Source organism: Ralstonia soli (assembly GCF_023955655.1).
Classification (GTDB): Bacteria; Pseudomonadota; Gammaproteobacteria; order Burkholderiales; family Burkholderiaceae; genus Ralstonia; species Ralstonia soli.
Genome location: NZ_JAMXHT010000005.1, coordinates 298,476 through 354,788 on the forward strand (window position 1 = coordinate 298,476; position 56,313 = coordinate 354,788).

Consider the following 56,313-nt stretch of genomic DNA (forward strand, 5'->3'; position numbering starts at 1 on the left):
ATGGGCCTACGTGGCCGCGCAGTTCACGCCGCTGGGCATGGTGCTGGGCGGGCTGATGGTGATGCTCCTGATTGCGGCGCTGTCGCCGCTGGCGCTCACGCGCGGGGCGATTTCCTTCAAGCCGCTGACGCCCGACATCTCGCGCCTGTTCAAGCTGCAGGGCCTGACGCGCATGTTTTCGGTGGAAGGGCTGCTGGAGCTGCCGCGCCTGTTGATCAAGCTGTTGCTGATTGCCGGCGTGGGCTGGATGCTGATCCGGTACTACCGTGGCGACCTGATCGAACTGCCCCAGCGGGACCTGGGCGTTGGCATGCGCGACACGCTGCACGTGGCCGGTGTGGCCTTCCTGTGCATGGCCGCCGTGATGATGCTGGTGGCTGCGGTGGATGTGCCGCTGTCATTGTGGCAATACGCACGCAAGCACCGCATGACCAAGGAAGAGGTGCGCAAGGAGCATCGCGAGTCCGAGGGCGATCCGCACGTCAAGGGCCGCATCCGCGCCATGCAGCGCCAGGTGGCCCAGCGCCGCATGATGGCCGACGTGCCCAAGGCCGATGTGATCGTTACCAACCCGACGCACTACGCCGTGGCGCTGCGCTATTCCGAGAAGGAGGGCGGCGCGCCGCGCGTGGTTGCCAAGGGGGCCGACATGGTGGCTGCCAAGATCCGCGAGCTGGGTGCCGAGCACAAGATTCCCATTCTGGAGGCGCCACCGCTGGCGCGTGCGCTGTACCGGCATACCGAGATCGGGCACCAGATTCCGGAGGCGCTGTACGCGGCGGTGGCCGAGGTGCTGGCGTATGTGTATCAACTTCGCCGCATGCACCAGGTGGGCGGGCGGGCGCCGGTGCGGCCGACCGACTTGCCGGTGCCGGCGGATATGGACCCAGGGCCTTCCGTCGAACCGGAAGACGCATGAAGCGTCGCCCCCGCGTCTCCAAGACCCGAAGGTGGCGCTAAAAGCGCCGGTGCTGGCTCCCAGAGTGCCGTCGCTGATGCTGAGGAGACCCGGTGGCGGCTCAAAAAGACGCGGTAGCGGGTCGCAAAGACCCAGTGCTGGCTCTTGAAGAGCCAGTGGCGCATCGCCAAGACGCAACCGCTGGTTCTAAAAGAGCCGGCGCAGGCTCTTCGAGCCTCGAAGCTGGCTCTGATGACACCCGACGCTGGCTCTAAAAGCTTCGACGCCGGTTCTCAAAGCCCCGATGCTGGCGCTCAAGGTGCCGGCGCCATGCTGTTATTGCTTGCCGCCGTTTCCGTAGGTCTGGAACACGCTCAGGTCCGGGTACATGGCGCGGATCTTCGTCCATTCCGCTGCGTCGTAGAACTCGCATTGGCCACGCGTGAAGCGCTTGGCCACTTCAATCGAGAAGCGCACGGACTCGGCCAGGTCGATCTCGTGGCTGGCGCTCGAATCGCTGCCGCCCACGACCGACTGCGCGGTGATGGCCACGCCCACCACGGGCTTATCCGTGGCCGCGTGCGGCTGCATGATGCTGTTGAAGTGGTACAGGCCGTTGTGATACGGGGTGATGTCCTGGATGGAGATCGGGAACGTCACGGCCGGTTCACCCGTGGTCGATTCCATGATTGCCACCAGATCGGGCGCCATGCGCAGCACGTACCCTTGCATGGCCGTGGGCGACAGCGCGAACCCGCGATGCTTGACGATGCGGTTGCCCTTGGAGGCGTCGATCGAGAGGATGGCGTCCATGTCCGCCGACACTTCGTACCGGTTCATGGTGTCGGACGACACCGGCATGCCCATGAACGGAATGCCGCCGTTGTCGGTCATCGACACGTCGGTCGAGATGTGCGTGGTGACGATGACGTCGCCGGTCAGCTTGTCGCCCTTGGCGTGCATTTGCGCCAGCTTGAGCGCCACGGCAATCGAGGCGATCGGGCCGTCCGCGTCCGACACCATGCCGATGCGTGCCGGATGCGCGCCCACCGCGCCGTTGCGGCCGATCACGCCCAGCGTGCGGGCCTTGCCGCCGGCGGTCTTGCCCTCAGTGCCCGGGATGGTGATCTTGATGAAATCGGTGGTCTTGCGCGTGTCTTCGGGCTTCTCGTTGTAGACGGTCGTGACTTCCACCGTGACGCCGGATTCGGCATACGGGGCAAACATCGATTCAATGGTCTTGCCGTTGGCCGAAGCGGTATCCAGCGCTTCATAGACCGCCAGCGTCTGCTGCAATGCCATGGGTGCTCCTGAGTAGGGTTGGCGACAAGCGCACGTCACCCGCGCCGTGCATCGTGGGGCGGGTGACGCGCGTCATGTCAGAAGAGATGGCGCAAGCCGACCAGCGCGGAAATCTGGTTGTTGCTGCCGTTGAGTGCCTGCCCCGATGCGGCGGCCGCGTTTGTCGTGGTGTTGCCGAACAGGCCCGACCATCCGCCGTGCGCGCGTTCATAAACGGCGGCCACGTACACATCGGTGCGCTTGCTGAAGCTGTAGTCGGCCACGCCATACAGCGTGCTGCGCGAGCCGCTGAAGTTGTCAGCGCGGGTGAAGTTCTGCATCAGCGCCGCGGTCAGCAGCCAGGCGGGCGTGACACGGTAGTTCGCGCCCACCGTGTAGAAATCATCGCGCCGCTGCGAGGCGAACACCGAGTTGATGCCAACCGCCGCCGTCGGCGAGCCCGAGGCCATGCTGGTGATCGATGCCGTATCGGTGCCGCCGTTGGACGAATCGAAGCCGGCGTCGCGGCTGCTGTGCACGTAGTTGGCAAACAGGTTGGCGTTGCCCACGGCCAGTTTGGCGCCACCCATGTAGATGCGTGCGTGGCGGCTCTGGGTGTCGTTGGTCTGCTGCGCATCGCCGATCACCGTGAGCGGGCCTTGCGCATATTTCACGCCGAGCGACATCGACGAACGTGCGCTGCCATGGCCGGCCTGCTCGCCGAGTGCCGCTTCGGCAATCACTTGCCACGGGCCGTAGGTGCCGGTGTAGCTGATGGCGTTGTCATAACGCTGGCCGACCAGGTAGACCTGCCACGAGTTGGACGGCGCCGCGCCCACACCGAGCGGATCGACGTAGTACATCATCGTGTTGCCGGTGGTGTACTGGCGGCCGAGTGCGATCTCGCCATAGCGGTCGTGGCCGATCTTCACGAAGGCCTGGCGGCCGAACAGCTGGCCTTGCTGGTCGAGCTTGCCGGTGTCGGCCAGGAAGCCGTTCTCCAGCGTGAAGCCAGCCTTCCAGCCGCCACCCAGGTCTTCATTGCCCTTGAAGCCGAAGCGGCTGCCCGAGAGGAAGCCCTCACCGCCCTGCTGCAACCCGTAGATCGAATCGCGGCCCGGGTTGGCGTGCGTCTGGAAACTCAGTGCCGCGTCGATGACGCCATACAGCGTCAAACCGGACGATTGGGCCTGTGCGGTGCCTGCCGTAGCCATGAGCACTGCGATTGCTGCGCTGACCTTCTTCATGAACAGATGTCTCCTGCGTCGCGTGGCGACGATGTTGTTGTCGTGGGGTTAGATGCGGAATTCGGGCCAGGACGCCATGTCGGCCGGGCCTTGAATGCGGGTGAGCGGGAACGATGCGTTTTCTGCCAGGCGCTCGATCTGGTCTTTGGCCGGGAAGATCAGTGCGCCGCGCTCGCCGAGCACGGTGCCCGTGGTGCCGTCTGCATACAGCGCCGAGCCTTCGGGCAGGGCAAACACCTGTTCCGGCGCGTTGATGTCGAGGAACTCGGCCAGGCGCTCTTCGCGGCTTTCACCGTTGTGGCCGGCGGGTTTGCCGCTGATGAAGTGCGGGTTGATCTGGAACGGCACCAGCCCCAGCGCACGCAGCGTCGGCGGCTGCACGATGGGCATGTCGTTGGTGGTGCGGATGGTCGGGCAGGCGACGTTGCTGCCGGCGCTCCAGCCGACGTACGGCGTGCCGGCGCGCACCTTGGCGCGGATGGTGTCGACGATGTTGGCGTCATACATGCGCTTGAGCAGCGCGAAGGTGTTGCCGCCGCCCACGGCAATGGCATCGGCGTTCTCGATCGTGCGGCGCGGGTCGCTGCTGTGGTGCAAGGCTTCGAGCTCGTAACCGAGCTGTTCGAACACGGGTTTGACGATGCCTTCGTACGTGTCGAAGCTGAACGTCACGCCCGCGAAGGGCACGAACACCACCTTGCGCTTCTCGTGCTTGAGCAGCGTGTGAATCTGGTCGGTGGCGTGTTCGAGGTAGCCGAGCGCGTCCTTGCGGGAGCTGCTCATCAGCAGAATGCGTTGGGTCATGATCCATCCAATCCGTTTGATGACAATTGCGGTTCAGTGCGCGATCGCGCTGGTGATGAGCGCGGCCACGCGGTCGATTTCTTCGTGCGTGTTGAAGTAGTGCAGCGAGACGCGCGCCATCGTGCTCACGCCATAGCGCGCGAGGATGGCGTCGGCCATGAAGTTGCCCGATTCGATGATGCAGTTCTGCTGCTCCAGCGCCGCAACGATGGTGGCCGGGTCCACGCCGCGCACGTTGAAGGGCACGATGCCGATGCGTTGCGCAGCGTTTTTCGGGCCGTAGATTTCGATGCCCGGAATGTTCGAGAACACGCGCACGGCATAGGCCGTCAGCTCGCGCAAGCGGGCTTCGATGGCATCGACGCCGACTTGGCTTGCGTAGTCGAGCGCAGCGCCCAGCCCGAGGATGGCCGGCACGATCGGGCAGCCCGCTTCAAAGCGCCGTGCGCCTGCGACAAAGCCGATGTTGCCGGTCGCGCGGTCGTAGGCGCCGTTCCACCAGCCGGTGAGCGCGGGCTCTAGCGACTCGATCAGCGATGCCTTGACGTACAGGAAGCCTGAGCCCTCGGTAGCGCGCAGCGCCTTGCGCCCGCAGCCCGCGAGGAAGTCGCAGCCGAGCGCGGCCACGTCGGTCTTCACCATGCCGGCGCTCTGCGATGCGTTGACGAGTGAGAGGGCACCGTGTTCGCGTGCTACCGCGCAGATGGCGGCCGCATCCTGCAGCGCGCCGGTCGAGTTGGGCAGATGCGAGAACGTCACCAGCCGCGTGCGCGGCGTCATGGCGGCGGCAAACGCTGTGGGGGAGAGCACGCCTTCGGCATCGGCGGCCACCATCTTCACCACCACGCCGCGCGTGGCTTCCAGCCGCTTCCACGGCAGCAGGTTGCTGAGCATCTCGGTGTCGGCCACGAGAATCTCGTCGCCGGCTCGCCAGTCGATGCCTTGCGCCACCAGCGAGATGGCCTCGGACGCATTCTTGGTGAAGGCGATCTCGCTTGCCTGCGCGTTCAGGAACGCGGCCAGTTGCGTGCGCACGGCATCGACGCGGGCGTAGGTTTCCTTGCGGAACGCCGGCAGGTAGATGCCGATGTGCCCCGTGTCGAGCACGTAGCGGCGCACGGTGTCGAGCACGCTGTCGGGCGGCAGCGACGCGGCGGCCGTATCGAGGTAGATCGTCGACAGCGTGAGTGGCGTGTCCTGACGAATGGCTTGGATATCCATGAGTCTTTCCTGATGCATAAAACAATTACTTGAGCTTGAGCACCGAGCGCGTGAAGCTGAACAGCGCATCCCCGGCGATGACGCCGCCTGCAAAGGCGCTCATCTCGGCGATGTCCTTGTCGCCGCGCAGGCGCAGCAGCGCGAACCGGATCGCCAGGCCGATCAGCACGGCAAAGCCGGCCAGCGGCGACGACAGCAACATGCCGGTCGACAGCAGAATGCCGAGCTGGCGCTTGGCGCCGCCGATCCATTGCAGGATCGCGCCCGGGATGGCCCACAGGATCAGCGCGCGCGCCACTTCCATCGACGTGCCGGCCTTGATGGAGGCGGCATAGACGCGGTCCACCGGCGGCAGCAGGCCGCGCTCGAAGAACCCCTTGTGGAACAGGATGACGACGATGCCCGCCACCACAAAACCCGTCATGGCGGAAATCAGCTGCTGGCGGCGCCCGGCCAGTTCCAGCGCCGGGTCCTTGCCCGAGCCACGCAGCAGGTAGCCCGTCTTCAGGTCGTAGCCCATGTCGGCAAAGGCCGGGCCGGTGGAAGCCGAGAAGCCCGCGAGCACGGCCAGCGCCGGAGCAGGGAAGCCGATCAGGATGCCGATCGTGAGCGTGATGAGCGCCACCGCAAACGCGGGAAACCAGCCCGAGTGCATGGCGGCAATCCCGACGATGAGCTCGTGCACGTAGGCGGCAAACGCGGCAAACAGCACGAACGCGACCACCATGCCGGGGGACATGCCGTCAAAGCCGGTGACGGCGGTGATGCCCAGTGCGATGAGGGTGTAGATCACGAAGCCGCCGCCGAGAATCCGGCCGGTGCGCGCAGGCGATACGTCATCCGAACCGGGGCCGCTGTTGGCTGCGGCGCGCGCACGGCGGATTTCGCCCGCTACCTGGAACAGGGCGACCGTGCCTGCGCCGATCATCAGGCCATGCGGAATGTAGGCCTTGGCAATGTCGATGCCGACCAGCGCTTCGGAATAACCGCGCACCAGCAGGCCGATGCCGAACATCGTGAGCGCTGCGAGGTTGCCGAGGAACGCGGCACCAAACGCCGACATCGGCACGCCAAGCCACGCGCCGGCCACGCCCACCACCACGCCAAGGCCCAGGAACGCTGCCTTGCGCCCGCCGCGGTCGCCCGCCCAGATGGCTTCGGCCGTGGCCACGCCCGAGGGCCAGCTGCCCGACGCCGGAAACACCTTGCTGCCGAACAGAAAGTACAGCATCGCGCCGTCCACCAGCATGGCCGCCAGCGCGCCCATCAGCATGGGCGTGGCGAGCTCGGGCATGCCCATCGCATACGGCACGCCGATGGGGATCATCAGCGAGTTGGCCGCGCCAAACGTGGCCGACGAAATGGCCGTCTGCACGAGGTTCTGCCGCTCCAGCGAGCGAAAGCGCCGTGCGACTTCAATGGGGATGCGCGAGAAGACGATCGCGATCAGCGCGCCGATGATCGACGTGTTGGCCGAGATGCCGAGGGAGACGATCAGCTGCATGCCGATCATGGCGCCAAACACCGACAGCACGATCGAGACGATCAGCAGCAGGGGTTCGAGAAAGCGTGGTGCAGAGGCCGCGCCCTGGCTGCCACTGTCGGGCGCCTCGGTGGTGGTTGGGGTCGGGTACATGTGTCTCACTCAGGTGTCTTGATGGAGGGGGCGCGTGCTTCAGGCGCGCTTGATCAGCCCGATCGCGCGTTCGACCGTCTGGCGGGCTTCGTGCAGCGCGTCGAGAAATTTGGGTACCGCCTGTTCGTCCAGGCGCTGCACTGGCCCGGCGATGGCGAGGGAGCCAACGACGGTGCGCTTGTCTTTCGACCACAGCGGAATCGCCAGGCCCGAGACGCCGGGTACCGCTTCTTCGCTCGTGTAGGCCCAGCCGGCTTCGCGGATGCGCGCGAGGTGTGCATCGAGCGCGGCGCGGTCGACCACGTGGCCACGCGCCTTGCGGCATACCTCATCGCACAGGGCCGGGCTCTGGAACGCCAGCATCGCCTTGCCGTGCGAGCCGGTATCAAGCGCAAAGCGCTGACCTTCTTCGATCGAGAAACGCAGCGGCTGGCCGCTGTGGGCCATGTCCAGGCACAGGCCTTCATGGCCGTCGAGCAGCGACAGGAAGACGGTTTCGCCGGTTTGCTGCGCGAGGCGGCTCAGCGCCGGTTTGACGACGTCCGTGGGCGAGAGCGTGTGGCGGACGATTTCGCCCAGCTCGAACCAGCGCAGGCCCAGCGCGTAGCGGCCGAGTTCGTCCTGCACAAGAAAGCCTTCTTCCGCGAAGGTCGCCAGCACGCGCTGCACGACCGCGCGGTGCACGCCGCTGGCAGCGGCCAAATCCCGCACGCCCCAGACCGATTGCTCGGCGGTGAAGTAGCGCATCAGTTGCAGCGCACCGCTCAGCGATTTCAGCATGGTGTCTCTCCTATAGAGACAGTGTCTCTGTAAATGTTCGCGCAGTTTGCAAATGGACAAGCCGAAACGCTATTCGGGTAAACGCTGTTCTTTTATTTATGTCTGGTTTTGCGCACTTCTCGTGCGCCCCTGTCGGCGGGCGAATGCAGAACCGCACCCCTCGGTGGTGGGGTATTCCAAAGAAAAGCCGCCTTTTGGGCGGCTTTCTCGGTTCTTCGGTTTGGCGGCGTGGGCAGCAAGATGGCATTCATCGAAAAGCCCCCGCTGCAAGCCCCCCTACTGATGAACGCCGCACTGCTCCGAGTCCAAAGCTTCCTGCGCCAGGGCGACTACCGCTCGGCCGCCGGCCCGGTGCTGATCATCCTGATCCTGGCGATGATGGTGCTGCCGCTGCCGCCGTTCATCCTGGACTTGCTGTTCACGTTCAACATCGCGCTGTCGATCATCGTGCTGCTGATCAGCATGCACACGCTCAAGCCGCTGGATTTCTCGTCGTTTCCGAGCATCCTGCTGATCACCACGCTGATGCGGCTGTCGCTGAACGTGGCGTCCACCCGCGTGGTGCTGATGGACGGCCACACCGGCCCGGACGCGGCCGGCAAGGTGATCGAAGCCTTCGGCCACTTCCTGGTGGGTGGCAACTACACCGTCGGCATCGTGCTGTTCGTCATCCTGGTGATCATCAACTTCATGGTGATCAGCAAGGGCGCGGGCCGGATTGCCGAGGTCAGCGCGCGCTTCACCCTCGATGCCATGCCCGGCAAGCAGATGGCCATCGACGCCGACCTGAACGCCGGCCTGATCCGCGAAGACGAAGCCCGCAAGCGCCGCACGGCCATCGCGCAGGAAGCCGAGTTCTTCGGCTCCATGGACGGTGCCAGCAAGTTCGTGCGCGGCGACTCGGTGGCGGGCATCGCCATTCTGCTCATCAATATCGTCGGCGGCCTGGCCGTGGGCGTGCTCCAGCACGGCATGGACATCGGCCACGCTGTCACCAACTACACGCTGCTGACCATCGGCGACGGCCTGGTCGCGCAGATTCCGGCGCTGGTCATCTCCACCGCGGCGGGCATCATGGTCAGCCGCGTGTCGACCGACAAGGACGTCGGCCAGCAACTGTCGAGCGAGCTGTTTGCCATGCCGATGGTGCTGATGACCACCGCCGGCGTGCTGGGCCTGCTGGGCATGGTGCCGGGCATGCCGCACATCCCGTTCATCCTGTTTGGCGGCGGCCTGGGCTATCTGGGCTGGTACCTCAAGAAGAAGCGCGAGACGCCCGAAGTCGAGCCCGTGCTGCAGGCGATTGCCCCGGTCGATACGCCGGAAGCCAGTTGGGACGACGTGTCATGGGTCGACGTGCTGGGCCTGGAGATCGGCTACCGCCTGATCCCGCTGGTCGATAAGAGCCAGGACGGCGAGCTGCTACGGCGGATCAAGGGCATCCGCAAGAAGTTCACGCAGGACATGGGTTTCCTGGCGCCGGTGGTGCACATCCGCGACAACCTGGAGCTGGGTCCATCGTCGTACCGCATCACGCTCAAGGGCGTGGAAATCGGGCAGGGCGAGGTGCAGCAGGGCAAGTTCCTGGCCATCAACCCGGGTGGCCAGGATGGTCGCCTGGGCACACAACTGCCCGGCACGCCCACCGTGGACCCGACCTTTGGCCTGCCGGCCATGTGGATCACCGCCGATGTGCGCGACCGCGCGCAGGCCGAGGGCTACACCGTGGTCGATTGCAGCACGGTCATCGCCACCCACGTCAATCAGTTGATTTACACCCATAGCACCGAGCTTCTCGGCCGTTTGGAAGTGCAGCAGTTGCTCGATCATTTGGCCAAGGAAGCACCGAAGCTGGTCGAAGACGTCGTGCCCAAGCTGTTGCCCGTCGCGACCGTGCAGAAGGTGCTGCAGAACCTGCTGGACGAAGGCCTGCACATCCGCGACATCCGCACCATCGTCGAGACGCTGGCGGAGCACGGAGGCAGGACGCAAGACCCCGCCGAACTCACCGCCGCCGTGCGGATCGCGCTGGGCCGGGCGATTGCCCAGCAGCTGTTCCCGAACAAGACCGAAATGCAGGTCGTCACGCTTGACCCGAATCTGGAGAACATCTTGCTGCAAAGCGTCGTTGGCTCGAATGCCGGCCCGATCGAACCGCAACTGGCGGACTCGCTCATGCAAGCCGCCGCCGATTCGTCGCGCCAGCACGAGCAGATGGGCCAGACGGGCGTCCTGCTCGTGCCGCCCGCACTGCGCCCGATGCTTGCACGCCTGTTCAAGCGTGCTGCACCGAGCCTGCGCGTGCTCTCGCACGCAGAAATTCCAGATCACCGAACGATTAAGGTTGTCGCCATGCTTGGAGGCCGCGCATGAAGATGCATCGATTCACCGGACTGACGTCGCGCGACGTGTTGCGCAAGGTCCGCGACCAGTTGGGCGATGGCGCGCTGATCCTCTCGAACCGCGCCGTGCCGGGCGGTATTGAAATCATCGCCGCGTGCGATTCGCACCTCGATGCGCTGATCGACAACCCGATGCCGCAAGCCGCCGAGCGCCGTCCGGCCTCGCCCGCGCCGGTTCCGGAACCGGCGCCTGCCGCGCCTGTGGTGGCCACGGTTGCTGCTGCGGCTGCGGCTGCGCCTGCCGCCGAGGCTCAGGCGGAATCGGCGGCGCCGGGCGCACTGGCCCGCCTGCGCAACCGCTTCATCGCGTCGCGCCGCGCGGCTGCGCAGGAAGCAGTCACGCCGGTACCGGCTGCAGTGGCTCAGACCAAGCCGGCCGGCCGCACGCTGCAAACGCGCGTGGATGACGATGTAGTACTGGGTGCCTCGGCAGAGGCGCCGGCTGACGATGCGCTGGTGGTTTCGCCCCGCATGCTGGCTGTGCTCGACCGCGCAAACGAGGAAGCCGCGCAGGCGCTGGCCAGCACGGCGCAGTTCATCGCCCGCCGCACCGTGGTGGAAGACGAAGAGCAGGCGCCCGCTGAATCGACCGCCCGCGTTGCCGCCCGCCGCGAACACGCGCGCGAGAGCGACCAACCGGCCTCGCTGCGCAGCTTTGCCGAGCGCGTGGAAGCCCAGGCGCGCAGCCTGCGCGCCGAACAGCAGAAGGCCGAGACGCTCAAGGCAGAGGCTGAAGCCCGCAAGCCATCCGACATCTTTGTCCGCATGGAAGACACGATGGACATGCCCGACGCCCCGCGCGAAGACATGAGCCTGCAGCGTTCGGCCATCAAGGCGGACCTGACGGAGAGCATCCGTGCCGAAAACGACGTGATGACCCGCCGCATGGTCGGCGAGATCGAAACGCTCAAGAGCACGCTGACCGACGCCATGTCGAGCCTCGCCTCGCTGGGTGTGAAGCTGGGCGACCCGGTGCGTACGCGCCTGTTCCAGACCATGCTCAATGCGGGGTTCTCGGCGCAGCTCACGCGCTACGTGCTCGAGAACATGCCGCAGCACGACACGTTTGATGGCGCACTGGACTTCGTGCAGCGCGCCATCGAGAAGAACCTGACCACCGTGTCGGATGAAAACAGCCTGCTCGACCAGGGCGGCGTGTTTGCCCTGATGGGCCCGACCGGCGTGGGCAAGACCACCACCACCGCCAAGCTGGCCGCGCGCTTTGTGCTGCGCCATGGTGCATCGCGCGTGGCACTGCTCTCGACCGACAGCTACCGGATCGGCGGCCACGAACAGCTGCGCATCTACGGCAAGATCCTGGGCGTTACGGTGCATGCCGTCAAAGACGCGCAAGACCTGAGCCTGGCGCTGGCCGACCTGCGCGAGAAGCACGTGGTGCTGATCGACACCATCGGCATGAGCCAGCGTGACCGCGCCGTGTCTGAACAGATCGCGATGCTGCATGCAGTTGGCCCGTCCATCAAACGCCTGCTGCTGCTGAACGCCACGAGCAACGGCAAGACGCTCGACGAAGTGGTGGGTGCCTACCGTGATGCCAACCTGGCCGGCTGCATCCTCACCAAGATCGACGAGGCCGCTTCCGTGGGCCACGCAATGGACGTGATGATCCGCCGCCGCCTGCCGCTGCACTACGTGTCGTACGGCCAGCGCGTGCCGGAAGACATTGCCGTGCCGAACAAGAAGCTGCTGATTCACCGCTCGTTCCGCGCGGGTGCCGAGCAGTCGTCGTTCACGCTGGACTCGGATGAATCGCTGCTGGTGGCACAAGGCTCCGCCGTCCGTGGCCAGCTCGACCGCGAACCCGGCCTGGCCGCTTTCGATTTCGCCTGAGTCAGAAAAAGAAGAGGCGACCATGACGACTCCATTCGCCAAGGATCAAGCCGCAGGGCTGCGCCGCATGCTCGGCCATGCCGCTGCCCGACGCGTGCTGGTAATCGGGGCGCAAGAGCAGGTCGATGACTTTGTCGACAACCTGCGCATTGCGCTGGCTGCCATGGGACGCGACGCCGCCGTGGTGAGCGCGCAGACCATGCTGGCCGTGACCGGCATGCTGGAGCAGTACGACGAAACAGCCGACGTGACGCTGGTCGCCGCACATTTCGGCACCCGGGCACTCGCCACCGTGGCCGAGGCCTGCGACGACGTGCTGCTGACGTTCGCGGATGGCCCCGAAGGCCTCAAGAGCGCGTACACGCTGCTCAAGAAAACCGCTGTGCTGCAAGGCACGAATCGGCAAGGGCGTGGCATCCGCACCGTGGTATGCGGCGCGCACTCGGTCGATTCCGCCGTGCGCGTGTTCGGCAACCTGGCCAACACCGTGGGCCAGTACCTGAACACACGCATCGATTTTGCCGGCTACCTCCCCGAGGATCGGCACACCGAACTTGCGCTCTCGCTCGGCAAGCCCGTGGCGAGCGCGTTTCCCGCATCGCCTTCGGCCGTGGCCTTCCGCCAACTGGCCGAAGAAATGTTGAGCTGGGCCAGCAGTGTGGGCGCCCAGGCCCAAGCCGGTGACGGCGGCACGCCGTCGCGGGTGGTCATGTCGGCGCGTGCACCGGCACAGCCGGCAGACGGATCGGCGCAGGCAGCGCCGGCCCTGACGCCTCGCGCCACCGCGCGCGCGGCCGAATTGGTTTATTGAGGCGCAGCATGAACGAAGCGCCAAAGGCAGGCATGGATATGTACACCGCAACGGGTCGCAAGACCAAGTCCGACGAGATGGCCACGTACGCACCGCTGGTACGTCGCATTGCCAACCAGATGATGGTCAAGCTGCCGGCCAGCGTCGAACTGGACGACCTCATCCAGGCCGGCATGATGGGTTTGCTCGACGCGCTGTCGCGCTACGAGGAAACGCAGGGTGTGCAGTTCGAGTTCTACGCAGCGCAGCGTATTCGCGGTGCGATCCTGGATGAACTGCGCGGCTCCGACTGGCTGCCGCGCGGCCTGCGCCGCAACGCGCGCACGATCGAGCAGGCGATCCAGAAGCTGCAGCAGCAGAAGGGCCGCGCGCCCACCGAAACGGAAATTGCTGCGGCGCTGGGCATGTCGCTGGCCGATTACCAGAAGCAACTGGTCGACCTGCAAGGCAGCCAACTGCTGTACTACGAAGACTTCGACCGCGAAGACGCCGACGCCTTCATCGAAAACCGTGCCGCCGAGAACGACGCCACGCCGCTGGACCAACTGCTGGACCACGACCTGCGCGAATCGGTAGTCGCCGCCATCGAAGGCCTGCCCGAGCGCGAAAAGCTCATGATGAGCCTCTACTACGAGCAGGATTTGAACCTGCGCGAAATCGGCGCCGTGATGGGCGTGTCGGAATCGCGCGTGTGCCAGATCCACAGCCAGGCGATTGCCCGCATCCGCGCACGGCTGCGTGACCGTGCATGGCTGCCGACGCCGACCTGATGTCGGCTTAGCCTCGACCTGCTAGAACGCTACTGCGCGGCCAGCGAGTCATCTCGTGGCCGCGCTTTGTCTTTGGGAAGTTCGGTGACAAGGCGGGCGCTGGCGGCATCCCACACACGAGTCTCGCCATGGCGGAAGAGGAGGAAGCGCTCGGCCGGCACGTCAGCCGCCTTCAGTGCGTTGGCCAGGTCGGTGATGGGCTGGTCGAGCGGCTCATCCGTCAGCTCGAACGTGCCCCAATGGATGCCCACGGCCTGCCGCGCGCTGATGTCGTGCATCACCTGCACGGCCTCGGCTGGGTCGATGTGCTGCGCCTTCATGAACCAGCGCGGTTCATAGGCGCCCACGGCAATGGCTGCCACATCAAAGTGGCCGAAGCGCGCACCGATGTCGCGCGTGTCCTGCGAATATCCCAGATCGCCTGAAAACCAGAAGCGCAGCCGCGGATGCAGCAGCGCCCAGCTGCCCCACAGCGTCTGGTTGCGGTCGTACAGGCCGCGTGCGGACCAGTGCTGCACGGCGCAGAAGTGGGCGGTAAAAGGGCCGAATTCCGCTTCGTCATCCCAGTCGAACGCACGCACGTTGGCGTTGTTACCGGTGAGGCGCGCGCCGCGTACGTTGCGGGCAAACCAGCGGTCGATGCCTAGCGGCACGAAAAACATCGGTGCGCCGCCCGGCTGTCGCATCAGGGCGCGCACGCTGGCTTTGTCCAGATGGTCGTAGTGGTTGTGCGAAATCAGCACCAGGTCGATATGCGGCAACTGCTTGAGCGACAGGCCCGGCGGCTGGTGCCGCTGCGGCCCCGCAAACGGCAGCGGCGAGGCACGCTTGGAGAACACCGGATCGGTTAGCACGTTCAGCCCGTCGATTTGCAGCAGCAGCGTTTCGTGGCCGATCCAGGTCAACTGCGGCACATCGGGCGGCTGGTGTACGGCGGCCAGATTCGGCGCAACGCACGAGAGGTCTTGCGTGGGCGGTTTGGGCAGCTTCAGGCGCCGGCGCTCGCGCTGCCATTGCCAGAAGTCGCCGCCGGGGCGTGGGTGGGGATAGCGATTGCGGAAGCCATCCGGCGTGTGGTGGGGCTTGGACGGATCGTAGTGGGGATTTTTCATTTCACCATGGCGGTGGCATCCAGCGGAAAAAGGAGAGGCGCGGACGCTTCGGCTCGGTTGGGAAGCTGGCAGAGGGGCAGAATTCACCCAGATCAGGGCGGTGCGGCGGCTTCGCAAGGGTACTCCCCCGTGCCGGATTGCGCTTCATCACCCCATTGGCGGTCGACTTGTAGCACCATGCGGGTTGCCCATGCCTTTCGAACCTCGCTTTCCATGATGCGTATAGACAACCCCCAGCATGACCAGGAAGTCGGCGTGGCCGACGCCACCCAAGACACGACCCGTATCGATGACGTACGCATCGGCGCGGTGCGCCCGCTGATCTCTCCGGCGCTGCTGCTGGATGAACTCCCGGTGTCGCCCGAGGTGCAGGCCCATGTCGAGGCGAGCCGCATCGCCATCACAAACGTCCTGAACGGGCGTGACGACCGCCTGATCGCTGTGGTCGGACCGTGCTCGATCCATGACCACGATCAGGCGATGGAATACGCGCATCGGCTCAACGACGTCGCGCACCGGCTGCGCGATGACCTGCTGATCGTGATGCGCGTGTATTTCGAAAAGCCGCGCACGACGGTCGGCTGGAAGGGCTATATCAATGACCCGCGCCTCGATGGCAGCTTCCGCATCAACGAAGGGCTGCGCCGCGCCCGCGAGCTGCTGCTGGAGGTCAACGCGCTGGGGCTACCGGTCGCCACGGAGTTTCTCGATCTGCTCAGCCCGCAATACATTGCCGACCTGGTGGCCTGGGGCGCGATCGGCGCTCGCACGACCGAGAGCCAGAGCCATCGCCAGCTTGCCTCGGGCCTGAGCTGCCCGATCGGCTTCAAGAACGGCACCGATGGCGGCGTGCAGATTGCGGCCGACGCAATTCTGGCGGCGCGTTCGTCGCATTCGTTCATGGGCATGACGAAGATGGGGATGGCCGCCATCTTCGAGACGCGCGGCAACAGCGATGCGCACGTCATCCTGCGCGGCGGCAAGAAGGGGCCGAACTACGATGCGGCGGCCATTGAAGAGACCGGTGCGATCCTGCGCAAGGCCGGGCTGCGCGAGCAGGTGATGGTCGATTGCTCGCACGCGAACTCGGGTAAATCGCACCTGAAGCAGATCGATGTGGCCCAGGACGTGGCGCAGCAGCTGTCTGCCGGCGAGCGCCGCATCACCGGTGTCATGATCGAAAGCCACCTGGAAGAAGGGCGCCAGGATCTGAAGCCGGGCGTGCCTTTGCAGCGTGGGGTGTCGATTACCGACGCCTGTCTTGGCTGGGGCCAGACCGAGCCGGTGCTGGAGACGCTCGCTGCGGCGGTGCGAGCCCGGCGCGGCGGCTGAACCACCGCCTGCACCCGCCGGATCAAAAACCGGGGGAAGGGCATCGGGCAGCAGTGTAAACTGCTGCCTTTTTTTGGCACTCGAGCATGGCGCACGACCCGCCGCGCACGGCACTCAGCGGCCCTGTGCTGATCCGTTTACTTGCTCGCCTGGCGGACGTCGATGTGCGCGAATCGCGGCAATTGCTCTCAGACCGGCTGAGCCAATGGCTGAACTGGACTGACGCCATCACATTGTCGTCGGCACTGAGCACCCATCCGCCGGCCTTTGTTTCGAGCGGACGGCCCGTGGTGGCGGATGCAGAGGCCATGTGCGCTCGCCAGCGCACCGCGTTGACCAAGGCCATCGCCTCCACCTGCGCACCCGAGACACGACCGGGCGGAAAGGCGCGCCAGCCGATCCAGAGCGCGCCTGCGCCGCTGACGGTCGACTATGCGGACTACCGGCAGCGGTACGTGCTGATGCAGCAGACCATGGAACTGGAGATCGGCACATTGCGCGATCGCCTGCGGCGGCTGTTGGCGGCGGCAACGCCCGACTTGGCGCGGCTTGCAGTGCTGGATGCCAGCATGGAGCAGGCGCTGGCCCCACGCGAGCGTGCGCTGCTGAGCACGATTCCGGCATGGCTTGGCAAACACTTCGAACGGCTGCGCGCTACCGAACCGCCTGCCGAGAGCCTATCTCCGGCCAAGTCGCGTGCGTGGCTGGAGGCGTTCCGCAAAGACATGCAGAGCGTGCTGCTGGCGGAATTGGATGTGCGTTTTCAACCGGTCGACGGGTTGCTTGCAGCCCTTCGGCCCAGTTAAGCAGGACAGCGGGACATGATGTCCAGAAACCACCTGAATCTTTTCTTGTTTGCCGTTGGGCTGGCGGCCGTGGGCTGGATTGCCATCGGCTATCTCGTCGGCCTGAACCTGCTCGCGCTGGTCGTGACGATTGTCATTGGGGCGGTCTACCTGGCGGGCGCGCAGGAGTTGCGCCGCTATCAGCAGGCCACGGGCGCCTTTGCAAACGCGGTTGCCAGTCTGTCCGAGGCGCCAGCGTCGCTTGGTACATGGCTTGAACACCTGCCGCCGAGCCTGCGCAATGCCGTGCGCCTGCGTGTGGAAGGTGAGCGCACCGCATTGCCTGCGCCTGCGCTGACGCCGTATCTGGTGGGCCTGCTCGTCTTGCTCGGCATGCTGGGCACGCTGCTCGGGATGGTGGTCACGCTCAATGGCACCGGCGCCGCGCTGGAGAGCGCAACCGACTTGCAGGCCATTCGCGCCTCGCTCGCCGCGCCGATCAAGGGGCTCGGGTTTTCGTTCGGTACCTCGATTGCCGGTGTGGCGACCTCCGCCATGCTGGGGCTGCTCTCGGCACTGTGCCGGCGCGAGCGGCTGCAGGCGGTGCAGGCGCTCGACGCCAAGATCGCGACGACGCTGCGCGTTTTTTCGCACGCGCATCAACGTGAAGAGACCTTCAAGCTGCTGCAACGCCAGTCCGACACCATGCCGGCGCTGGTTGACCGGCTGCAGGCCATGATGGCTGCGCTGGAGCAACAGGGCACGGCCAGCCACGAACGGCAGCTCGCCAACCAGCAGGCGTTTCTCGACAAGGCGGAACTCGCCTACAGCCAGCTCGCGTCTTCGGTGGGGCAGTCCTTGAGGGAGAGCGCCGCCGAGAGCGCCCGCGCGGCCAGTGCGGCGCTGCAGCCCGTTGCCGAGTCGACCATGGCGGGGCTTGCACGCGAATCGGCTGCCTTGCACGAGGCCGTCACGCAGGCGGTGCAGCGTCAGCTCGATGGCATGTCGACGCGCTTTGAAGCCGCAACCGAAACCGTGGCCGGCCATTGGAACCATGCCCTGCAGGCGCAACAGCGCGCCAGCGAAACGTTGGTGGGCCACGTGGGTACTTCGCTGGAGCGTTTTGCCGCGACGTTCGAGCAACGCGCGGCCGGGTTGGTCGACAGCGTGTCCGCGCGGCTGGAGGCCACAGCCGGCGACCTGTCCGGCGCCTGGAGCGATGGGCTCGCACAGCAAGCACGTACCCATGCCGAACTGGCCAGCCAGAATCGACATGCACTGGAAGCGGCCACCGCCACGTTCGAGCAGCACGCCGCATCGCTGCTGCAATCGGTGGGGCAATCGCACACGGCCTTGCAGGCGGCACTGGAAGCGCGCGACCAGCAGCGCCTCGCAGCCTGGACGGATGCGCTCGGCGCCACCGCCGCTGCGCTGAGCCAGGCCTGGGAAGCGGCGGGCAACGACACCGCGCGTCGCCAGCAGGCCATTTGCGATGCGCTGGCGCAAACCGCGAACGATATCTCTGCGCAAACGCAGGCCCACGCCAATGGCACCATCGCGGAGATCTCGCGCCTGGTGCAGACGGCATCGGAAGCGCCCAAGGCCGCGGCTGAAGTGGTGGCCGAACTGCGCCAGAAGCTGTCCGATAGCATGGTGCGCGATACGGCCATGTTGGAAGAGCGCACGCGCCTGCTCGGCACGCTGGAGACGCTGCTCGACGCCGTGAACCATGCGTCCACCGAGCAACGCACAGCGGTGGATGCGCTGGTCGCGACATCGGCCGGTTTGCTCGAACGGGTCGGCACCCGGTTCACGGATCATGTTGAGGCCGAAACCGGCAAGCTCAGCACCGTGGCCGCACAAGTCACCGGCAGCGCCATCGAGGTGGCCAGCCTGGGCGAGGCGTTCGGGGCGGCCGTTCAGCTGTTCGGCGCATCGAACGACAAGCTGGTGGCACATCTGGAGCGCATTGAATCCGCGCTGGACAAATCCCTCACGCGCAGCGACGAGCAGCTTGCCTACTACGTGGCACAGGCACGCGAGGTGGTGGACCTGAGCATGCTGTCGCAGAAGCAGATTCTGGAAGATCTGCAACGCCTGGGCGGTCATCGGACCGTGACAGGAGTTGCCGCAGCATGAGCGGCATGGGCGACGAGTTCGACGGTGGCGTAGAGGCGAGCGCGCCCGTCTGGGCTGCGTTTGGCGATCTGATGTCGGTGCTGCTGGGCGCCTTCGTGCTGATTCTCGTGGGCGTGATCGGCGTGCAGCTGGAGCTGTCGTCCAAGCTGGCGAACGAGGTCAAGCAGCGCGAGGCCGAGGCGCAGCGCCGCAAGACGCTGGAGCAGGCGCTGGCCGGACCGCTGGCGGCGGGGCGCGTGACGCTCGTCAATGGGCGGATCGGCATCAATGGCAGCGTGCTGTTCGCGCTCAATTCCGACCAGTTGCAGCCCGGGGGGCGCACGCTGCTGAAGAGCCTGGCGGGGCCGCTGTCTGCCTATCTCAAGTCGCGCGACGAGATCCTGATGGTGAGCGGCTTTGCCGACGACCAGCAGGTGAGGGCGGGCAACCGCCAGTTTGCCGACAACTGGGAACTATCGGCCAAGCGCGCGCTGACGGTGACACGCGCGCTGATCGATGAAGGCATTCCCGCTGCAAGCGTGTTTGCGGCGGCGTTCGGGTCGGAGCAGCCCGTGAGCTCCAATGCCGACGACGAGGGCCGTGCCAAGAACCGGCGTGTGGAGATTGCACCCGTGCCGAGATCGGCGGCATCGAATGGCGGACGCGGTGAGCAGCACTGACCCGAGCATCGCGGCCCAGCTCGACCGCCTGCGTGAGCAAGGCGTGGAGCGGCGCGACCCTATTCGTTTCCACTTGATCGCGGCCCTGCATCGGCGCGCCGCCAGTCAGACCGGCGAGGCACGCCGTGTTGCGGACGAACGGCTGCGCGCATTGTTGGCGGCAGGCGCCGACAGTCTGGATCCGACAACTTCCACCGCCTCGTCCGAGGCGGAGCGTGGCGCACTGGCGGTGTTGCTTGCAGACATGGCCCGTCAACGCCGCGGCGTGGGCGGGGTGGGCGGCGTGTATCCGGATCTGGGCATCCTCGAAGACTTTCGCGAAACGTGGTCCAGGCTCAGCGCCGAGAAACAGGTACGGCAGTCGGTGGATCAGGTGCCGACCAACGCCGGCCCGTTGAATTCGCAAAGCCTGGTGCACCGGTCGCTCGCCTTGATGCGGCAGGTCTCGCCGGAATACCTGCGGCAGTTTCTGGGGTATGTCGACGCGCTGTCCTGGCTGGAGCAGATGGGCGGCGACAGCGCCATCACGCCCCAGGATGCGCCGCGCACCGGCGGCGGCAGGAAGAGCACGCGAAGCAAGTCACGCTGATGCGGCGATGGCCATCCCGAGCCTGCTGGAATATCAACTTGTGTTGGTTTCTGAACTTCGGACAGACCGCTGCCTAGGCTGAAACGGCCTCGCCGAGGCCTGCTGTACTGCGGCAGATCCACCTCCTCACATCGTCCTCATAGCGCCACCATGCATTCACACCATCCATTGGCCTGCCAAATCGATGTCACGGACGCCCGCGATGCGAAAAAAAAGGGGCCGGTAGCCATCGTCATTTAACCGGCCCGCAGGAATCGATGCCGCAAGACCAGACGGTCTTGCTGGCTGATGCCCGGATCGCGACATTTCCCCCACGCTCCACCTCCTCACCCTCCTCCATACGCCATCGCGCCTCGCCCCGCTTCCTGCTGGGGGAATCGGCGCGACAGATCAGCGGAAGCGCGGCCTGGCTCGCGCAACTGCCATCGGGCGCCGTTGTCGGTATCAACGACTACCGGCTTGCAGGCGATACCGCCGGGCTGGCTGACCTGCATCTGCAACGCGGTTACCTGCACGGACGCTGGACGCACGGGCAGGTACGCATCGGCGTGCGCCCGGCAGCCGTGGGCGGCCATGCCGGGGATTTCCACTACGCGGTAGTCGAGCATTGGAATGTGCCTGTGCACCAGCAGACGGTGCGCGGCAGCGAAGGGGTATTCACCACGCCGACCGTCATGGGCGGCGCCGGACTGTCGGCCACGGTGGTCGGCAAGCTCGACATGGTCTGGTGCAACGGCGTGCTTTGCATTGCGGGCAAGCTCGACCTCTGCGTGGGCGGGGCAGCGGCCAGTCTGCTGATTCGCCAGTGCCAGCCGACCCTTGGCGTGGCTTGCCAGGGCGGCAGCCTGTTTGGCGGCAGCACGTATCGGCTGATTCCGGCTGTTACCGAAAGCGGGATGTTGCGCTGCGTCATCCTGTACTGCGTGCGGTTCGATTCGGGCGCGCTTTATCAAGGAGTTGGGATGTTCGAAGCGCACACGCATTTCGGAACGCAAAATATGTACACAAAAAACGATTGAAATTGTTGACAGGAAAATGATGCGCCGCCAAGATTCCGGCAAATACGCGGCATCATGCCGCGCGAATGCCGGCAGACGGGATTCCATCCCTTTTTGCCCCAAGCACGCTCCCTGCACCGACACGGGAGCGGCCTCAGGAGACAGACAATGCGCCAATCCCCCGGCCAACCCTCGCCTGCTTTGTCGACAAACGTCGACGCCCCCGTAGATCCCGTCAACGAGTTCCTGCCGCTGCCGCGATTGTTCGCGCTCGGCCTGCAACACTTGCTGGTGATGTACGCCGGCGCGATCGCCGTGCCGCTGATTGTCGGCAATGCGCTCGGCCTGTCGAAGAGCGACCTCTCGTATCTGGTCAATTGCGACCTGTTTGCGGCCGGTATCGGCACGCTCATCCAGTCGCTTGGCTTCCTGATCTTCGGGATCCGGCTGCCGGTGATGATGGGCGTGACTTTCGCCGCCGTGGCGCCGATGATCGCCATCGGCGTCGAGCCCGGCATGGGCCTGCCCGGCATCTTCGGGGCGTCCATTGTGTCGGGTGTGTTCGGCATTGCCGTTGCGCCGCTGATGGGCCGGCTGCTCGGGCTGTTCCCGCGTGTGGTGACGGGCACGGTCATCATGCTGATCGGCTTTTCGCTGCTGAGCGTGGGCATCAATTGGGCCGCCGGCGGCCAGCAGATGATTCCGCAGGTGGTGGATGGCGTGACCCACATGGTGCCGAACCCGGCCTTCGGCGATCCGTTCGGCCTGGCCATCGCCGCGCTGGTGCTGGTAACCATTCTGCTGCTGACGAAGTTCGGCAATGCGCTGCTGTGCAATATCGCCGTGCTGCTGGGCATCGTGATCGGCACGCTGGTGGCGGCTGCCTTCGGCAAGGTGTCGTTGGCCGATGCGAGCGCCGCGCCGCTGATGACGCTGGTCACGCCGTTCCACTTCGGCATGCCCAGGTTTGAGCTGTCGGCCATCATTTCGATGTGCATCGTGATCGTGATCACGCTGGTGGAGTCGACCGGCATGTTCCTCGCGCTGTCGCACGTGGTGGGCAAGCCCATCTCGCGCAACGAGCTGACCAACGGCCTGCGCGCCGATGGTCTGGCGACGGTCGTGGCCGGTGTGTTCAACACGTTCCCGCATACGTCGTTCTCGCAGAACATCGGGCTGGTGTCGATCACGGGCGTGCGTTCGCGCTACGTGGCGGCGGCCGGCGGCCTGCTGCTGATCGTGCTGGGGCTGTTTCCGAAGCTGTCGTACGTGGTGGCCTCGGTGCCGCAGTACGTGCTGGGCGGCGCGGGCCTGGTGATGTTCGGCATGGTGGCCGCAGCCGGCATCCGTATGCTGGGCATGGTGGATTTCCAGCAGCAGCGCCACAACCTGCTGATCATTGCCGTGTCGGTGGGCTTTGGCATGGTGCCGACGCTGGCGCCGACCTTCTTCCATCACTTCCCGGACTGGATGCGCCCGATCACCCACAGCGGCATCGTGCTGGGCACGCTGGTGGCGGTGGTGCTCAATGCCTGGTTCAACGGCGTGCGCGGCTCGCACGAGGTGATGCACGGCGCCGCCGCGGCGCACTGAGTACCGCAAGCTGCAATCCCGCAACACCCCGCTTTCAGGCGGGGTGTTTTGCTTTGGCGACGCCCGGCTGAGCGCAAGCGTTTGCACTGCAATGGCTTTGCGAAAGACGCACAGCTTTCACGTTCCTGCAAATAAGCCGCCTTAGGTTGTGGCCGATCTTCGGGGGAGAGAGGAGGAGCCATGCAGGGGCTGGCAGGACGATTCGAGAAAACCGAGGCGGGGCGCCACGAAATCGCCACGCGCGGCGGCGCGCTGAACCGATCGAGCCGCGCACTGCTGATCATGGTGGACGGCCATGCCACCGGCGAGGACCTTGCCGCGCGTGCCGGCCAGATTGGCCTGGGGGCACAGGCCGTGCTCGACCTGGTGCAGGCGGGCTTCATCCGCAGCCGGGCGGATACCGACGATACGCCGGTGGCCGAACCCGAGGCGCCCAAGGCCGCTGTCCCCAACCGCAAGCGCTCGCTGGCCGCAGCGCGCATGTACCTGATGGATATTGCGGCACGGACATTCAGCTCGGCGGAACATCCGATCCGCGTGCGCCTTGTCGAGGCGACCGACCGCGCTGCGGTGGAGGGTGCCTTTGAAGCATTGATGACCGCGTTGCACGAGGTCACCTCCGCGTCGATGGTGGAACAGGTCAAGACGTCTTTTCGGGGGTTTCTGCCGGCCGAAGACAACAGCATGCTGAGCTAAGGCTGGCAGCCGCCTTTGCCCTCCGGGTACCCGCGACCGCCGCACGGCTCGGCATGGGCCATGGGTGAGTAGAGGGCTGCATAAGCGACAACGGTGCCGCTCACCGCAGTCAGCATCGCAACGGCGAGCAGGAAACGCATCGTCATGTGTTTCATGGCTTCTCCTGGGGTGGCAGGCATCGTCCCCTGAAGTCTAGGTCGGCTGAAGACCAGAACGCCATGCGAGACGCAAACAGGCACCCAGCGCCGGGCGGGGCGCTTGCTCGCGTGGCTGCGTGATCACGCTGCTTTTTGCGCCACGTCATCCTGCAGCAGACCGCGCGCCCGCTGGTTCGACTTGTAGATGTTGTCGCGCACCGGCGCCGCGCCGGTCTTCACGCTGTGCACCCATTCCTGGGTCGACATCACGGCCGCAAAGCGCGACTGCAGTACCACGCTGAACACGCGGTGGATCTCTTCCGCGCTCGCCAAGCCGGCCTGGTTCTGATACGGCACCGAACCCGACGCGTCGTGCAGAAACTCCACCGCCGTGCCGTTGTGCAGCGCGTGGTTGATGGTCGATGCGTCGCAGTTGTGCGTCATGTAGCCGACCACGGTGAGCGTGTCGATGCCGCGTGCTTCCAGCCACTGCGCTAGATCGGTTTGCGGGTACGCGCTGGGCAGCAGCTTGCGCAGGTAGTGGTCATGCGGGCGCGAGGCCACCACCGGGTGCAGTTGCCAGCCATCGGTGTCGATGGCAAACAGCGGCGAGCTGGCCGGCGAGGTCTGCTGCACAACGATCACCGGAATGCCTGCCGCACGCGCCGTGTCCATGGCGACGCCGATATTGGCGACGGTCTGCTGCGGGTCCGGATACTCGATCGGCAGGCCGCCCGTGAAGTATTCGTTTTGTACATCGATGACGATCAGGGCGCGCTTCGGGGTGGCCGGGGTGGCGTTGGCAGTCATGGCAAAAGCTCCTGGAGCGGGTTGGGATCGGGCGTTTGTGCGAGCCCGTGGACAGCATCTTCGTGGATGGCTATGCTTCCCGACAGTGGCCCAAAAGACATTCATCGAAAGAATCGGGCCAAAGCGAGGTGTCTACATGCATCCCCAGGAAATTGCCGTTCTGGCCTTTAACGACATCAGCCCGTTTCACCTCTCCGTGCCGTGTCTGGTGTTTGAAGACCGCATCTGGGCGGGGCTGCCGTCGTACAACCTGCGCATCTGCGCCGGAGAACCCGCCCCGAAGGGCGCCCTGCGCACCACCGCCGGGTTTGCCGTGCAGACCGACCTGACGCTCGAAGATGCAGCCCGCGCCGATGTGCTGATCGTGCCCTCATGGCGCGATACCCACGAGCGTCCACCCGCCGCCATGGTGAATGCCGTACGCGACGCGTACGAGCGCGGGGCCACGGTGGTCGGACTGTGCCTAGGGGCGTTCGTGCTGGCCGAAGCGGGCGTGCTTGACGGCCATGAAGCCACCACGCACTGGAGCGCGGTCGAAGCGTTCTCACAGCGCTATCCGCGCGTGAAGCTGGTGTCGGATGTGCTGTATCTGGATGCCGATGATGGGCGGCTGGTGACGTCAGCGGGCACGGCTGCGGGACTGGACTGCTGCCTGTACCTCGTGCGCCGCTGGCATGGCGCCGAAGTGGCCAACCGCATTGCGCGGCGGCTGGTGGTGGCGCCGCACCGGCAGGGCGGCCAGGCGCAATACATCGAGCAGCCGCTGCACGATGCACCCGGCGGGGATCGTCTTTCCGATTTGCTGAACTGGACCGTCGCCAACCTGGCCGAGCCGCACACGCTCGACTCGCTGGCCGAGCGCGCGGCCATGAGCCGCCGCAATTTCACGCGGCGCTTTCGCGAACTGACGGGCACGACCGTCGGCCAGTGGCTGCTCGGCCAGCGCCTCGCCTATGCCCAGCGCATGCTGGAGACCACACACCAGCCCGTCGAGTCGATCGCGCAGCTGGCGGGATTCGGCAGCGCGGTGTCGCTGCGGCAGCATTTCAGCCGGACATATCACACGTCGCCGAGCGCCTACCGCGCACTCTTCACGCAAGCCTGAGGGAGGCTGCGAGCGCTTGGCCGGTTACTTCTCCAACTCGTGGCCGATCACCGCGCCTGCCGCCGCGCCACCGATCGTGCCGGCCGTACTGTGCGTGAGTTCGTGGCCCGCCACACCGCCTGCCACTGCGCCGCCTGCCGTACATGCCGAGAGCGTGGGCGCCAGTGCAGCCGCCACGCAGATCAATGCCGTTTTCCAATGTTTCATGATGGGCTCCTGAAGACCACCGGGGTACGGAACATTGAGCAAACGACATGCCGTGGCGGCGTGATCCTGGCGCCCGCACCGTGGGGGGCGCATCGCCGTTCACATGAACAGCGGTGACAGCGACAGATGCGACAGCGCAATCACGATCACCTGCGCCACCACCAGGAGGATCAGCGGCGAAAGATCCAGCCCGCCCAGCGGTGGGACCACGCGGCGGATCGGGCGCAGCAGCGGGTCGACCAGCGTGCCGAGCACCGCGCCCATGGGCGAATGCGGCGCCACCCACGACAGCACGGCCGACGCGATGGTCACCCATACCAGCACGTTGAACGCCCACTTGATGACGGTGAAGAGTGCCGCCACAAAGCCCATCGGCAGAAACGCTACCGGGCTCACGCCCACCGAGGCCAGCACCAGGAGCAGGTACACCAGCGCCGTGGCATACGTGGCGACCAGGCACGACCAGTCGATATAGCCCGTGGCCGGAAGCACCCGGCGCAGCGGGTGCACCAGCCAGCCGGTCAGTTGGAAGATCGCCTGCGACAGCGGGTTGCGCGGTGACAGGCGCACCGCTTGCGTCCAGGCACGCAAGAGCAGTGCAGCGCCGAAGAGCGTGAAGATCGTGTCGAGCAGAAAACGCGTGATATCGCCGAACATGCGTCCGGATCTCCTATGGTCAGGTCAGGCAACAAGCACGAGGCAGCGGGGTGCCCCGGGGCGGACTATTGTCGCACGGGACTCTGAGGGCAATCTGTGCGGTGATGTGGCCGCCACGGACGTTGTATTCGCATAGTGTGGTGGCCGTCCGTCGGCTTCCTTTCCAGGAGATGCATCTTGAAATCCCCTCTGTTTTACGCGCTGTTCTCGTGGGCTTGCCTGTCTGCTGCGCCGCACGTCTATGCGCAGGCCGACACGTTCGCCATTCGATCGGCCGCGTTTGCAGACAACGGCGTCATGGACCGCAAATACGCCGGTAAGAACGCCGCCAACGCCAACTGCACGGGTGACAACCTCTCGCCGCCACTGGCGTGGTCCAACGTGCCGGCCGGCACCGCGAGCCTGGCGCTGATCGTAACGGACCCGCAGGGCGCGGGTGGCTTGGGCGTGAACCATTGGATGGCCTACGGCATTCCCGCCACGCAGACGAGCTTGGCCGAAGGTGCAGGTACGGGGAGTGGGCTTCGCATGGCACAGAACGCCATCGGCAAGCCGGCCTACCTGGGGCCGTGTCCGCCCAAGGGCACGGGCTTGCACCACTATGTGTTTGTGCTGATCGCCACCGACCTCGCACCAGATGCCCTGGCCAACGGGCTCACCCGCGCAGAACTCGACGCCGCGCTCCAGGGGCACACCAAGGGGGCAACGGCGCTGATCGGTCGCTTTGGCAACTAACGTCCGATGGCCTTGCCTGCACCACCGCGCTTACTGCGGTGTCGCCGGCTCCATGCCTTTGCGCTCGAGCAGGGCGGCGGCCTCCTTGCTGCCTAGCGCATCCAGCAGTGTCTGCGCGTCTTTCACGCTTTTTGCATGGGCGCTGAGGCCGGCGGCATACACGGTGTCGTTCTGAATGGCAGGGGGCAGCGGCCCGACGTACTGGATATGCGGCACCATGATTCCTCCAGAGAGTCAGGTGTTGTGCGGTCGATGCTACGGACCGCCCGTGCGCGAAGGAACGAACAAGATTGCATGTGCATAGACGCAGCTGGCGTTAGCCTGTTGCTATGGCAGCCAGTTCAGCCAGGTAGGCCCATGGATAGATGCCACGCGCGTGTCCATCGCTGAAGATCAGTTGCACACCGTAGCCCACAGGCTCAATGGCAGTGATGCGCACATCGGCCGGCGCACTGACGGGCGTGCCGTGGTGGCGCTTGAACTGGCACTCGGCGCAGCGGCAGGCTTCGCGCAGCGCGGCGTGGTCCAGTGCAATGGCAGCGTGGGCCCAGCCCAGCTGCAATTGGCCGTGTGTGACGTCGTTGTCGATGCGCTCAGGTGGCTGCACTGGCGCCCTCGATCTGCGCAAGCGCAATGCGCACTGCCTTGATGACTTCGGGGTCGCCATCGCTCTGCGCATTGCGCAGCGTGGGTAGGGCAGCGGCTTCGCCGATCTCGCCAAGTGCCAGCGCCGCTTCCTTGCGCAGATTGCTGATGGGGTGCGCGAACAGCGCGGCGAGCGCATCCACGGCATGCGCGGCGCGCCAGCGGCCGAGCGCCCGAGCGGCTTGCAGGCGAACTTGCCAGTAATCATCCGCCAGCGCTGCAACCAATGCCTGAGAGACGTTGGGATCGGGCGCGAGCGCGCGCAACTTGCCGAGCGTGCTGGCGCTTTCCTCACGCACACGCCAGGCGCCGTCGCGCAGCGCATCGAGCAACGCGGGCAGCACGGAGGCATCTGTCGCCAAGCCGAGCGCGCCCACGGCCGCGCGGCGGACTTCCGCATCTTCGTCATGGTGTGCACGTTCTGCCAAGGCCGGCAGTGCGGCGATATGCTTGCGCCAGCCCAGTACAGCCACGGCTTCGCGGCGGACGGTGGCATCGGTGTCTTGCAAGGCGCGCAGGGCGGGCGCTTCGCTGTCGGGCACGCGCAACTCGCGCAAGCCACGCAGGGCCGCTGCACGGACAAAGGCGCTTGCGTGGCTCACGTAGGGCAACAGCACGGCGGCCGAGTCCGCCAATTTCAATTCGCCCAGGCCGAGCGCAGCCGCATCACGCACGGCTGCATCAGTGTCTTCGAGCGCGCGGGCGAGTGCAGCCACGGTGTCCGGCTGTTCCCAGGTTGCGAGGATGCGCGCGGCTTCCAATCGCACCTCGGGCGCGGGGTCGTCCGCCAGCAGCGCAATCACATCGGGCAGCGCATCGGCGTCTTCTTCATCGGCGAGCTGCAACAGGGCGACGCGGCGTGTGGCCGCATCGATGTCATGCAATCGTGCCAGGTGTGTTGTCGTCATCGCGCCCTCAACGCAGCAGGTAGGGGATGTCGACCTTCACCGCGCCGGTCGGGCAGTCCTGCTCGCATGGCATGCAGTACCAGCACTCGTCGAACTGCATGTACGCCTTGCCTTTGGTCAGATCAATGGCGAGCAAGTCGAGCGGGCAGACATCCACGCACACCGTGCAGCCCTTGTCGGCAATGCACTTGGCTTCGTCGATGGTGACAGGCGCGCTGCTGCGCGAGGCGATGTCGTGAGGCGTGTGAAACGAGAGTAGGGCGTGAGACATGATCAGGCTGCCTGGGGGATGCGCAGGTGCGCGTAGGAATCGGTACCGCGTACATCGACGGGGATGACGTAGGGTTCGACGGCTTGCTTGCGGCTGGCCATCGCGCCGCGCGCGTCCTTGACCAGGCGCGTGTGGCAGAACCAGTTGGCGTCGTCGCGCTCGGGGTAATCCACGCGGTGGTGGTAGAGGCCCCAGCGGCTCTCGGTGCGGAAGAGCGAGGCGCGTGCTGCCATCTCCGCGCAGTCGCGGATGAAGCTGACTTCCATCGCGCGCATCAACTCGTGCGGGTTGCGTGCGTGCAGGTGCGTGATGTCTTCGGCAATCTCGTCGAAGCGGCGCAGGCCGATTTCCATCTTGCGTGTGACCTTCGGCGGTTGCAGGTAGTCGTTCACCATGCGGCGCAGCTTGTATTCCACCTGCGCGGGAGCGAGGCCATGATCACGTTGCAGCGGCGCGAAGATGCGCGCGCGCTCGCGTTCGATCTGCTCACTATCGATGCGTGCTTCGCCATGCCGGCCGGCGATGTAGTCCGCCGCGTTCTGCCCGGCAAACCAACCATAGGTGAACGCGCCCAGCATGTAGTTGTGCGGCACGGCGGCCATGTCGCCAGCGGAGTAGAGGCCCGGCACCGTGGTCTCCGCCCGCGCATTCACGTACACGCCCGATGCGCTGTGTCCGCTGCAGAAGCCGATCTCGGAGATGTGCATCTCCACCATCTGCGTGCGGTAATCGGTGCCGCGCCCGGCGTGGAAGCGGCCGCGGCTTGGGCGCTCGTTGGTGTGCAGGATGGTCTCGATGGTCTGGATGGTTTCTTCGGCCAGGTGGTCGAGCTTGAGGAACACTGGCCCCTTGCCACCCTGTAGTTCCTGGTAGAACTCCCACATCATCTGGCCGCTCCAGTAGTCGCACTGGATGAAGCGCTCGCCGCGCGCGTTGGCGGTGTAGCCGCCCAGTGGGCCGGTCACGTAGGCGCAGGCGGGGCCGTTGTAATCCTTGATGAGCGGGTTGATCTGAAAGCATTCCAGGTTGGCGAGTTCCGCACCGGCGTGATACGCCATCGCATAGCCGTCGCCCGCGTTGGTGGGGTTCTCATACGTGCCCATCAGATAGCCCGATGATGGCAGCCCGAGCCGCCCGGCCGCACCGCAGCTCAGCACCACGGCCTTTGCGCGCACCACCAGGAAATCCGCCGTACGGCAATCGAAGCCGAGCACGCCGCACGCTGCGCCATCGGCATCGGTCAGCACGCGCGTGACGACGATGCGGTTGGTGATCTCCACCCGCGCGCGCTTGAGCTGTCGATACAGGACTTTCTTGATGTCGTGCCCCTCCGGCATCGGCAGCACGTAGCTGCCCATGTGGTGCACCTTCTTGACGGCGTAGTCGCCCGTCTCGTCCTTTTCGAACTTTACGCCCCAGCGGTCGAGCTGCTCGATGGTGGCAAAGCTGTGCTGCGCATACGCATACACGGCCGATTGATCGACGATGCCGTCATTGGCCAGCGTGATCTCGCGCGTGTATTGCTCGGGCGTGGCATGGCCGGGAATGACCGCGTTGTTCAGCCCGTCCATGCCCATCGAGATGGCGCCGCTGCGCTTGACGTGGGCCTTGTCGATCAGCAGCACGCGCAGCGCGGAGTTGCGCTCCTTCGCCTTGATGGCGGCCATGGGGCCGGCTGTGCCGCCACCCACGATGACGAGGTCGTATTCCAATTCCAGCGTGTTCATACGGTGTCCTGCAAGGGGAGGATGGATTGCGAGGCGGCAGCCACTTGCCGGTCCAGCCGCAGCCGGTACTGGAAGGCGTCGCCGCGGAAATACAGGCGTTCAAAGTCGATGGGCGTGCCGTGGGCGTCGTGCGTCAGGCGCTCCACGCGCAGCAGTGGCGCGCCTGCGCCGGTATCCAGCGCGGCGGCGGTGGCGTGATCCGCCAACGCGGCATCGATGGCCAGCGTGGCGTGCCCGAGCGCCACACCGGCGTCCTGCTCCAGCACGAGAAACACATCGCGCGTGGCCAGGTCGGCGCGGGCGACGATGTTGCCGAGCGCTTCCGGCAGCCACGTCACCTCGAATGACACAGGCGATTGATCAAGCAGCCGCACCCGATGCAACTCCGCAACCGGCGCACCGGGCGCCAGTTGCAGCGCCTGGGCGACATCGGTGGGGGCCGGCACCGTTCCCAGCCGCAGCACGCGGTTGCGGATCGCGTGACCGTGCGCGGACATCGCTTCGGCAAAACCTTGCAGCGCCGTCACGTTCTGGAAGGCCTTCGGCAGGCTCACGAACGTGCCCTTGCCGTGGCGGCGGAAGATCAGCCCCTCGTTCTGCAGATCGGCCAGTGCCTGGCGCACGGTGATGCGGCTGGCGCCGAACTGCGCGCACATGGCAGCTTCGGAAGGCAGCAAGGACGCTGGCGCGTACTGCCCGCTGAGGATGCCCTCGCGCAACGCGCCCTTGATCCGCTCATAGAGTGGCGGGGCCGGCAGGCGTGGGGAGGAGAGGGACGTCGTCATCTGGGTGCGAACTCGTCATAACAAGTGCGCCCAGTCTAAAAAGCTGGCGATTGCAGGGGAACGAAGCTTTTTCGATATGGTTCTGCGGATTTCTTTGGTGCTTGAAAAGGTTGTTGCGTGCAACTATATTGGTTGCTCGGTGCAACTTGATGGGGCTGGCATGGATTTCATCGAAGCGCCCGCGCAATCGCGGGAGCAAACCATCCGCGAGCTGCGGGAGGTCTCGCGCAAGCTCGTTCGCGAACTCGGCTTCATGCGCAACACGCTGGCGGAAAGCGATCTGCCGCCGTCGGCCGTGCACGCGGTTCTGGAGATTGCCGCTGCGCCCGGTATCGCCGCGCGTGATCTGTCCGAGCTGTTGCGCTTGGACAAATCCAGCACCAGCCGCCAGGTCACCCGGCTGGAATCGGCGGGGCTCATCGAGCGCCGCGCGTGCAATGACGACGGCCGATCTTCCGAACTGTACCTGACCAAGGCCGGCCAGCAACTGCGGCGCAAGATCGATGCGTTCGCGTCTGACCAGGTATCGAATGCGCTGCGCCACCTCACGCCGGCGGATCAGCAGCGGCTGGTGGCATCGCTATCGCAGTACGTGAGCGCGCTGGCGGATGACAACGATCACAAGCCGCCGCAAAACGCCGTCGCCACCGCTGACCCGGGCCCGCAGATCGTGCAGGGCTACGTGCCCGGCTGCATTGGCGACATCGTCAGCCTGCACGGGCGGTTCTACGCAGAGCACTGGGGGTTTGGGGTGTTCTTCGAGCGCCGCGTCGCGAAGGAGCTGGCGGACTTTGCGCAATCCCTGCCCGACGCCAACAAGGCACTGTGGCTGTGCGTCGAGAATGGTCGCTGCCTCGCATCGCTGGCCATCGACGGCAACTCCCACTATCGTGCTGCACATCTGCGCTGGTTCATCGTGGACGATTCCCTGCGCGGCACCGGCGTCGGACGCAAGCTCATGTCGGAAGCCATGCGTTTTGTCGACGCACACTTTGACGAAACCTACCTGAACACCTTCAAGGGCCTGGATGCCGCCCGCCACCTGTATGAGTCGTTCGGCTTCGTGCTTACGCGGGAAGAAGAGGGTACGCAGTGGGGCAGCGCTGTGACCGAACAGCAGTTCCGCCGTCGCTCACACGTGCAAGGAGACCGCTCGTGACAGATTCCATCAACCTGGACGCCTACTTCAATCGCATCCAGTGGGGCGGCAGCACGCGCCCGACCTACGACACGCTTGCGCAGTTGCTCCACGCGCACATGCGGCACATCCCCTTCGAGAACCTCGACGTGCTGCTCGGGCGCGGCATTCGGATCGATCTGGACAGCGTGCAGAAAAAGCTCGTGCACGCGCGCCGCGGCGGCTACTGCTTCGAGCATGCGACGCTGTTTGCGGCGGTGCTGGAGCAGCTCGGTTTCCAGCCGGTCCGCCACTCGTCGCGCGTGATCATCCTGACGCCGCGCACCGAAGCACCGCGCACGCACATGTTCCTGACGGTGCCGCTGCCCGAAGGCACGTTCGTCGTCGACCCCGGCTTTGGCGGGCTGGCGCCCCGCGTGCCGGTGCCGCTCATCGACGGTGAGTCGGCAAACATTGATGAGGAAACGCACTGGATGGTGCGCGATGAAGGCCGATGGGTGTTGCGCGCGCAGGTGATGAGCGACACACCGGTCAACGCGTGGGTGACGTCGATGGAGCAGGACTACCCCATCGATTTCGAAATGGCGAATCACTACACGTCGACGTATCCGGCCTCGCCGTTCATGAACCGCATCCTGATGCGCGCACTGACCGACGAGGGCCGCGTGACGGTCATGAACCGCGATGCCACGATCTGGCGCGGCGGCACGCCCCGCAAGTTCGAGCTGGAAGACCGCCGCGCGCTGCGGGGGCTGCTGGCGGAGTACTTCGGCATCGACCTCCCGGAAGTCGAGCACATGCGCGTGCCCGGCGTTCCGGAGTGGGCGTAATCAAAAGTAAGTCAGCAACGCAAATCAGCCATTGCGGAACAGGAAGCTGTAACCGTTGAGCGCCGGCACGCCGCCCAGGTGCGCATACAGCACGCGCGAGCCGGCCGGAATGTCGCCGCGGCGGATCAGGTCGATCATGCCCTGCATCGATTTGCCCTCGTACACCGGGTCCGTCAGCATGCCTTCAGCGCGGGCGCACAGGCGGATGGCGTCGAGCGTTTCTTGCGACGGCACGCCGTATTCCGGATACGCATAGCGCGTGTCGAGCACCACGTCGGCCTCGGTAATGTCGCGGCCCAGGTCCACCTTGTCGGCGGTCTGCCGCGCAATGCGCAGGATCTGCTCGCGCGTCTGATCCGGCTTGGCTGAGGCATCGATGCCGATCACGCGGTCTGCGCGCCCATCGGCTGCAAAGCCCACCACCATGCCCGCCTGCGTGCTGCCCGTGACCGAGCACACGACGATGTAATCGAACTGGAAGCCGAGCGCCTTCTCCTGCTCGCGCACTTCCTCTGCAAAGCCCACAAAGCCCAGACCGCCCAGCGGGTGGTCCGACGCACCGGCGGGAATCGCATACGGCTTGCCGCCCGCGCGGCGCACGTCTTCCAGTGCCTGCTCCCAGCTCTGCTTGAACTCGATGCCGAAGCCCGCATCCACCAGCCGCACGTCCGCACCCATGATGCGCGAGAGCTGGATGTTGCCCACGCGGTCGTACACGCTGTCGAACCAGTTCACCCAGTTCTCCTGCACCGTCACGCAGCGCATGCCCAGATGCGCCGCCACCGCCGCCACCTGCCGCGTGTGGTTCGACTGGATGCCGCCAATGGTGACCAGCGTGTCGCAGCCCTGCGCCAGCGCCTCCGGAATCAGGTACTCCAGCTTGCGTGTCTTGTTGCCGCCAAAGGCCAGGCCGCTGTTGCAGTCCTCCCGCTTGGCGTAGATCTCCACCTTGCCACCCAGTTGGGCGGAGAGGCGCGGCAACGCCTGGATGGGCGTCGGCCCGAAGGTGAGCGGATGACGGGGAAAGCGCTGCAGATTCATGGGCGAGCTCCGGTTGGATCGATGCCCACCATGCTAGGGAAGAACGCACGAAACAGGGTTGTGAAGATTCATCTATTGGCGCATCATGGCACGCAGAATTAGGTACGCTGGTATCTGAAATTGTGCGAAAGTGAATTTTATGGCAACAAAATTGCGTACAAGAGCCAAAGCGGCCCCCGCATCTGCCAGAGTGGCAACCAACGCGAAAACCAAAGCCGCCGCCAACCCGCCGCCCGAGCTTGATCGCACAGACAAGGCCATCCTGCGCGCCCTGCAGAAAGACGCGTCCATCAGCAACGTCACGCTGGCCAAGCGCGTGAACCTGAGCCCGGCCGCGTGCCTGCGTCGGGTGGAGCGGCTCAAGGCCACAGGGGTGATCCGGGGGGTGGTCGCGCTGCTCGATCCGCAGACGCTGGGGGCGGGCACGGTGGTGCTGATCGGCGTGGTGCTCGACCGCTCCACGCCGGAGTCCTTCGCCGCCTTTGAAAAGGCCGCGCAGAACATCTCCGGCTGCATGGAGTGCCACCTGGTGACGGGGGAGTTTGATTACTTCCTGCTGATCCGCACGCGGGATTCAGAGAGCTTTACGCGGTTGCATGCGGAGCAGTTGTTGTATCTGCCGGGGGTGCGGCAGGTGCGGTCGTTTATGGGGTTGAAGGAGGTGGTTAGTCGGACGGAAGTGGTGGTGTGATCGTCTTCTAACGGCTTGCTTATGTTCCCTGCGCGGGCGAACCCGATGCTTTGACCAGAATGACAGGACATTCCGCCCGCGCAACAACGCGATTGGCCACAGACCCCAACACGGCATCGACGAATGCACCACGCCCGTGTGAACCCATGACAATCGCCCCAGCCTGAACCGACCGGCTGTATTGAACAATGCGTTCCGGAGCGAAACCAACCAGTCCATGCGTTTCCAGTTGATGCTAGGTGGCAATGTCGGTATAGCGCGCTATGGCCGCCTAGTGAAAGAGTCGCCGTTCAGGCAGCCTATTTCAGAGGGCGGACGTTCATGCTGTCGCCTAGCGTAGTTGGAGGATAAATGACTACAGTGTCGCGATCCTGGAGCCCGTCGAGTATCTGCGCTTCTTCCGCATTCCGCTGTCCGATCTGGATGATTCGCTGCATGGCTTTCCCATTCTCGACGATAAATGCGCACCAGTGCTCACCGCAACGGAATAGCGCGCCGATCGGTAGCTTCAGTGCGTCGGGCCGTTCCCAGATGACGATGCGGCCTTGCACGTGATACCCATCATTCAATCTTCCAGGTGGATCTACAAGATCCGCGACAATATGGACGCGCTGTTCTTCGACTCCGAGCGCTGACACCTTGGTAAACGCCCCCGGGCCCACTGTTCGCACTGTAGCGTTGACTGCCAAAGGACCACCCCACTCCACTACCAATACGCGCATGCCGGGACTGACCTTGACCGCATCGGTCGATAGCACGTCTACGACGAGTTCATAGCGGGAGGTGTCGGCCAGAAGCATGAGAGCCGTGCCTGCAAGTACCACGCGCTCACTTTGTTGTTCGATGCGCAACAGCACTGTGTTGGCCGGGGCGCGAACTTCAACAGGTTGCCCGGCTTCCAACGCCTTCAGATTTGCCATTGCGACGCGAACGTCGGCTGCGGCCGATGTCTCCCTTGCGCGCGCTGCGGCGAGGTCGCTGGCACTCGAGGCAGACATAGTGCGCATCTGCTCCACTTCCTGTCTTGACATGGCACCGGTGCTCAGGAGCATCTCGCCTCGGTCCATGTTTCGCCGCGCTTGCTCGTAGTCCGCCCGGGCGTGAGCAGCTCGCGCCTGTGCCTCACGAAAGATCGCTTCAGCCGCGTCAACACGGGCCCGTTGGGCAGCTCGCTCCCCCGGCGTCATCGGCACCGGTACCAAGACGGCGATCACCTGGCCGCCCTTAATCTGATCGCCCTCATGCAGTTCAACGCGAAGCAGTCGGCCGGCGATCGGCGCAGTGATGATGTAGCGATCATGCGCACGAATTTCTCCATCTTCGTCAATCGTGACTTGAAGTGGCCCACGTGTGATGCGTCCAGTGTCCACTGTGGCGGGAGTAGGCCAGAGCGCGTACGTGAGCGCCAATGCGAGCACTAACACAGCACTTGCAAGAGCGAGCGTCTTTCGCAGGGCACCACGCTTCATGATTCTCTTGCCTTGAGAACTGCGACGATATCCAATCGTCTGATCTTGGCCCCCACCAGCAGCCCCGAACACACAACCGCCCCACCAGCCACAACGAACGCGTAAGCGAAGGTCGCGGCATGAACCACGAGTGGGAGGCGGTATAAGTCAGTTGCCAGCCGAGCGGAGAGGAGCCCGCACACGCCGTAGCCAAGCAGCAGCCCGGCTGGCAGCGCAATGGCCGTGAGCACGAACTGCTCCCCCAGCAGAATCCAGGCAACTTCGGCCTGCGTGAACCCGAGCACACGCAAGGACGCCAGCTGCTGAACACGTTCGGAGTAAGCGATACGCATACCGTTGAACGCCACGCCAAACGCGATCACACAGGCAAAGGCAAAGTTGATCGACGTGGATAGTCTGACGCTTTCATCCATGATCTTGCGGAAGCTGGCGATAACGGACTGGCGAACCGCCACTGCATTCACCACCGGTAGCTGCTTGAGCGTCGCATACAGGTGCGAAGCCGCATGCCGATCGACGGACAGCCTCGCCCCTGACCAGTTTCCGCTTTCTCCCAGCAGCTTCGCCAGCGCTTGCTGGTCCATGTAGGCGGCGATGCCCACCAGGTCTGCGGACAGATGCATCAGCATGACTTGCTTGGTTTGGCGCTCTCCTTCGAGCACTTCGATCGTGACCGCATCACCGGGTTTTATGCCAAGCACCGCGGCAAGTCTGGCCGAGACCACCAAGCCATCCGGAGGCATATGCAACGGTCTGCCCTCATCATCGACCAGCCTGTGCAGATCGGCCTTCTGAGCGATTCCGCTCAACGAGACGCGCCGAGACCGATACCCCGCGGATAGCTTGACCGGTACATCGCGAAACCCCTCAACCTTCAGCACGCCGGGCAGACGCTCGAGCGCGTAGGTGGCGCGGTGGGATAACGGTTGGGAAAAGGCCACTGTCACATCCTGGCGCTCGATTTTCTGAAATTGGGTATCGAAAAGGAAATCGATCGAATCGAAGAAGAACCCGCCGACGACGAGAATCGCGCTCGCGCATGCAATGGCCAGAGAACCAAGGAGCGACTTGACGGGCTGGCGCGCGATATTGCGCGCAATCATTCGCCACACCACGCTCAGTTGCCGATACATGCCTGCCCGCTCCACCCAGCCCACTGAAAACGCCGGCGGAACGACTGCGCGAAGCGCTTCAACCGGCATCAATCTCATGGCTTTCGCAGTGCTCGCGATGGCACCGCCTATTGCCGTTCCGAAGCTGATGAAGAACGCCCCGGCCATCGTCGAAAGATCGGCGTGAAACTCGAGATGGGCCAGCCGATAGTACCGGGCATAAAGGTCCGTCAGATGCGCCCCTAACGCCAATCCGCCACCAATACCGACAACGGTGCCTGCGGCAGCCACGACACATCCCAGCTGCAGGTAATGCAGACCTACTGAAAGGTCACTGTATCCAAACGCCTTCATCAAGCCGATCTGTGAGCGTTGTGTATCAATCAACCGGGTCAACGCGTTCTGCAACAGAAACATCGCGACAAGAAAAAAGATGGCCGGCACATAGGTGGCAGTCACGCGGTTCTGTGCGATCTCATCGGTAATGAATCGATTCGATATCTGGTTTTCCCGGCTGATTGTTCCAAGTCCGCCGTACGGCAACAACATTCGATCGATCTGTGCGATGAGGTGCGGCGCAGGCACGCTGCCATCGAGAGACAACACGAGATCATTGAAAGCACCATCCATGCGGAACGCTGCCGAAACCGCATTCGTTCCCATCCACACCACGCCGTAATGGCGGTTGTCCGGGAAGATGGAGCCTGCGCCTGCCTCGTAGACATACTCCGGGGAGATTGCAAGACCAACAATGTGCAGACGCTTCCAGCGGCCGTTCAGGATGGCGCTGAAGTATTGGCCCGCTCGCAGGCTGTTGGCATCTGCGAAGGCTGCGCTGAGCAACACCTCGTCCTCTCGGCCCGGCGATATGTATCGGCCGCTTTGAAGATGCAGAAGGTTGAGCGCGGGCCAACCGAGTTCCGGTATCGAAACGAGGTGCGCCGTGGCTGGCTCGGAAAGGCCGGGTATGTCGACGGTGACATCTGACACCACGCGCGCGTCCACATGTGACACTCCAGGCAATGCAGCAACGCGCGAGGCTGTCTCGAGTGGGGCGCGCTTCAGATGCACGAAGAGATCGGCAAAACGGTACGACGCGTAGTACTCCTGCTGAGCGTTTAACAACGCCAGATACGTGCTGCGCATCGCAACAAACGTGGCGACGCCGCATCCGACAACCAGGACTGCAGCCACGACCTGCGCACGCATTTTCCAGAGATCCCGCCAGAGTAGCCGGGCAAGCATATTCACCATGCCAGATCCCTCACTCGGGCACGCCGCGCGTTGCGGCGGTGTTCGACAATGGTGCCGCTGCTCATACGAACGACGCGGTCCGCCATCTCCGCGATGACGGCGTTGTGCGTGACGATGACGATCAAGGTGCCGAACTCGCGGTTCACCTGTTCAAGTACCTCAAGCACCAGTTGCCCCGTCCGAAAGTCCAGTGCCCCTGTCGGCTCATCGCACAGAAGGACGTCTGGCCGCTTTGCGACCGCACGGGCGATGGCAACGCGTTGCTGCTCACCACCCGACATCTGCGAGGGAAAGTTGTCCGCCAACGCCCCGATCCCGACCCTGTTCAGGGCTTCCTGGGGATCCACCGGATGCTCCGCGATGTCCGTCACCAGTGCGACGTTCTCACGCGCAGTCAGACTTGGAATCAGGTTGTAGAACTGAAAGACAAATCCAACGTGTTCCCGTCGGAATCGCGTAAGGCCTCGGTCCCCCGCGTGGGAAAGATCGTGGTCTCGATACACGATGGAACCGCTCGTTGGTGTATCAAGCCCGCCCATCAAGTTGAGTAACGTGGATTTGCCACTGCCCGACGCGCCGAGCAACACAACGATCTCACCCGACTCAAGTTCCAGATCGACGTGTTCCAGGGCGTGCACGCTCACGCTCCCCATTGGGTAGACCTTACTGACGGCCTGAATGCTGAACACTGTTTCCACAACACACCAACCGGCCAGTTATGGTGATTGTGTTCCAGGCGCCTGGTGGCCATCCTCGATCGGCTTCGGCACTTTGACCAGAATGACAGGACATTCCGCCCGCGCAACAACGCGATTGGCCACAGACCCCAACACGGCATCGACGAATGCACCACGCCCGTGTGAACCCATGACAATCGCCCCAGCCTGAACCGACCGGCTGTATTGAACAATGCGTTCCGGAGCGAAACCAACCAGTCCATGCGTTTCAAAGGGAATGCCCGCATTGCCGAGAATGGCAACAACAGAAGCCATGGCCTTGGCACTCTCCTCCTGATGCCAAGCGGCAATGTCGGACTGCCCGAGAAACGACTTCACTTCTCCACTGACCTCTGGCGTGCAATGAAGCACATGCACAATGATGTCTTGCGTAAGCAGTTTGCGGCCCGCTATGCAACGCGCAGCCGCGTCTGAATAAGCGGAGCCGTCTGTGGCCAACACAATGGTCTGCGTCATTTCGGTACCCTCTCCGAATCGGCGGATACTCCCAACGTACTGCATGCGCCGCCCGACACGCTGATCTCGATCAATGGATCCCGAGACGGCCCTTTCACGCAGACCGCCCAACCATGGCGCAGACCAGCCGAACTCGGCGAAGCAACACTGGGCAGCAGCTCAGCGCTCCGCTTCCGTTCGGGCATTTTTAGAGGGCGATGCAGTTGATTCCGGTCGCCGCCAGCGCAAGCGCCTCGTTTGCAGAAGGTGCCGCCAATCCACTTTGGCGAACCCATACACGAGCGCAAGAAACACGACCTGGGACACGACAAAGTACACGCTCATATAGGCTCCGTCGATCTCGGCCTCTTCGTCCAGATAGCGGGCGCCGATCTGGGCAAGGTGCGTCCAGGTCAGGTAGCTCATCCAACGGCCAACGAAGAACGGAAGTCCGATCAACCAAAGCCGCATCCCAGTCAAACCGTAAGCAATGAAGATGTAGTTGGACGGAAAGGGGCTGAACGCGTATGCGAGCATCAGCCCGACCGTCATACCCTTGCGGTCTTCCAGCCAGGCGCGCACCACGTCGATGTTCTGACGGTCCGCTTCGCGCATCCAGCGGTTGCGCACGAGCGCGCAAGAGAGCTGCGCGAGCAACAACCTGCCGAGAGTGGCTGCGCAAGCGGCAACACCCGCAAGAAGGACTGGATTGGCATCGGGTTGCGAGAAGCCGATCCACGACATCACCATCCACGTCGGCGGCGCAAAGGCCGGCATCACGTTCAGCAACAAGACGGTCGCAAACAATGCAAGCAGGTTTGACATGACGATCAAGCCTCCGCTCCGAGCACATGGAACAGCTCGTCTTCTTGAGCGCAATGCAGCCGCAGGATGGCATCGAGCCCATACAGCAAGCGTTGCAGCTCGTGCGTCACAGCGGCATCGGGGCCGTCGGAGGAAACATCTGCCACGATGCGGCTCAGCAGGTCCGTCACGCGGAAGATCTCGCGATGCATGGCGCTCATTGCCGCCATCGGGTCATCTCCGCCGAGCAGGCGGGCGACGTCCGGATAGAGTTGCGTATCGTCTCGGCGCTCATGTGGCACCAGAACGTCGGCCAAGGACTGGTTGAGCGATAGCAACGCGGCTTTTGCCGCACTGCCGGCCATTTGGGGCAGCGAGTCCGCGACTACGCGGATCCGGCTCAGAATGGGCTCCAGTTGGGCGTGTTCAGCCTTGAGCCGCTCGACGTCTGCGCAGACGAGTGAACGGGTTGCCGCGTCTTCTGTTGGCCGCAGGGCCCGCAACGCGTTGGCGATTGCCAATACATCGATGACCTCCTGCAGCATGGCGCCTGGCAACGGTGGTAGATAACCGAGCGCTGCGACAACCATGGCTGCCAGCGACAGCGACATGCCGATCATCACGCTCTGCAGCGCGACGCGACGTGTGCGGTGTGCAATCCGGACGGCATCAACGAGCCGATCCAGACGGTCCACCAACAAGACAATGTCTGCGGCTTCCGACGAGGCAGCCGCGCCGCGCGCACCCATTGCCACGCCAATGTCCGCAGCAGCGAGCGCAGGCGCATCGTTGACGCCATCGCCGACCATGATCACCGTGCCGTCGGTGCGGGCTTCCCGAATCGCCGCGAGCTTGGCCGCTGGCGACAGGGCCGCATAGACCTCCGTCACCCCCAACATGGATCCGACCGATTCGGCAACGTCTGCCCGATCCCCGGTCAGCATCGCCTGCCGTGTGATGCCCTCTCGGCGCAGGAGTCGCAGCGCACGGGGTGCCTCAAGGCGAATGCGGTCGATCAACTGCAATGCGCCCGCCAGTTCACCGTCCACGCCGACAAAGACAGCCGACGCGCCGGCGTAGCTCACGCGCTTGACGAACGCTTCCACCCAGGACGGCACGGCGGACGAACCCAGGACATAAGGCAACGAGCCAATGGAAACAACGTGCCCTTCAACGCGGCCGCACACGCCGGCGCCCGGACTCTCGACAACCGCGCTGGGCAGTCGCAGCGTCGCACCCTGTTCGCGCGCGGCCTTGGCAACCGCTTCTGCCGTGACGTGATTCGATGCCTGTGCGAGTGACCCGGCCAGGCCCAGCACAGCATCTGGCGCGTACTGCGGTGCGCATTCCACGTCAACGAGTCGTGCATATCCGCTGGTGAGCGTGCCCGTCTTGTCGAAGAACAGTGTGTCGGCCAAGGCCAGTCGCTCCAGCGCGCTGCCGCCTTTGACCAGTACGCCTCGCTTGGCACAACGCGACAGGCCCGAAACGATGGCGACAGGCACTGCCAGGATGAGCGGGCACGGCGTGGCGACGACGAGCACGGCCAGACAACGCGCCGAATCGCCCGTGAGGATCCAACTTGCCCCTGCCAGGAGAACGGCGACGCCTCCAAAGGCAAACGCGTAACGGTCAGCCAGCCTCACGGAAGGACTGCGCTCGGACTGCGCCGCACTGACCAGCCGGACAACGCCCGCAAACGTACTCTTGTCGGCAGACGCGCTCGCGATCATTTCGAACGCCGCCCCCACATTCAGCACGCCGCTGCAAATGGCATCGGCCGCCGGACGATGGCGGGTAAGCGATTCGCCAGTCAACGTGGATTCATCGAGATCGGCGGGCTCGGACAAGGTGCCGTCCACCGGCACGACTTCGCCGTGCCGCACCAGCAACCGGTCACCGGCTTGCACCATCTCCAGACTGACTTGGCGCCACTGCCCGTCGTCAAAGCGATTGGCGCGCTTGGGCGCATGGCCGAGCAATGCAGTCATCTCCCGTTGCGCACGCGCTTGAGCGAAGTCTTCCAACGCGCGCCCCGTTGCGAGCATCAACGCAATGACCGCTGCGACCAGCACCTCGCCAGACAGGAGCGCAAAGCTGATCGACATCACTGCCAGAATATCCACGCCCGCTTGCCGTCGCATCAGGGCCCGAACAATCGTGACCGCCAGGGCCAGCCAGTTCGGAGCGACGCCAATCAGCCAGAGTTGCCGTGCCAGGACATCGGCACCGAGGTAGCTTGCCCATAACCCCACCGCCAAAGTCAACGCCGACAAGGCAAGCAATACAACGTTGGCGAGCAGGCGCGTGGAGTGCATCGTTGGGTCCCTTGTCGGCGCCGTTTCCATATGCGCTAGATCATGCGACGCAGCAGCCGGTCTTTCAGAATGAACTCGTGCCACAGCGCCGCCGCGGCGTGCAGCCCCACCGCGATATAGACGAGCGTGGCGCCCGACTCATGAACTTCCTTGGCCAAGTGGGCAAATGTCTTGTCCTGCGGAAGCGCCAACGTCACATCCAGCCCGAACGGCTGGATCGGCTTGCCTGCCCAGGCGAGCGCAAGCACACCAAGAACGGGCATCCCGACCATCAGCACATAGAGCACGCCATGCGTGAGCCGCGCAGCACGCTGCACCAACGGTGAACCCGGGACGGGAGGTGGCGCCTGCGTGCCTACCCGGGCGAACAGGCGCAGCACCATCAGCGCGAGCACGGAGAGCCCGGCTGTCTGATGGACCATGAATAGAGCGGCACGCGCGGCGCTGCCCTTCGGGAAGGCATCGAGAATCTCGATCGCCGCCACAGCGATCAACACCGCCAGAACCACCAACCAATGGAGTGACCGCATGACGAAGGCGTATTTCAGTTCGGATTGCATAGCGTTATCCAGAATGTGTTGAGTAGGGGAAGAAGCGGCTGCAGATCAATCGTCAAAGTCCCACATCCGATGCAAATCGAGCTGGAGGCGACTGTCTGCCTCCCACGCGTCCACGTGAGCGAGGCGCTCCGCCAGCACTGCGTCGGCCAGACTGCGGCGTGCCGCAAGAAGTTCAGCGAGGCCCGACTCGCCTGCGCGATACGCGCGCGTTGCACGGTCAGAAGCGCTTCTCTGCAACGTAACGGCTTCCATCTGCGCTTGCGCGCTCGTTCGTTTGCCTTGCAAATTGCCATAGAGCACATCAAATTCCGCGCCTAGCCGACGCTCCGAACCGAGCCTGCGCCGCGCAGCCGCTTCCGCGTCGGCGGCGGCTGCCACGGCCGCCGAGCGCCGATGCGCGGACCCGAGCGGCATCGCAACGCTCACGCCCATGATGCGCTCCGCACCGCCGCGCTCCACCGTGACGAACATACCGACAGTCGGGTCGGGCCGGCGCTCCAGATCTGCGCGCTTGGCCATCTGCAGCGCCTGGGCTTCCTCTGCCATGGCTAGCCGGTATTCGTGGCTATCTTGGATGTACCGGATGCGCAATCGATCTGGTGGATCTTGCGGCAACGCCGGCAGCGCGGCATCGGCGCCGAATGCGGGATGACCCAGGCCAGGGAACCGGGCTTGCAGCTCGGCCTGCGCTGCTTGTTCGGCTGAGACAGCCATTGCCAGCGCAGCTTGCATGCGGGCGCGATCGGCCGCGGCGAGTTCGCCGTCCAGGCGTGAGGCATCGCCCAGTTGAACCCGCCGTGCCGTCAGTGTCGCCAAATCGGCGGCCGCCTTGGCATTCTCCTGCGCAGCCTGGCGGGCTTGCCCCGCGCGCACGGCGCCAAACCAGAGGGCCAAGATCTGGCGCGATGCCTCGTGACGTGCGTCTTTCACGGCAAGCTGGCCGGCCTCGGTCGCCGCATCGGCAAGGTGACCGTCAGCTTGCGCTTTGCCCCATAGCCGCAAGGACCGCTCCACAGCGATCTGCCCTTCGGCATGGCGCTCGGAAGGGTCGCGCACCTGGCGCCCTTGACCAATTGCGCGCACCACGGTTTCCGCGGTGCCGGCGCGGATGCCTTCGGCACGGGCCAGAGCGGCGTCGCGTCGGGCCTCCGCCGTCAATACGTCGGGCGACTGTGCAACGGCCTCGCGCACCGCGTTCTCCGCCGGCAGATAGCTCGGCGAAAATTGCGCCTGCACTGCGGTACTCCAAAACAGCACTGCGCTGACGCCTGCCAATGCGATGCGAAATAGATCCAACCTCATTGCGAATCTCCTTGCCCAGCGGCCGCGCGCGACCGAGGCAACCCAAAGCGTTCAAACAGCAGGGGCAGAAGCAGCAGCGTCAGCGCGGTGGAGGAGATCAGCCCGCCAGATACAACGATCGCCAGCGGCCGCTGAATCTCCGACCCTGGTCCGCTCGCCAGCAGTAACGGAATCATCCCCAGTGCGGTAATGCAGGCCGTCATCAGGACGGGCCGCAAGCGGTCTCGCACGCCCGCGCGTACCGTCTCCGCCATGCTCAACCCAGACTCCAGCAGCGTATTGAAGTGCGAGACCAGTACCACTCCGTTGAGCACCGCGATCCCGAGCAACGCGATGAAGCCGACAGAGGCGGGTACCGACAGGTATTCGCCCGATATCCGTAACGCCGCAATGCCACCCACGAGTGCGAACGGAATGTTGGCGACCACCAGCACCGCCTGTCGCAGTGAGCGGAACGTCAACATCAGCAGCAGAAAGATTGCGCCCAGGGCCAACGGCACAACCAATGCCAAGCGCGCCGCGGCGCGTTGCTGATTCTCGAACTGGCCGCCCCACACCACGCGCAACCCTTTCGGCAGCGTGCCGATACCGCCAACGGCTGACTGCGCTTCCTGCACGAAACCGGCCAGGTCCCGACCATCAACGTTGGCCTGGATGACGGCAAACCGGGCGCCGTCTTCATGATTGATGCGCACGGGCCCATCCACGCGCTCGATACGTGCCAGAGACGTGAGCGGCCACGCTTTGCCGTCCGGTGCCGTCACCAGAAGGTTGGTCAGATTCTCGGGTGCCTGCCGCAAGCCCGCGCCGCCACGCAAGATCAACGGTGTGCGGACAATGCCCTCGGGCACCACGCCAATCCGGTCGCCTTCGATCAGCGCGCGCAGTTGAGCCTGCAGCGCATCACCGGAAAAACCGGCGTGGCCAACCGCAGCCCTGTCGAGCGACACCTTCAGGTATTGCACGCCGCTGTTGCTGGGCGCAATCACCTCAGCCGCACCGGGGATGGTGCGGACCTTGGCAGCGATGGCCTGTGCCGCTGCATCGATGGAGGCAAGGTCATTTCCGAAAAGCTTGATGGCAACGTCGCCACGTGTGCCGGTCAGCATTTCCGAGACGCGCATTTCAATGGGCTGAGTGAACCCGTAGATGACGCCGGGAAAGCGTTCCATCACGCGCCGGATCGCCGCAGCGATGTCCTCCTTGCTGCCGCGCCACTGATCCTTGGGCTTGAGCACCAGGAACGTATCCGTTTCGTTCAGGCCCATCGGATCGAGGCCGAGATCATCCGAACCCGAGCGTGCGACGATCGAACGAATTTCCGGCACCTCCTTGAGCAATGCCTGCTGCACACGTTGGTCCATGTCGAGCGACGCTGCAAGCGAAACCGACGGTGCTTTCTGCAACTGCACGATCAGGTCGCCCTCATCCATCGTCGGCATGAACGTCTTGCCGACCGACATGTACAACACCACGGCCAACGCCAACGCCGCCCCTGCGAGACCGAACACGATGCGGCGATGCGTTGTCGTCCATGCCTGAACTCGCGCAAAACCGTTCGCGACCTTGCGCATCAACCAAGGCGGCTCATCCGCATGCACGAGCAAGAGCAAGGAAGCGAGCGCCGGGACCACCGTAAAGGCAATCACTACGGAAGACGCCAGCGCCAGCACGATGGTGAGCGCCACTGGCCCAAACAGCTTGCCTTCCAGCCCCTGCAATGACAGCAGCGGCAGAAACACGATGGCGATAATCGACACGCCCGACAGCATCGGTACCGCCACCGTTGCCACAGCGTGGCGGATGACCGCACCGCGTAGCGCGGGATCTGTCTTGTGGTCTTGCGCGCGCGCCATGGCCGTCTCGATGTTTTCGACCACGACTACGGCGGCGTCCACTAGCATGCCCAGTGCAATAGCAAGGCCGCCAAGGCTCATCAGGTTGGCCGTCAGGCCCACATAGCGCATCAGGAGGAAGGTCGCCAGCATCGACAGCGGTAGCGTGGCCGCCACCACTAGCGCCGCACGCACCCCACCCAGGAACAGGTACAACGTGATGACGACCAGCACGCTGGCTTCGATCAGGGCGCGCACCACGGTATTGGCCGCACGCGTCACCAGCTCGCCGCGGTTGTAGAAGACGTGGGTCGACATGCCTTTGGGCAACTGCGGGCCGAGCGCATCGAGCCGCGCCTGCACCGCCTCCACCAGTTTGCGAGCATCGCTGCCGCGCAGGCCCAGCACCAGCCCCTCCACCGTCTCACCATTGCCATCTTTGCTGACAGCGCCGTTGCGGGTTGCCTCACCCAGCCGCACGGTTGCCACATCGCCGACCGTGACCGCGGGCGCGGAAGACAGGCTCTGTGCCGGGACCACGACAATCGCACGCAAATCGTCCAACCCACGCACGCCGCCTTCGACCCGCACGACCCAATGCTCGTCTCCGCGATCAAGCCGTCCGGCCCCGTCGTTACGGTTGTTGGCGTCCAGTGCCAGGCGCAATTGCTCAAGGGTGATGCCGCGTGCGCGCAGCCGTGCGGGGTCGGGGGTCACCTCATAGCTGCGCACCTCGCCGCCCAGGGCATTAACGTCTGCTACGCCGGCAACGGTGCGCAGCGCCGGCCGGATCACCCAATCCAGCACGCGGCGCCGCTCGGCCAATGAATGGCCATCGCCCTCCACCGTAAACATGAACATCTCGCCCAACGGTGTGGTGATGGGTGCCAGGCCGCCCACAGCCGTCGACGGCAGATCGCGCGCCAAGCCGGCTAGACGCTCCGACACTTGCTGGCGCGCCCAGTAGACGTCCACCCCTTCTTCAAAATCGACGGTCACGTCGCTGATGCCGTATTTGGACACCGAACGCACGATCGTCTTGTGCGGCAGGCCGAGCAGCTCCTGCTCGATCGGCGTCGAGACACGCTGCTCGACCTCCTCAGGGGTCATGCCAGGCACCTTCAGCACAACCTTGACCTGCGTCGGCGAGATATCGGGAAACGCGTCGATCGGTAGGTTCAGATACGCCCAGACGCCGGCCGCAGCGAGTACGCCAGCCGCGATCAGCACCAGCACGCGTTGGCGCAGCGAGAACTCAATCAGGCGGGGCAACATCACTGTTCTCCCGCAAGCAGGCCTTTGAGCGCGCCGACACCCGTAACCGCTACGCGCGTACCCGCTGGCAGGTTGGCACGAAGGACGGCGATGGCATCGTCTGTACTGGCGACGGCGACTTCCTGGAAGCGAAAGCCCTGCTCGGTGGCGACAAATACCCCCGGCACACCATGCACATAGACCAGCGCAGCCACGGGAACCCGCACCATGCCTGATGCGCTTGCATTGGCCGGCCCGCGCAGCTTGAGCGTAACGCTTACGCTTTCGCCAGCATGCAAGTCCCCGCGCCGCTCCAACGATGCGCGTACGCGCAACCCCGCCGTGCCATCGCCCGAAGGCGCAACACCGATGACGGTGCCGCCCGCACCGCGTTGTGCAACCTCGACGCGGTCGCCCGTGGCCGGTACCGGTATATCGCGGCCGACAAGCAAGTCCAGCTCCAGCGCCGCCGGGTCAACGATCTTGAAAAGCGGTGCTGCGGCTTCTACCCGCGCGCCCGGAACAGCGTTGACTTCGGACACCACGCCGCTACGGTTGGCGACCAACTGCGCTTCTCCGCCTGATCTGACGAACGCGATACCCGTCGAGGCCAGCTCTGCCCGACGCGCCTTCACCATGGCGTTGGTTTCAGCGGCACGCGCCTGCGTTGCCTGCCAGCGGCTTGCGGCGATGATGCCGTCGTCGTACAGCGCCTTGTCGCGGGCGAGCGATTGCTGCGCCAGACGTGCCTGCGAGTTGGCCTCCGTCAGTGCACGGTTGGTCTCGAAGAGTTGCGGGCTCAGAAAGCTTGCCAGTGGCTGGCCCGCGCGGACGGTTTGCCCCACCGACACCAACACCCGGGGCACCATGCCCGCATACGGGGCCGCCACCACATATTGCGCATCCGGCTTGAAGACGACACGTGCGTGCGTGCCGACCTCCAGCCCTGTGGATGCAGCAACTGGGCTGAAGCGAATGCCGAGCGAGCGCGCTTGTTCCACCGATAGTCGCGCTGCCTGAGCAACTGCTTGGGCAGCCGTTTGCTCGAGAGGAAACGCGGTCAGCGCAATACACACACTGGCCGTGAGGATCTTTTTGGAAAACATGCCTGACTCCAATACGCGAAGGCAACGGTAAGGACGCCACCTCCGATTCCGTCGCACACGCGTGTGACGCGGACGACCCACTCTTACGGTGGAAGGCCGGCGAGAAGCGAAGCCGTTACCGCTGCGTAGCGTTAGGCGAGCACAGCGGATCAGAAGACGGTGCTTCCGATGCATTCATCATCGCCAATGCAGACACAAGAGGCTTGTTGCAAGTCAACAAGTTGCGGTGCAACGCGCACGCCGGCCGTCAACCGGGTACGGATCAGGACAGCAGAGGAGGGGCTTGGGCCGGAGGCGGCCGATTGATGCGATCGCGCCAGCGCGCACGCATGGGCGCTGGCCGATAGGCGGGACGTAATGCACCGGCGCAAGCAAGCGCCGCCAGCAGGAAAAACGTCAGCGCGGATATCCCGGCAGACGACGCTGCCCAGAGAAATGCGGCAAGGTCAGCCGGGCCAATGGCCAGCTCGACATCCACCTCGAAGGGTTCTTGGCTGGTCAACACCCAGTCATGGTCACCGATGGCGTTTAGCTCCGCAGAGAGGCGCCCGTGGCCAAAAAGTGTGGATTGAAAATGAGAATCAGCCGCGACAGGGAGCGCTGTATGTACGTGCAGGCCAGCTTGTTTCGGAGTTCCGAGATGGCCGTGCAGAAGCGGGCTTAGCAGTTGCGCCAACACGATGATGAGCAACATGGCTGCCCGAAGCGAGACGCTTGGGGATGCACGTGACATGCGCGAATTGTAGTGCAACTTGTCGTCGTAGCGCGTGCGCTGCAACCAGTGTCGCTTGTTGACTGACCGAGAACACAGCTGGCCAGCAATAGCGCAAACCTCCGCTTGCAGAGTTCAGAAGCCAAAACTGCGGGCCAATCGACCTGAACACCGAGCTAAGAACCCAATCCGCCGCGTTCAGAACTTCGAGCATGGGTCTCCGAGCACCAACGTCGGCCAGAAAAGCCCAGTGGGTTGCTGAAAAAAACAGCAAGCGCTAGGGTAAAAGCCTCGCGCGCCGAGAAAAAACGCTCGCAACCCGTGTTCAGAACGTCGCACGCCGAGGAAAGAGCCTCACCCCCATGCTGAGAAAAGCAGCAGCTACCGGGCAAAAAGCCCCGCGATCGTCGCTCCGAGCCTCGCCCGTGACGCTTTGAGCCGCAAGCACGAGGTTCCGGACTCCATGCTCGTGTAAAGGGGCCGGCAGCACGGACGTATTTGGCGCGCGTGCCAACGTCATTGGGCTCGCTTCAGCACGATTTCTCCGGAGCCTCCCCCTGAGGCAGCAGGCGTGGTCCATCGCAATTCATCTCCGGAGAGCACAAACGGCCTGCGCTGCTCGACCCCGTTCCAGTTCGGGAATGTGCTCGCATCGATGCGAAAAGTGATGGTCTTGTCTGCCTCGTTGACGACGTATCGGCCAAAGTGGGCGATTGAACCCTGCGCCACTGCGCGATATTCGTCGGCGCTGCCTTTCATCCGATCGTTGGAACCATACTTGGGCAGGTCGCTGCGTGAATTCACCAGCGCGTAATGGCCGTGACCATCAAAGATCACCAGGCCCTGGGGATGCGGCCCATACATGGGGGTGCGGCTCCCGTCCGGGTGGACCGTGTCGACCGAGACGTACGTCCAGGCTCCGGCCAGTTGCTCGTCCAGTGATGGTTCGCCGAGTGCAACGCCCGATGGAAGGGTGAGCCCCAGAAGTACCCATCGCGCAATGCTGGTGACGATGATGTCGGGATGTTTCACCGGCGTCTCCTCTACAGAGTCACACGCCGAGGCGCGCGCCGTATCGAGTCCCGATTTCGACCAGCTTTGGCACGTCGGGTGGCATCGAACTGGCCTCATGGTCGATGGCCGTGAACAGGTTCGCCGCCTGGCTGGTGTGGCTGGTGATCGACAGCATTTCAACGCCGCCCGGGCCGCAGCGGAAACTATGTACCGTTCCTGCCGGGAAATGGACAAACGCGCCTGCGGTTGCGGCCAGCGTGGTGCCGTTGCAATTGAATTCAACGTGGCCGGCGAACACGTAGAACGATTCGTCCCACTCGTGGGTGTGTGGGGGCGGGCCACTGCCTTCGGGGCCCTGTTGCAGGAAGACTTCGTAGCCTTGCGTGGCGGCGCGGTCGGCAAGGACCGTGATCTTTTCGCCGAGAACGTTGAGCGCGCGCGCGTAGGTTTGCGGCGTTACAAACAGCGGCTGCGATTCCATGTCGGTCTCCTCGATCGTGTTACGACACAGTGGGGCAGCATGCGGCGGATTGCGTGGCCGGATACGCCCGGGGGCCGGTGCAGTCATGACGCCCAACATCCAGAGGGGCAGAGCAAATTCCACGCCGCCTTCGATGGGCGTTGGATCGGACAGGATCCTGGGCGGCGCAGCGCGTCTTCCGTGCACGAAGATGTTTCTGTTCCGAAACACCGTGCCGACTTCCACCACGCTGTTTTGTTGCCTAGTCTTACGTCACGCCGTTCCCCCGGTACTTCCCGATCTGGAAACCCGCCTACGAAGACAAAGCCTGTCCATGCAAAACCCGACCCTCGTCCCATCGAAAACCGCACTTCTGGTCATGCATTACCAGACCGACATCACGGCGCTGTTCCCCTCGGTCGCCCCAACACTGCTCTCCAACACGCGCCAACTGTGCGACGCGGCGCGGGCTGCAGGCGTCAGCGTGTATTTCGCCAAGTTCCACTTCAGCCCCGGCTATCCGGAAGTCAGCCCGCTCAACAAGAACGGGCAGGGCGTCAAGCAACTGGGGCTGTTTGTGGAGGACCGAATCTCGCCGGAGCTCGGCCGGCAGCCCGGCGAGCCGATCATCATTGCGCATCGCGCCAGCGTGTTCTATGGCACCGACTTGCAGGTGCGGCTCTCGGCGCGGGGTATCGATACGCTGGTCATGGTGGGTATTGCGTCGACGGGCGTGATGCTATCGTCCATGGCCTATGCGAGCGATGCGGATTTCCGGCTCTTCACCGTCAAGGATTGCTGCTACGACCCGGACCTGGTCGTGCACGACCATCTGTTTGCAACGGCGTTTGAGTCGCGCACGACGGTGCTTTCGCTGGCGGAGGCGTTGCGGTTGCTAGCGTAGAGCGGGCAGTCGGGCAGGGCTTGTCGATGGCGTGTGATGACCGCCATCAACTCACCCGCGCATCCTCAGCAGGTCCGCATACGACACCAGCTTGCGCTTGCCCGTGCCCAGTTGCTTGCGTTTTGACGTGGACCGCGCCGGTTTGCCGCGCTCGAACTTGGCGGCGGCGCGTGCGTCTTCCTTGGCGTTGATGCTGGCGGTCTTGGCTTCGGCTTTCAGGCGCTCCGCTTCCAGCCGCGCGGCAACGCGTTCTTCCCGTGCAACGTCCTGCGCAGCGGCGAGAATCTCGGCCTTGAGTTGATCGCGCCGTTGTTTGGCTGCAATGCGCGCGGCCTGCAACTGCTCTTTGCGTTGCCGCAGCCAGTCTTTCCGGCTGACCGGCGCGGGCCGGGCTTCCGGCGGCACACTCAAGCGGAGTGCCCGGCTGGCGGCAACCTTCTCGGCCAGCAGCGTGCGCCGCGTTTTCAGTTTCGCGTCACTCATGGTGCGTGGCCTCCCCGACAGCACATGTGTGCGGCCAATGCACCAACAGTGGGGGAATGTTCAAGAGGCTCATGCCGCCAACCGTACCATAGGCGCCCACGTTGCGTAGACCCGAACGGCCAGGAGGCGGGGCGCGCACGTCCTTGGACTGCCACGAACCCCGGGTGAAATCGATCCGGTTACACGCCCTCGATCGCCGAGACGGCCGCACGCAGGGCCAGCAGATAACTCTGCACCCCGAAGCCGCAGATCTGCCCACGGACGATGTCGGCAAACACCGAGTGATGCCGGAACGGCTCGCGTGCGTGGATGTTGGACATGTGCAGTTCCACGATGGGGCACGTCAGGATCGCCAGCGCATCGCGGATGCCGTAGCTGTAGTGCGTCCAAGCGCCTGCGTTGATCAGCACAGCGCTCTGGCCTTCTTCGAATGCGCGATGAATGCGCTCGCACATCGCGGCTTCGCTGTTCGTCTGGAACGACTCCACTTGCACGCCCAGTTCGGCGCCCAGTGCTTGCAGTTTTGCGTCGATCTCGGCCAGCGTGATCGTCCCGTACTGCACGGGGTCGCGTTTGCCGAACATGTTGTGGTTGATGCCGTGGAGCATCAGGATGGATTTCATGCGGGCCTCCATGGCCGTCCAAGGTGAGGGCACGATCGAGACCGGCCTATAGGTCGATCGCGGCGAGCACACCGCGACCGACCGCGCTGCGTCAGAACTTGTGGCGCACGCCCAGCATCACGCCCAGGCGCGAGTTGTTGCCGTACAGGTTGCCGGAGTTGTTGAACGCGGCGGCGCTGTCCAGCGCAATCCAGCCGCCTTTCAGGTGCGTGTAGTCGACTTCGGCGTACACGTCAGTTCGCTTGCTGAACGCGTAGTCGAGCATGCCGGCGGTGGTCAGGCGTTGGCCGCTGGTGCTGAGGTGGCGCATCCAGTCGTACTGCACGGTGCCGATGAAGCTCAACGGGCCGGAGAGGGGCACCTTTGCGCCAACGTAGGCGACCTGGTTCTTGTAGTCGGCCACGTCGAGGCGGCTGTTCGTGTAGCCCAGGTACCACGTGGCGATCGACGTATCGAGCTTGCCGCCAAAGCCCCAGACCGTCTGCTTGCTTGCCAGTGCGGCCGGCACGGCGCCGAAGAACGCGGAGGACACGTCATGCGTGACCTGATACACCGCGCCCACTTCGGCAGAGCCCATGCTGTAGACGATGGAGCCCGCGCCGGCCGAGCTCTTGCTCACGCTGCCGGCCGCCTCGCCAAACGTCCATGCGCCGGCCAACTGCAGGCCGCCGAACGACTTGATGTACTTGATCGTGTTGTCGTAGCGCAGGCCGGTGTAGTTGCCGCCCTGGTAACCGACGATGGAGTTGTTGGCAAACGCCATCGCTTCATACGAAGACAGCACTTCGTGCGCCAGCGTGTATTGACGGCCGAGGTAGAGCTTGCCGTAGTCGCTTTCCAGGCCGACCACAGCCGTGCGCCCGAACAGCCGGCCACCTTGCTGGCTCACGCCGGTATCCGGGGCGAAGCCCGATTCCAGGATGAACAGGGCCTTGGTGCCGCCACCCAGGTCTTCCGTGCCGCGCAAGCCCCAGCGGCTGCCGGTGAGTACGCCGTCGGTCATTTGCAGATTGCTGTTGCCCGCGGCGTTCTCGTGCGTGCTGTAGCGGATGGTGGTGTCGATCAACCCGTAGAGCGTGACACCGCCGGTGCTCTGTGCTGCAGCCGGCAGACTCGTGGCTCCGAGTGCCAAGGCGGTGATGATTGTTTTACGCATGGCTCCCCTGTCTCCTTTTCGATGTGGTGGGTGCGGAAATTGGTTGCTGCGTGTGCAGCGTGCGCGTTGGGTGATGCCGCCCACGGCTGCGCGTGGCCGTGGGTGTTGAAGTCGGGCGTTGTTGTTGTTGTTGTTGTTGTTGTTGTTGTTGCTCTGTGCTCAAGCCGGGTTGAATGCGGGCAGCCCCAGGAGCGCCCGTGCCTGTGCAGGCGTGGCGACGGCGCGCCCGTGCTGTTCGCACAGGCTGGCAACGCGGCTGACCAGTTGGGCATTGCTGGTGGCCAGCGTGTCTTTGTCCCAGCGGATGTTGTCTTCCAGTCCGGTGCGGCAATGGCCGCCCAGTTCCAGCGTCCACTGGTTGACCGTGAGCTGGTCGCGGCCGATGCCGGCGGCGGTCCAGGTGGCGCCCGGCAGTAGCTTCTGCAACTGCGCCACTTCGAATTCCAGGATTTCGCGGCGCGCGGGCAGGGCGTTGCGGATGCCGAAGACGAACTGCACATGCGGCGGCGCCGCGATCAGGCCTTCCGCAACGAGTTGCGCCGTGCTGTAGAGCATTGCCAGATCAAAGATCTCGATCTCGGGCTTGATGCCGAAATCGCGCATGGTCGTGGCCAGCGTGCGCACGAAGTCGGGCGGGTTCTCGTACACGCTGGTCGGAAAGTTGACCGAACCCGTGGCCAGCGATGCCATGTCCGGGCGCAAGTACAGCATGGCGCCGCGTTGTGCCGCTTCGCGTCCACGGCCACCCGTGGAGAACTGCACGATCATCCCAGGGCAGTATTTGCGGATGCCTTCCTGCACGGCGGCAAAGCGCTCGGGGTCGGAGCTGGAGTTCTGCGCCTCGTCGCGCACGTGCACGTGGACCAGCGTTGCGCCCGCTTCAAAGCTGGCGTGCGTGCTCTCGACCTGCTCGGCCACGGAAATCGGCACGGCAGGGTTGTCCGCCTGGCGCGGCACGGAGCCCGTAATGGCAACGGTGATGATGCAAGGGTCATGCATGGCGTGGTGTCTCCAATCGTGTGTGTTGTGTGGGCCGCTCACTCGGCGTGTGCTGCGCCGTTGCGGCTCAGTTGCGCCTGCACTGCCATGCGCACCGCGGCGTTGGCCATGCCGTAGCCCGTGTAGCCATCGCGCTGGACCAGTTCGAAGAAGAAGCGCTCGTGGAACGGCTCGGTGTAGGCGTGCAGGAAATCGCCCTGGGCATCGCGGTCGTAGAGCAGTCCGTCGCGTTGCAGGCGTGCGATGAGCGTGTCGTCCAGGCCGAGCCTGGCGGCCACGTCGTCGTAATAGTTGTCGGGCACGTGCAGCATGCGGGCCGCAGCGCGGTCGATCGATTCGACGGTCTCGAACAGGCGAGGGGTGCGAAAGGCAACGTGGTGGATGCCCGAGCCCGCATAGGCGGTAATGAAGCGCCCCGTTGCCGTGCGCCCGCTTTCCGATACGTTGAGCGTGACGCGCACGCGCTGGTCTGGGCTCACCACCGC

General features: G+C 64.6%; 55 protein-coding genes and 1 pseudogene (2 of these 56 running past the window's edge). 19 read left to right on the top strand and 37 right to left on the bottom strand.

Annotated features, from left to right (window positions below; genetic code table 11):
* Positions 1-919 carry the 3' portion of a flagellar biosynthesis protein FlhB gene (gene flhB / locus NG900_RS14505; RefSeq protein WP_252681553.1) on the top strand. Its footprint begins 233 nt before the window's first position, so only the last 919 of its 1,152 coding nucleotides appear in the window; its start codon lies beyond the left edge, outside the window; it ends in the stop codon at positions 917-919.
* A gap of 315 nt (positions 920-1,234) precedes the next feature.
* Here flhB and NG900_RS14510 read toward each other — a convergent pair whose 3' ends face one another.
* From NG900_RS14510 to NG900_RS14535, 6 genes are all read right to left on the bottom strand, one after another.
* A complete protein-coding gene (locus NG900_RS14510; RefSeq protein ID WP_252681555.1) occupies positions 1,235-2,200 on the bottom strand; it encodes a DUF1177 domain-containing protein in 966 nt (321 codons plus the stop codon).
* Positions 2,201-2,277: 77 nt separating this feature from the next.
* Positions 2,278-3,426 carry a porin gene (locus NG900_RS14515; protein WP_252681557.1) on the bottom strand — a complete coding sequence of 383 codons (1,149 nt, stop codon included), beginning with the start codon at positions 3,424-3,426 and terminating at the stop codon, positions 2,278-2,280.
* Positions 3,427-3,474: 48 nt separating this feature from the next.
* Positions 3,475-4,230, bottom strand: coding sequence for a dipeptidase PepE (gene pepE / locus NG900_RS14520; RefSeq protein ID WP_252681559.1), 756 nt, complete (start codon positions 4,228-4,230; stop codon positions 3,475-3,477).
* 33 nt (positions 4,231-4,263) lie between these two features.
* Positions 4,264-5,451, bottom strand: coding sequence for an aminotransferase class V-fold PLP-dependent enzyme (locus tag NG900_RS14525; RefSeq protein WP_252681560.1), 1,188 nt, complete (start codon positions 5,449-5,451; stop codon positions 4,264-4,266).
* A 25-nt stretch (positions 5,452-5,476) separates the two neighbouring features.
* Positions 5,477-7,087, bottom strand: a complete 1,611-nt coding sequence (locus NG900_RS14530) for an OPT/YSL family transporter (protein ID WP_252681562.1) — start codon at positions 7,085-7,087, stop codon at positions 5,477-5,479.
* A gap of 39 nt (positions 7,088-7,126) precedes the next feature.
* Entirely contained in the window at positions 7,127-7,867 is a 741-nt protein-coding gene (locus tag NG900_RS14535; protein ID WP_252681564.1) for an IclR family transcriptional regulator, read from the bottom strand.
* Between the two features lie 282 nt (positions 7,868-8,149).
* Between NG900_RS14535 and flhA the strand changes: the two genes are divergently transcribed.
* The 4 genes from flhA to NG900_RS14555 are packed head-to-tail and all read left to right on the top strand — an operon-like array spanning position 8,150 to position 13,701.
* Positions 8,150-10,240 carry a flagellar biosynthesis protein FlhA gene (gene flhA, locus NG900_RS14540; RefSeq protein ID WP_252682153.1) on the top strand — a complete coding sequence of 697 codons (2,091 nt, stop codon included), beginning with the start codon at positions 8,150-8,152 and terminating at the stop codon, positions 10,238-10,240.
* Complete coding sequence (flhF, locus tag NG900_RS14545) at positions 10,237-12,120, top strand: flagellar biosynthesis GTPase FlhF (RefSeq protein WP_252681567.1); 1,884 nt, start codon at positions 10,237-10,239, stop codon at positions 12,118-12,120. Before flhA ends, flhF begins: the two co-directional genes overlap by 4 nt.
* Before the next feature lie 22 nt (positions 12,121-12,142).
* On the top strand, positions 12,143-12,931 hold the full coding sequence (locus tag NG900_RS14550) for a MinD/ParA family ATP-binding protein (protein WP_252681570.1): 789 nt from the start codon (positions 12,143-12,145) through the stop codon (positions 12,929-12,931).
* 8 nt (positions 12,932-12,939) lie between these two features.
* Entirely contained in the window at positions 12,940-13,701 is a 762-nt protein-coding gene (locus NG900_RS14555) for an RNA polymerase sigma factor FliA (protein WP_289813807.1), read from the top strand.
* Between the two features lie 29 nt (positions 13,702-13,730).
* Here the strand turns inward: NG900_RS14555 and NG900_RS14560 are convergent, their stop codons facing one another.
* The gene (locus NG900_RS14560) at positions 13,731-14,813 is read right to left on the bottom strand and encodes an MBL fold metallo-hydrolase (protein ID WP_252681572.1); all 1,083 of its coding nucleotides are present in this window, start codon (positions 14,811-14,813) and stop codon (positions 13,731-13,733) included.
* Between the two features lie 213 nt (positions 14,814-15,026).
* On the opposite strand from NG900_RS14560, the gene NG900_RS14565 reads away from it, so the two are divergent.
* From NG900_RS14565 to NG900_RS14600, 8 genes are all read left to right on the top strand, one after another.
* Positions 15,027-16,145: a 3-deoxy-7-phosphoheptulonate synthase gene (locus tag NG900_RS14565; protein WP_252681574.1), complete on the top strand. Its 1,119-nt coding sequence runs from the start codon at positions 15,027-15,029 to the stop codon at positions 16,143-16,145.
* Positions 16,146-16,231: 86 nt separating this feature from the next.
* Positions 16,232-16,951, top strand: coding sequence for a DUF3348 domain-containing protein (locus NG900_RS14570; RefSeq protein WP_252681576.1), 720 nt, complete (start codon positions 16,232-16,234; stop codon positions 16,949-16,951).
* Positions 16,952-16,969: 18 nt separating this feature from the next.
* Positions 16,970-19,069: a DUF802 domain-containing protein gene (locus tag NG900_RS14575; RefSeq protein ID WP_252682157.1), complete on the top strand. Its 2,100-nt coding sequence runs from the start codon at positions 16,970-16,972 to the stop codon at positions 19,067-19,069.
* 5 nt (positions 19,070-19,074) lie between these two features.
* The gene (locus NG900_RS14580) at positions 19,075-19,728 is read left to right on the top strand and encodes an OmpA family protein (RefSeq protein ID WP_252682159.1); all 654 of its coding nucleotides are present in this window, start codon (positions 19,075-19,077) and stop codon (positions 19,726-19,728) included.
* The gene (locus tag NG900_RS14585; protein ID WP_252681578.1) at positions 19,703-20,317 is read left to right on the top strand and encodes a DUF2894 domain-containing protein; all 615 of its coding nucleotides are present in this window, start codon (positions 19,703-19,705) and stop codon (positions 20,315-20,317) included. The genes NG900_RS14580 and NG900_RS14585 overlap by 26 nt, the downstream gene beginning before the upstream one ends.
* 257 nt (positions 20,318-20,574) lie before the next feature.
* The gene (locus NG900_RS14590; protein ID WP_252681580.1) at positions 20,575-21,336 is read left to right on the top strand and encodes a hypothetical protein; all 762 of its coding nucleotides are present in this window, start codon (positions 20,575-20,577) and stop codon (positions 21,334-21,336) included.
* 147 nt (positions 21,337-21,483) lie between these two features.
* Positions 21,484-22,908 (top strand): nucleobase:cation symporter-2 family protein, encoded by a 1,425-nt coding sequence (locus tag NG900_RS14595; protein WP_252681582.1) that lies wholly within the window; start codon positions 21,484-21,486, stop codon positions 22,906-22,908.
* Positions 22,909-23,088: 180 nt separating this feature from the next.
* The gene (locus NG900_RS14600) at positions 23,089-23,604 is read left to right on the top strand and encodes a hypothetical protein (RefSeq protein WP_252681583.1); all 516 of its coding nucleotides are present in this window, start codon (positions 23,089-23,091) and stop codon (positions 23,602-23,604) included.
* Here the strand turns inward: NG900_RS14600 and NG900_RS14605 are convergent.
* Complete coding sequence (locus NG900_RS14605; RefSeq protein ID WP_252681585.1) at positions 23,601-23,759, bottom strand: hypothetical protein; 159 nt, start codon at positions 23,757-23,759, stop codon at positions 23,601-23,603. The genes NG900_RS14600 and NG900_RS14605 overlap by 4 nt on opposite strands.
* A 123-nt stretch (positions 23,760-23,882) precedes the next feature.
* On the bottom strand, positions 23,883-24,551 hold the full coding sequence (locus tag NG900_RS14610) for a cysteine hydrolase family protein (RefSeq protein ID WP_252681587.1): 669 nt from the start codon (positions 24,549-24,551) through the stop codon (positions 23,883-23,885).
* A gap of 136 nt (positions 24,552-24,687) precedes the next feature.
* Here NG900_RS14610 and NG900_RS14615 point away from each other — a divergent pair, with 136 nt between their 5' ends.
* The gene (locus NG900_RS14615) at positions 24,688-25,656 is read left to right on the top strand and encodes a GlxA family transcriptional regulator (protein WP_252681589.1); all 969 of its coding nucleotides are present in this window, start codon (positions 24,688-24,690) and stop codon (positions 25,654-25,656) included.
* Between the two features lie 24 nt (positions 25,657-25,680).
* On the opposite strand, the gene NG900_RS14620 is transcribed toward NG900_RS14615, so the two are convergent.
* Positions 25,681-25,863 (bottom strand): glycine zipper 2TM domain-containing protein, encoded by a 183-nt coding sequence (locus NG900_RS14620; protein WP_252681592.1) that lies wholly within the window; start codon positions 25,861-25,863, stop codon positions 25,681-25,683.
* A 99-nt stretch (positions 25,864-25,962) separates the two neighbouring features.
* Positions 25,963-26,520, bottom strand: coding sequence for a YggT family protein (locus tag NG900_RS14625; protein WP_252681594.1), 558 nt, complete (start codon positions 26,518-26,520; stop codon positions 25,963-25,965).
* A 177-nt stretch (positions 26,521-26,697) separates the two neighbouring features.
* On the opposite strand from NG900_RS14625, the gene NG900_RS14630 reads away from it, so the two are divergent.
* The gene (locus tag NG900_RS14630; protein WP_252681596.1) at positions 26,698-27,255 is read left to right on the top strand and encodes a YbhB/YbcL family Raf kinase inhibitor-like protein; all 558 of its coding nucleotides are present in this window, start codon (positions 26,698-26,700) and stop codon (positions 27,253-27,255) included.
* Positions 27,256-27,285: 30 nt separating this feature from the next.
* Here the strand turns inward: NG900_RS14630 and NG900_RS14635 are convergent, their stop codons facing one another.
* From NG900_RS14635 to NG900_RS14660, 6 genes are all read right to left on the bottom strand, one after another.
* Positions 27,286-27,474: a substrate-binding domain-containing protein gene (locus tag NG900_RS14635; protein ID WP_252681598.1), complete on the bottom strand. Its 189-nt coding sequence runs from the start codon at positions 27,472-27,474 to the stop codon at positions 27,286-27,288.
* A gap of 97 nt (positions 27,475-27,571) precedes the next feature.
* Positions 27,572-27,862, bottom strand: coding sequence for a DUF971 domain-containing protein (locus tag NG900_RS14640; protein WP_252681600.1), 291 nt, complete (start codon positions 27,860-27,862; stop codon positions 27,572-27,574).
* Positions 27,849-28,808, bottom strand: coding sequence for a HEAT repeat domain-containing protein (locus NG900_RS14645; protein ID WP_252681602.1), 960 nt, complete (start codon positions 28,806-28,808; stop codon positions 27,849-27,851). Before NG900_RS14645 ends, NG900_RS14640 begins: the two co-directional genes overlap by 14 nt.
* 7 nt (positions 28,809-28,815) lie before the next feature.
* Entirely contained in the window at positions 28,816-29,079 is a 264-nt protein-coding gene (locus NG900_RS14650; protein WP_252681604.1) for a 4Fe-4S dicluster domain-containing protein, read from the bottom strand.
* Positions 29,080-29,081: 2 nt separating this feature from the next.
* Complete coding sequence (locus tag NG900_RS14655; protein ID WP_252681606.1) at positions 29,082-30,806, bottom strand: fumarate reductase/succinate dehydrogenase flavoprotein subunit; 1,725 nt, start codon at positions 30,804-30,806, stop codon at positions 29,082-29,084.
* Positions 30,803-31,591: a GntR family transcriptional regulator gene (locus NG900_RS14660; protein ID WP_252681608.1), complete on the bottom strand. Its 789-nt coding sequence runs from the start codon at positions 31,589-31,591 to the stop codon at positions 30,803-30,805. The genes NG900_RS14655 and NG900_RS14660 overlap by 4 nt, the downstream gene beginning before the upstream one ends.
* Positions 31,592-31,751: 160 nt before the next feature.
* On the opposite strand from NG900_RS14660, the gene NG900_RS14665 reads away from it, so the two are divergent.
* Positions 31,752-32,750: a helix-turn-helix domain-containing GNAT family N-acetyltransferase gene (locus NG900_RS14665; protein ID WP_252681610.1), complete on the top strand. Its 999-nt coding sequence runs from the start codon at positions 31,752-31,754 to the stop codon at positions 32,748-32,750.
* Positions 32,747-33,559 (top strand): arylamine N-acetyltransferase family protein, encoded by an 813-nt coding sequence (locus tag NG900_RS14670; RefSeq protein WP_252681613.1) that lies wholly within the window; start codon positions 32,747-32,749, stop codon positions 33,557-33,559. Before NG900_RS14665 ends, NG900_RS14670 begins: the two co-directional genes overlap by 4 nt.
* Positions 33,560-33,583: 24 nt before the next feature.
* Here NG900_RS14670 and NG900_RS14675 read toward each other — a convergent pair whose 3' ends face one another.
* Positions 33,584-34,600: a 1-aminocyclopropane-1-carboxylate deaminase gene (locus NG900_RS14675; protein WP_252681615.1), complete on the bottom strand. Its 1,017-nt coding sequence runs from the start codon at positions 34,598-34,600 to the stop codon at positions 33,584-33,586.
* Between the two features lie 139 nt (positions 34,601-34,739).
* Here NG900_RS14675 and NG900_RS14680 point away from each other — a divergent pair, with 139 nt between their 5' ends.
* Positions 34,740-35,291 carry an Lrp/AsnC family transcriptional regulator gene (locus tag NG900_RS14680; RefSeq protein WP_252682161.1) on the top strand — a complete coding sequence of 184 codons (552 nt, stop codon included), beginning with the start codon at positions 34,740-34,742 and terminating at the stop codon, positions 35,289-35,291.
* Positions 35,292-35,310: 19 nt separating this feature from the next.
* Here NG900_RS14680 and NG900_RS14685 read toward each other — a convergent pair.
* The 14 genes and pseudogenes from NG900_RS14685 to NG900_RS14750 form a co-directional block, all read right to left on the bottom strand.
* A pseudogene (locus tag NG900_RS14685) lies at positions 35,311-35,517 on the bottom strand (universal stress protein); the annotation flags it as partial.
* Positions 35,518-35,590: 73 nt separating this feature from the next.
* Positions 35,591-36,760, bottom strand: coding sequence for an efflux RND transporter periplasmic adaptor subunit (locus NG900_RS14690; RefSeq protein WP_252681617.1), 1,170 nt, complete (start codon positions 36,758-36,760; stop codon positions 35,591-35,593).
* Positions 36,757-39,126, bottom strand: coding sequence for an ABC transporter permease (locus NG900_RS14695; protein WP_252681619.1), 2,370 nt, complete (start codon positions 39,124-39,126; stop codon positions 36,757-36,759). Before NG900_RS14695 ends, NG900_RS14690 begins: the two co-directional genes overlap by 4 nt.
* Positions 39,120-39,824: an ABC transporter ATP-binding protein gene (locus NG900_RS14700; RefSeq protein ID WP_252681621.1), complete on the bottom strand. Its 705-nt coding sequence runs from the start codon at positions 39,822-39,824 to the stop codon at positions 39,120-39,122. Before NG900_RS14700 ends, NG900_RS14695 begins: the two co-directional genes overlap by 7 nt.
* 18 nt (positions 39,825-39,842) lie before the next feature.
* Positions 39,843-40,319 carry a universal stress protein gene (locus tag NG900_RS14705; RefSeq protein WP_252681623.1) on the bottom strand — a complete coding sequence of 159 codons (477 nt, stop codon included), beginning with the start codon at positions 40,317-40,319 and terminating at the stop codon, positions 39,843-39,845.
* A gap of 159 nt (positions 40,320-40,478) precedes the next feature.
* Positions 40,479-41,123: a hypothetical protein gene (locus tag NG900_RS14710; protein ID WP_252681625.1), complete on the bottom strand. Its 645-nt coding sequence runs from the start codon at positions 41,121-41,123 to the stop codon at positions 40,479-40,481.
* Positions 41,124-41,128: 5 nt separating this feature from the next.
* Positions 41,129-43,420, bottom strand: a complete 2,292-nt coding sequence (locus NG900_RS14715; protein WP_252681627.1) for a heavy metal translocating P-type ATPase — start codon at positions 43,418-43,420, stop codon at positions 41,129-41,131.
* A gap of 35 nt (positions 43,421-43,455) precedes the next feature.
* Positions 43,456-43,980, bottom strand: coding sequence for a cytochrome b (locus NG900_RS14720; protein ID WP_252681629.1), 525 nt, complete (start codon positions 43,978-43,980; stop codon positions 43,456-43,458).
* A gap of 45 nt (positions 43,981-44,025) precedes the next feature.
* The gene (locus tag NG900_RS14725) at positions 44,026-45,282 is read right to left on the bottom strand and encodes a TolC family protein (protein ID WP_252681631.1); all 1,257 of its coding nucleotides are present in this window, start codon (positions 45,280-45,282) and stop codon (positions 44,026-44,028) included.
* Positions 45,279-48,392 (bottom strand): efflux RND transporter permease subunit, encoded by a 3,114-nt coding sequence (locus NG900_RS14730; protein WP_252681633.1) that lies wholly within the window; start codon positions 48,390-48,392, stop codon positions 45,279-45,281. The genes NG900_RS14725 and NG900_RS14730 overlap by 4 nt, the downstream gene beginning before the upstream one ends.
* A complete protein-coding gene (locus NG900_RS14735) occupies positions 48,392-49,477 on the bottom strand; it encodes an efflux RND transporter periplasmic adaptor subunit (protein ID WP_252681635.1) in 1,086 nt (361 codons plus the stop codon). Before NG900_RS14735 ends, NG900_RS14730 begins: the two co-directional genes overlap by 1 nt.
* A 262-nt stretch (positions 49,478-49,739) precedes the next feature.
* A complete protein-coding gene (locus NG900_RS14740) occupies positions 49,740-50,171 on the bottom strand; it encodes a hypothetical protein (protein ID WP_315862372.1) in 432 nt (143 codons plus the stop codon).
* 534 nt (positions 50,172-50,705) lie between these two features.
* Positions 50,706-51,221, bottom strand: coding sequence for a lipocalin-like domain-containing protein (locus tag NG900_RS14745; protein ID WP_252681637.1), 516 nt, complete (start codon positions 51,219-51,221; stop codon positions 50,706-50,708).
* Between the two features lie 19 nt (positions 51,222-51,240).
* Positions 51,241-51,912, bottom strand: a complete 672-nt coding sequence (locus NG900_RS14750; RefSeq protein ID WP_315862373.1) for a cupin domain-containing protein — start codon at positions 51,910-51,912, stop codon at positions 51,241-51,243.
* Positions 51,913-51,997: 85 nt separating this feature from the next.
* On the opposite strand from NG900_RS14750, the gene NG900_RS14755 reads away from it, so the two are divergent.
* The gene (locus NG900_RS14755; protein WP_289813808.1) at positions 51,998-52,567 is read left to right on the top strand and encodes a cysteine hydrolase family protein; all 570 of its coding nucleotides are present in this window, start codon (positions 51,998-52,000) and stop codon (positions 52,565-52,567) included.
* A 51-nt stretch (positions 52,568-52,618) separates the two neighbouring features.
* Here NG900_RS14755 and NG900_RS14760 read toward each other — a convergent pair whose 3' ends face one another.
* From NG900_RS14760 to NG900_RS14780, 5 genes are all read right to left on the bottom strand, one after another.
* Positions 52,619-53,050: a hypothetical protein gene (locus NG900_RS14760; RefSeq protein WP_252681643.1), complete on the bottom strand. Its 432-nt coding sequence runs from the start codon at positions 53,048-53,050 to the stop codon at positions 52,619-52,621.
* Positions 53,051-53,229: 179 nt separating this feature from the next.
* A complete protein-coding gene (aroQ, locus tag NG900_RS14765; protein WP_252681646.1) occupies positions 53,230-53,673 on the bottom strand; it encodes a type II 3-dehydroquinate dehydratase in 444 nt (147 codons plus the stop codon).
* A gap of 91 nt (positions 53,674-53,764) precedes the next feature.
* Complete coding sequence (locus NG900_RS14770; RefSeq protein ID WP_252681647.1) at positions 53,765-54,829, bottom strand: porin; 1,065 nt, start codon at positions 54,827-54,829, stop codon at positions 53,765-53,767.
* A gap of 159 nt (positions 54,830-54,988) precedes the next feature.
* Positions 54,989-55,828 (bottom strand): 3-oxoadipate:acetyl-CoA acetyltransferase, encoded by an 840-nt coding sequence (locus NG900_RS14775; RefSeq protein WP_252681650.1) that lies wholly within the window; start codon positions 55,826-55,828, stop codon positions 54,989-54,991.
* A 38-nt stretch (positions 55,829-55,866) separates the two neighbouring features.
* On the bottom strand, positions 55,867-56,313 hold the 3' end of the coding sequence (locus tag NG900_RS14780; RefSeq protein ID WP_252681652.1) for a bifunctional sugar phosphate isomerase/epimerase/4-hydroxyphenylpyruvate dioxygenase family protein. 1,449 nt of this gene lie beyond the right edge of the window; 447 of the gene's 1,896 nt are visible here — the last part of the coding sequence; its start codon lies off the right edge, out of view; its stop codon occupies positions 55,867-55,869.

What these genes read in the sequence shown, in the direction of transcription:
- NG900_RS14510 (WP_252681555.1), bottom strand. Translation starts at nt 2,200, where the DNA reads ATGGCATTGCAGCAGACGCTGGCGGTCTATGAAGCGCTGGATACCGCT.
- NG900_RS14515 (WP_252681557.1), bottom strand. Translation starts at nt 3,426, where the DNA reads ATGAAGAAGGTCAGCGCAGCAATCGCAGTGCTCATGGCTACGGCAGGC.
- pepE (WP_252681559.1), bottom strand. Translation starts at nt 4,230, where the DNA reads ATGACCCAACGCATTCTGCTGATGAGCAGCTCCCGCAAGGACGCGCTC.
- NG900_RS14525 (WP_252681560.1), bottom strand. Translation starts at nt 5,451, where the DNA reads ATGGATATCCAAGCCATTCGTCAGGACACGCCACTCACGCTGTCGACG.
- NG900_RS14530 (WP_252681562.1), bottom strand. Translation starts at nt 7,087, where the DNA reads ATGTACCCGACCCCAACCACCACCGAGGCGCCCGACAGTGGCAGCCAG.
- NG900_RS14535 (WP_252681564.1), bottom strand. Translation starts at nt 7,867, where the DNA reads ATGCTGAAATCGCTGAGCGGTGCGCTGCAACTGATGCGCTACTTCACC.
- flhA (WP_252682153.1), top strand. Translation starts at nt 8,150, where the DNA reads ATGAACGCCGCACTGCTCCGAGTCCAAAGCTTCCTGCGCCAGGGCGAC.
- flhF (WP_252681567.1), top strand. Translation starts at nt 10,237, where the DNA reads ATGAAGATGCATCGATTCACCGGACTGACGTCGCGCGACGTGTTGCGC.
- NG900_RS14550 (WP_252681570.1), top strand. Translation starts at nt 12,143, where the DNA reads ATGACGACTCCATTCGCCAAGGATCAAGCCGCAGGGCTGCGCCGCATG.
- NG900_RS14555 (WP_289813807.1), top strand. Translation starts at nt 12,940, where the DNA reads ATGAACGAAGCGCCAAAGGCAGGCATGGATATGTACACCGCAACGGGT.
- NG900_RS14560 (WP_252681572.1), bottom strand. Translation starts at nt 14,813, where the DNA reads ATGAAAAATCCCCACTACGATCCGTCCAAGCCCCACCACACGCCGGAT.
- NG900_RS14565 (WP_252681574.1), top strand. Translation starts at nt 15,027, where the DNA reads ATGATGCGTATAGACAACCCCCAGCATGACCAGGAAGTCGGCGTGGCC.
- NG900_RS14570 (WP_252681576.1), top strand. Translation starts at nt 16,232, where the DNA reads ATGGCGCACGACCCGCCGCGCACGGCACTCAGCGGCCCTGTGCTGATC.
- NG900_RS14575 (WP_252682157.1), top strand. Translation starts at nt 16,970, where the DNA reads ATGTCCAGAAACCACCTGAATCTTTTCTTGTTTGCCGTTGGGCTGGCG.
- NG900_RS14580 (WP_252682159.1), top strand. Translation starts at nt 19,075, where the DNA reads ATGGGCGACGAGTTCGACGGTGGCGTAGAGGCGAGCGCGCCCGTCTGG.
- NG900_RS14585 (WP_252681578.1), top strand. Translation starts at nt 19,703, where the DNA reads ATGGCGGACGCGGTGAGCAGCACTGACCCGAGCATCGCGGCCCAGCTC.
- NG900_RS14590 (WP_252681580.1), top strand. Translation starts at nt 20,575, where the DNA reads ATGCCGCAAGACCAGACGGTCTTGCTGGCTGATGCCCGGATCGCGACA.
- NG900_RS14595 (WP_252681582.1), top strand. Translation starts at nt 21,484, where the DNA reads ATGCGCCAATCCCCCGGCCAACCCTCGCCTGCTTTGTCGACAAACGTC.
- NG900_RS14600 (WP_252681583.1), top strand. Translation starts at nt 23,089, where the DNA reads ATGCAGGGGCTGGCAGGACGATTCGAGAAAACCGAGGCGGGGCGCCAC.
- NG900_RS14605 (WP_252681585.1), bottom strand. Translation starts at nt 23,759, where the DNA reads ATGAAACACATGACGATGCGTTTCCTGCTCGCCGTTGCGATGCTGACT.
- NG900_RS14610 (WP_252681587.1), bottom strand. Translation starts at nt 24,551, where the DNA reads ATGACTGCCAACGCCACCCCGGCCACCCCGAAGCGCGCCCTGATCGTC.
- NG900_RS14615 (WP_252681589.1), top strand. Translation starts at nt 24,688, where the DNA reads ATGCATCCCCAGGAAATTGCCGTTCTGGCCTTTAACGACATCAGCCCG.
- NG900_RS14620 (WP_252681592.1), bottom strand. Translation starts at nt 25,863, where the DNA reads ATGAAACATTGGAAAACGGCATTGATCTGCGTGGCGGCTGCACTGGCG.
- NG900_RS14625 (WP_252681594.1), bottom strand. Translation starts at nt 26,520, where the DNA reads ATGTTCGGCGATATCACGCGTTTTCTGCTCGACACGATCTTCACGCTC.
- NG900_RS14635 (WP_252681598.1), bottom strand. Translation starts at nt 27,474, where the DNA reads ATGGTGCCGCATATCCAGTACGTCGGGCCGCTGCCCCCTGCCATTCAG.
- NG900_RS14645 (WP_252681602.1), bottom strand. Translation starts at nt 28,808, where the DNA reads ATGACGACAACACACCTGGCACGATTGCATGACATCGATGCGGCCACA.
- NG900_RS14650 (WP_252681604.1), bottom strand. Translation starts at nt 29,079, where the DNA reads ATGTCTCACGCCCTACTCTCGTTTCACACGCCTCACGACATCGCCTCG.
- NG900_RS14655 (WP_252681606.1), bottom strand. Translation starts at nt 30,806, where the DNA reads ATGAACACGCTGGAATTGGAATACGACCTCGTCATCGTGGGTGGCGGC.
- NG900_RS14660 (WP_252681608.1), bottom strand. Translation starts at nt 31,591, where the DNA reads ATGACGACGTCCCTCTCCTCCCCACGCCTGCCGGCCCCGCCACTCTAT.
- NG900_RS14665 (WP_252681610.1), top strand. Translation starts at nt 31,752, where the DNA reads ATGGATTTCATCGAAGCGCCCGCGCAATCGCGGGAGCAAACCATCCGC.
- NG900_RS14675 (WP_252681615.1), bottom strand. Translation starts at nt 34,600, where the DNA reads ATGAATCTGCAGCGCTTTCCCCGTCATCCGCTCACCTTCGGGCCGACG.
- NG900_RS14680 (WP_252682161.1), top strand. Translation starts at nt 34,740, where the DNA reads ATGGCAACAAAATTGCGTACAAGAGCCAAAGCGGCCCCCGCATCTGCC.
- NG900_RS14690 (WP_252681617.1), bottom strand. Translation starts at nt 36,760, where the DNA reads ATGAAGCGTGGTGCCCTGCGAAAGACGCTCGCTCTTGCAAGTGCTGTG.
- NG900_RS14695 (WP_252681619.1), bottom strand. Translation starts at nt 39,126, where the DNA reads ATGGTGAATATGCTTGCCCGGCTACTCTGGCGGGATCTCTGGAAAATG.
- NG900_RS14705 (WP_252681623.1), bottom strand. Translation starts at nt 40,319, where the DNA reads ATGACGCAGACCATTGTGTTGGCCACAGACGGCTCCGCTTATTCAGAC.
- NG900_RS14710 (WP_252681625.1), bottom strand. Translation starts at nt 41,123, where the DNA reads ATGTCAAACCTGCTTGCATTGTTTGCGACCGTCTTGTTGCTGAACGTG.
- NG900_RS14715 (WP_252681627.1), bottom strand. Translation starts at nt 43,420, where the DNA reads ATGCACTCCACGCGCCTGCTCGCCAACGTTGTATTGCTTGCCTTGTCG.
- NG900_RS14720 (WP_252681629.1), bottom strand. Translation starts at nt 43,980, where the DNA reads ATGCAATCCGAACTGAAATACGCCTTCGTCATGCGGTCACTCCATTGG.
- NG900_RS14725 (WP_252681631.1), bottom strand. Translation starts at nt 45,282, where the DNA reads ATGAGGTTGGATCTATTTCGCATCGCATTGGCAGGCGTCAGCGCAGTG.
- NG900_RS14730 (WP_252681633.1), bottom strand. Translation starts at nt 48,392, where the DNA reads ATGTTGCCCCGCCTGATTGAGTTCTCGCTGCGCCAACGCGTGCTGGTG.
- NG900_RS14735 (WP_252681635.1), bottom strand. Translation starts at nt 49,477, where the DNA reads ATGTTTTCCAAAAAGATCCTCACGGCCAGTGTGTGTATTGCGCTGACC.
- NG900_RS14740 (WP_315862372.1), bottom strand. Translation starts at nt 50,171, where the DNA reads ATGTTGCTCATCATCGTGTTGGCGCAACTGCTAAGCCCGCTTCTGCAC.
- NG900_RS14755 (WP_289813808.1), top strand. Translation starts at nt 51,998, where the DNA reads ATGCAAAACCCGACCCTCGTCCCATCGAAAACCGCACTTCTGGTCATG.
- NG900_RS14760 (WP_252681643.1), bottom strand. Translation starts at nt 53,050, where the DNA reads ATGAGTGACGCGAAACTGAAAACGCGGCGCACGCTGCTGGCCGAGAAG.
- aroQ (WP_252681646.1), bottom strand. Translation starts at nt 53,673, where the DNA reads ATGAAATCCATCCTGATGCTCCACGGCATCAACCACAACATGTTCGGC.
- NG900_RS14770 (WP_252681647.1), bottom strand. Translation starts at nt 54,829, where the DNA reads ATGCGTAAAACAATCATCACCGCCTTGGCACTCGGAGCCACGAGTCTG.
- NG900_RS14775 (WP_252681650.1), bottom strand. Translation starts at nt 55,828, where the DNA reads ATGCATGACCCTTGCATCATCACCGTTGCCATTACGGGCTCCGTGCCG.